The organism is Kineococcus sp. NPDC059986, from assembly GCF_040702905.1.
Classification (GTDB): domain Bacteria; phylum Actinomycetota; class Actinomycetes; order Actinomycetales; family Kineococcaceae; genus Kineococcus.
This window is the reverse complement of sequence record NZ_JBFBND010000017.1, coordinates 57,106-105,127: the sequence shown is the minus strand read 5'-3', so window position 1 is coordinate 105,127 and position 48,022 is coordinate 57,106. Positions and strand designations below refer to the sequence as shown.

The 48,022-nt window shown below is 74.7% G+C and carries 46 protein-coding genes (1 of these 46 cut by a window edge); 30 read left to right on the top strand and 16 right to left on the bottom strand.

Features of this window, described 5'->3' with window-relative positions; translation table 11 throughout:
- Positions 1–812: transglutaminase domain-containing protein (locus AB0637_RS14495; protein ID WP_366173129.1), on the bottom strand; the 812-nt coding region annotated here is incomplete at its 3' end.
- Positions 813–903: 91 nt separating this feature from the next.
- Between AB0637_RS14495 and AB0637_RS14490 the strand changes: the two genes are divergently transcribed.
- On the top strand, positions 904–1,593 hold the full coding sequence (locus AB0637_RS14490; RefSeq protein ID WP_366173128.1) for an NAD(P)H-binding protein: 690 nt from the start codon (positions 904–906) through the stop codon (positions 1,591–1,593).
- 20 nt (positions 1,594–1,613) lie between these two features.
- Here AB0637_RS14490 and AB0637_RS14485 read toward each other — a convergent pair whose 3' ends face one another.
- Positions 1,614–3,374 carry a hypothetical protein gene (locus AB0637_RS14485; protein WP_366173127.1) on the bottom strand — a complete coding sequence of 587 codons (1,761 nt, stop codon included), beginning with the start codon at positions 3,372–3,374 and terminating at the stop codon, positions 1,614–1,616.
- A gap of 387 nt (positions 3,375–3,761) precedes the next feature.
- On the opposite strand from AB0637_RS14485, the gene serA reads away from it, so the two are divergent.
- Together serA and AB0637_RS14475 are read left to right on the top strand one after the other, a co-directional pair.
- On the top strand, positions 3,762–4,991 hold the full coding sequence (gene serA, locus AB0637_RS14480; protein WP_366173125.1) for a phosphoglycerate dehydrogenase: 1,230 nt from the start codon (positions 3,762–3,764) through the stop codon (positions 4,989–4,991).
- Between the two features lie 2 nt (positions 4,992–4,993).
- A complete protein-coding gene (locus AB0637_RS14475; protein WP_366173124.1) occupies positions 4,994–5,515 on the top strand; it encodes a YfcE family phosphodiesterase in 522 nt (173 codons plus the stop codon).
- A gap of 18 nt (positions 5,516–5,533) precedes the next feature.
- Here AB0637_RS14475 and AB0637_RS14470 read toward each other — a convergent pair whose 3' ends face one another.
- Complete coding sequence (locus tag AB0637_RS14470; protein WP_366173123.1) at positions 5,534–5,749, bottom strand: hypothetical protein; 216 nt, start codon at positions 5,747–5,749, stop codon at positions 5,534–5,536.
- An 80-nt stretch (positions 5,750–5,829) separates the two neighbouring features.
- The gene (locus AB0637_RS14465; protein ID WP_366173121.1) at positions 5,830–6,879 is read right to left on the bottom strand and encodes an LLM class flavin-dependent oxidoreductase; all 1,050 of its coding nucleotides are present in this window, start codon (positions 6,877–6,879) and stop codon (positions 5,830–5,832) included.
- Between the two features lie 39 nt (positions 6,880–6,918).
- Here AB0637_RS14465 and AB0637_RS14460 point away from each other — a divergent pair, with 39 nt between their 5' ends.
- From AB0637_RS14460 to AB0637_RS14450, 3 genes are all read left to right on the top strand, one after another.
- The gene (locus tag AB0637_RS14460; protein ID WP_366173119.1) at positions 6,919–10,656 is read left to right on the top strand and encodes an ABC transporter ATP-binding protein; all 3,738 of its coding nucleotides are present in this window, start codon (positions 6,919–6,921) and stop codon (positions 10,654–10,656) included.
- Between the two features lie 98 nt (positions 10,657–10,754).
- Positions 10,755–11,750: a YihY/virulence factor BrkB family protein gene (locus AB0637_RS14455; protein ID WP_366173118.1), complete on the top strand. Its 996-nt coding sequence runs from the start codon at positions 10,755–10,757 to the stop codon at positions 11,748–11,750.
- A gap of 14 nt (positions 11,751–11,764) precedes the next feature.
- On the top strand, positions 11,765–11,947 hold the full coding sequence (locus AB0637_RS14450) for a hypothetical protein (RefSeq protein WP_366173117.1): 183 nt from the start codon (positions 11,765–11,767) through the stop codon (positions 11,945–11,947).
- A gap of 17 nt (positions 11,948–11,964) precedes the next feature.
- Here AB0637_RS14450 and AB0637_RS14445 read toward each other — a convergent pair whose 3' ends face one another.
- A complete protein-coding gene (locus tag AB0637_RS14445; protein ID WP_366173116.1) occupies positions 11,965–12,999 on the bottom strand; it encodes an aldo/keto reductase in 1,035 nt (344 codons plus the stop codon).
- 153 nt (positions 13,000–13,152) lie between these two features.
- On the opposite strand from AB0637_RS14445, the gene AB0637_RS14440 reads away from it, so the two are divergent.
- From AB0637_RS14440 to gndA, 6 genes are read left to right on the top strand one after another with little or no spacing between them, the layout of a single operon-like run.
- The gene (locus tag AB0637_RS14440) at positions 13,153–14,163 is read left to right on the top strand and encodes a PfkB family carbohydrate kinase (protein WP_366173135.1); all 1,011 of its coding nucleotides are present in this window, start codon (positions 13,153–13,155) and stop codon (positions 14,161–14,163) included.
- 36 nt (positions 14,164–14,199) lie between these two features.
- The gene (locus AB0637_RS14435) at positions 14,200–16,413 is read left to right on the top strand and encodes a cell wall-binding repeat-containing protein (RefSeq protein ID WP_366173115.1); all 2,214 of its coding nucleotides are present in this window, start codon (positions 14,200–14,202) and stop codon (positions 16,411–16,413) included.
- A gap of 19 nt (positions 16,414–16,432) precedes the next feature.
- The gene (locus tag AB0637_RS14430; protein WP_366173114.1) at positions 16,433–17,086 is read left to right on the top strand and encodes a UdgX family uracil-DNA binding protein; all 654 of its coding nucleotides are present in this window, start codon (positions 16,433–16,435) and stop codon (positions 17,084–17,086) included.
- Between the two features lie 46 nt (positions 17,087–17,132).
- Positions 17,133–17,807 (top strand): GntR family transcriptional regulator, encoded by a 675-nt coding sequence (locus AB0637_RS14425; RefSeq protein WP_366173113.1) that lies wholly within the window; start codon positions 17,133–17,135, stop codon positions 17,805–17,807.
- Positions 17,804–19,135 (top strand): MFS transporter, encoded by a 1,332-nt coding sequence (locus AB0637_RS14420; RefSeq protein WP_366173112.1) that lies wholly within the window; start codon positions 17,804–17,806, stop codon positions 19,133–19,135. Before AB0637_RS14425 ends, AB0637_RS14420 begins: the two co-directional genes overlap by 4 nt.
- 8 nt (positions 19,136–19,143) lie before the next feature.
- Positions 19,144–20,625, top strand: coding sequence for an NADP-dependent phosphogluconate dehydrogenase (gndA, locus tag AB0637_RS14415; RefSeq protein ID WP_366173111.1), 1,482 nt, complete (start codon positions 19,144–19,146; stop codon positions 20,623–20,625).
- A gap of 69 nt (positions 20,626–20,694) precedes the next feature.
- Here gndA and AB0637_RS14410 read toward each other — a convergent pair whose 3' ends face one another.
- Positions 20,695–21,351 (bottom strand): DedA family protein, encoded by a 657-nt coding sequence (locus AB0637_RS14410; protein WP_366173110.1) that lies wholly within the window; start codon positions 21,349–21,351, stop codon positions 20,695–20,697.
- Positions 21,348–22,265 carry a fused MFS/spermidine synthase gene (locus tag AB0637_RS14405; protein WP_366173109.1) on the bottom strand — a complete coding sequence of 306 codons (918 nt, stop codon included), beginning with the start codon at positions 22,263–22,265 and terminating at the stop codon, positions 21,348–21,350. The genes AB0637_RS14410 and AB0637_RS14405 overlap by 4 nt, the downstream gene beginning before the upstream one ends.
- 144 nt (positions 22,266–22,409) lie before the next feature.
- Between AB0637_RS14405 and AB0637_RS14400 the strand changes: the two genes are divergently transcribed.
- Genes AB0637_RS14400 through AB0637_RS14390 form a run of 3 tightly spaced genes read left to right on the top strand, consistent with a single transcriptional unit; the run spans position 22,410 to position 23,791 of the window.
- Positions 22,410–22,637 carry a hypothetical protein gene (locus AB0637_RS14400; RefSeq protein WP_366173108.1) on the top strand — a complete coding sequence of 76 codons (228 nt, stop codon included), beginning with the start codon at positions 22,410–22,412 and terminating at the stop codon, positions 22,635–22,637.
- Between the two features lie 60 nt (positions 22,638–22,697).
- A complete protein-coding gene (locus AB0637_RS14395) occupies positions 22,698–23,399 on the top strand; it encodes an EcsC family protein (protein WP_366173107.1) in 702 nt (233 codons plus the stop codon).
- Entirely contained in the window at positions 23,396–23,791 is a 396-nt protein-coding gene (locus AB0637_RS14390) for a YkvA family protein (protein WP_366173106.1), read from the top strand. The genes AB0637_RS14395 and AB0637_RS14390 overlap by 4 nt, the downstream gene beginning before the upstream one ends.
- A gap of 284 nt (positions 23,792–24,075) precedes the next feature.
- On the opposite strand, the gene AB0637_RS14385 is transcribed toward AB0637_RS14390, so the two are convergent.
- Together AB0637_RS14385 and AB0637_RS14380 are read right to left on the bottom strand one after the other, a co-directional pair.
- Positions 24,076–24,915, bottom strand: coding sequence for a hypothetical protein (locus tag AB0637_RS14385; RefSeq protein ID WP_366173105.1), 840 nt, complete (start codon positions 24,913–24,915; stop codon positions 24,076–24,078).
- On the bottom strand, positions 24,912–25,472 hold the full coding sequence (locus AB0637_RS14380) for a SigE family RNA polymerase sigma factor (protein WP_366173104.1): 561 nt from the start codon (positions 25,470–25,472) through the stop codon (positions 24,912–24,914). The genes AB0637_RS14385 and AB0637_RS14380 overlap by 4 nt, the downstream gene beginning before the upstream one ends.
- Before the next feature lie 625 nt (positions 25,473–26,097).
- Here AB0637_RS14380 and AB0637_RS14375 point away from each other — a divergent pair.
- The 3 genes from AB0637_RS14375 (at position 26,098) to AB0637_RS14365 (ending at position 29,528) form a co-directional block, all read left to right on the top strand.
- The gene (locus AB0637_RS14375) at positions 26,098–27,297 is read left to right on the top strand and encodes a DUF4192 family protein (RefSeq protein WP_366173103.1); all 1,200 of its coding nucleotides are present in this window, start codon (positions 26,098–26,100) and stop codon (positions 27,295–27,297) included.
- Between the two features lie 84 nt (positions 27,298–27,381).
- On the top strand, positions 27,382–27,783 hold the full coding sequence (locus AB0637_RS14370) for a universal stress protein (protein WP_366173101.1): 402 nt from the start codon (positions 27,382–27,384) through the stop codon (positions 27,781–27,783).
- 251 nt (positions 27,784–28,034) lie between these two features.
- Positions 28,035–29,528, top strand: coding sequence for an RNA polymerase sigma factor (locus AB0637_RS14365; protein ID WP_366173134.1), 1,494 nt, complete (start codon positions 28,035–28,037; stop codon positions 29,526–29,528).
- Positions 29,529–29,625: 97 nt separating this feature from the next.
- Here the strand turns inward: AB0637_RS14365 and AB0637_RS14360 are convergent, their stop codons facing one another.
- Complete coding sequence (locus tag AB0637_RS14360) at positions 29,626–30,567, bottom strand: WYL domain-containing protein (protein ID WP_366173100.1); 942 nt, start codon at positions 30,565–30,567, stop codon at positions 29,626–29,628.
- A 101-nt stretch (positions 30,568–30,668) separates the two neighbouring features.
- On the opposite strand from AB0637_RS14360, the gene AB0637_RS14355 reads away from it, so the two are divergent.
- Positions 30,669–31,091 (top strand): VOC family protein, encoded by a 423-nt coding sequence (locus tag AB0637_RS14355; protein WP_366173098.1) that lies wholly within the window; start codon positions 30,669–30,671, stop codon positions 31,089–31,091.
- Here the strand turns inward: AB0637_RS14355 and AB0637_RS14350 are convergent.
- Positions 31,078–31,572 (bottom strand): DUF456 domain-containing protein, encoded by a 495-nt coding sequence (locus AB0637_RS14350; protein ID WP_366173097.1) that lies wholly within the window; start codon positions 31,570–31,572, stop codon positions 31,078–31,080. The genes AB0637_RS14355 and AB0637_RS14350 overlap by 14 nt on opposite strands.
- A gap of 36 nt (positions 31,573–31,608) precedes the next feature.
- Positions 31,609–31,845: a hypothetical protein gene (locus AB0637_RS14345; protein WP_366173096.1), complete on the bottom strand. Its 237-nt coding sequence runs from the start codon at positions 31,843–31,845 to the stop codon at positions 31,609–31,611.
- Positions 31,846–32,043: 198 nt separating this feature from the next.
- Between AB0637_RS14345 and AB0637_RS14340 the strand changes: the two genes are divergently transcribed.
- From AB0637_RS14340 to AB0637_RS14305, 8 genes are all read left to right on the top strand, one after another.
- Positions 32,044–34,146 carry a DNA topoisomerase IV subunit B gene (locus tag AB0637_RS14340; RefSeq protein ID WP_366173095.1) on the top strand — a complete coding sequence of 701 codons (2,103 nt, stop codon included), beginning with the start codon at positions 32,044–32,046 and terminating at the stop codon, positions 34,144–34,146.
- Between the two features lie 202 nt (positions 34,147–34,348).
- Positions 34,349–35,122, top strand: a complete 774-nt coding sequence (locus AB0637_RS14335; protein ID WP_366173094.1) for a DeoR/GlpR family DNA-binding transcription regulator — start codon at positions 34,349–34,351, stop codon at positions 35,120–35,122.
- Positions 35,119–36,078 (top strand): 1-phosphofructokinase family hexose kinase, encoded by a 960-nt coding sequence (locus tag AB0637_RS14330; RefSeq protein WP_366173093.1) that lies wholly within the window; start codon positions 35,119–35,121, stop codon positions 36,076–36,078. The genes AB0637_RS14335 and AB0637_RS14330 overlap by 4 nt, the downstream gene beginning before the upstream one ends.
- Complete coding sequence (locus AB0637_RS14325; protein ID WP_366173092.1) at positions 36,075–36,533, top strand: fructose PTS transporter subunit IIA; 459 nt, start codon at positions 36,075–36,077, stop codon at positions 36,531–36,533. Before AB0637_RS14330 ends, AB0637_RS14325 begins: the two co-directional genes overlap by 4 nt.
- The gene (locus tag AB0637_RS14320; RefSeq protein WP_366173091.1) at positions 36,530–38,017 is read left to right on the top strand and encodes a fructose-specific PTS transporter subunit EIIC; all 1,488 of its coding nucleotides are present in this window, start codon (positions 36,530–36,532) and stop codon (positions 38,015–38,017) included. Before AB0637_RS14325 ends, AB0637_RS14320 begins: the two co-directional genes overlap by 4 nt.
- A 27-nt stretch (positions 38,018–38,044) precedes the next feature.
- Positions 38,045–38,311, top strand: a complete 267-nt coding sequence (locus tag AB0637_RS14315) for an HPr family phosphocarrier protein (protein WP_366173090.1) — start codon at positions 38,045–38,047, stop codon at positions 38,309–38,311.
- Complete coding sequence (locus AB0637_RS14310; RefSeq protein ID WP_366173089.1) at positions 38,304–39,959, top strand: putative PEP-binding protein; 1,656 nt, start codon at positions 38,304–38,306, stop codon at positions 39,957–39,959. The genes AB0637_RS14315 and AB0637_RS14310 overlap by 8 nt, the downstream gene beginning before the upstream one ends.
- 90 nt (positions 39,960–40,049) lie before the next feature.
- The gene (locus tag AB0637_RS14305; RefSeq protein ID WP_366173088.1) at positions 40,050–41,603 is read left to right on the top strand and encodes a carboxylesterase family protein; all 1,554 of its coding nucleotides are present in this window, start codon (positions 40,050–40,052) and stop codon (positions 41,601–41,603) included.
- A 99-nt stretch (positions 41,604–41,702) separates the two neighbouring features.
- Here AB0637_RS14305 and AB0637_RS14300 read toward each other — a convergent pair whose 3' ends face one another.
- Positions 41,703–42,335, bottom strand: coding sequence for a DUF6226 family protein (locus AB0637_RS14300; protein WP_366173087.1), 633 nt, complete (start codon positions 42,333–42,335; stop codon positions 41,703–41,705).
- A 30-nt stretch (positions 42,336–42,365) separates the two neighbouring features.
- Between AB0637_RS14300 and lepB the strand changes: the two genes are divergently transcribed.
- A complete protein-coding gene (lepB, locus tag AB0637_RS14295; RefSeq protein WP_366173086.1) occupies positions 42,366–43,043 on the top strand; it encodes a signal peptidase I in 678 nt (225 codons plus the stop codon).
- A 33-nt stretch (positions 43,044–43,076) separates the two neighbouring features.
- Positions 43,077–44,441 carry an ATP-binding protein gene (locus AB0637_RS14290; RefSeq protein WP_366173085.1) on the top strand — a complete coding sequence of 455 codons (1,365 nt, stop codon included), beginning with the start codon at positions 43,077–43,079 and terminating at the stop codon, positions 44,439–44,441.
- Positions 44,442–44,445: 4 nt separating this feature from the next.
- On the opposite strand, the gene AB0637_RS14285 is transcribed toward AB0637_RS14290, so the two are convergent.
- From AB0637_RS14285 to AB0637_RS14275, 3 genes are read right to left on the bottom strand one after another with little or no spacing between them, the layout of a single operon-like run.
- Complete coding sequence (locus AB0637_RS14285) at positions 44,446–44,955, bottom strand: DUF664 domain-containing protein (protein ID WP_366173084.1); 510 nt, start codon at positions 44,953–44,955, stop codon at positions 44,446–44,448.
- A 1-nt stretch (position 44,956) separates the two neighbouring features.
- Positions 44,957–46,516 carry an AbgT family transporter gene (locus AB0637_RS14280; protein WP_366173083.1) on the bottom strand — a complete coding sequence of 520 codons (1,560 nt, stop codon included), beginning with the start codon at positions 46,514–46,516 and terminating at the stop codon, positions 44,957–44,959.
- Complete coding sequence (locus tag AB0637_RS14275; RefSeq protein WP_366173082.1) at positions 46,513–47,868, bottom strand: M20 family metallopeptidase; 1,356 nt, start codon at positions 47,866–47,868, stop codon at positions 46,513–46,515. Before AB0637_RS14275 ends, AB0637_RS14280 begins: the two co-directional genes overlap by 4 nt.
- Before the next feature lie 85 nt (positions 47,869–47,953).
- On the opposite strand from AB0637_RS14275, the gene AB0637_RS14270 reads away from it, so the two are divergent.
- Positions 47,954–48,022, top strand: the 5' end (the start) of a protein-coding gene (locus tag AB0637_RS14270; RefSeq protein ID WP_366173081.1) for a metalloregulator ArsR/SmtB family transcription factor. The gene runs 255 nt beyond the window's last position; 69 of the gene's 324 nt are visible here — the first part of the coding sequence; it begins with the start codon at positions 47,954–47,956; the stop codon falls past the right edge of the window.

Below are 48,022 nucleotides of genomic sequence, written 5' to 3'. Positions count from 1 at the left end.
GGAGGAACACCGTGACGACCAACCGTCCGACCGACCCGACCGACCGCGCTGCGCACGGCACCGCTCGCCACGGACATCGAGTCCAGCCGGACCTCGCCGGCCGTCGTGAGGAACGCCGTGTCGGCCGCGTCCCGGCCCGCGCTGATGCGCACGAGCGAGGAGCGCGGCGCCAGGCGCGTGGCGTCGACGACCTCCCACCGGCCCTCCGGTGCCGCCTCCACGACGGCGTGGAAGTCCATGGGGGACAGGCCTGGTGCGTAGACCGCGGCCAGCCGCGCCGGGACGTCCAACGCGCGCAGCAGGGCCGTCGTCAGGTGCGCGAAGTCCCGGCACACCCCCTGCCGGTCCACGAGCGTCTCCAGCGCCCCGTCGGTGGGGGTGCTCGACCCGCTGACGTACGCCGTGCGCTCGGCGACCCAGTCGGCGACCGCGCGGGGCATGTCGGCGCGGGCGACGGACCCGAACTCGACGGCCGCCGTCCGGGCCAGCCGGTCGGACGGGCAGAAGCGGCTCGGACGCGTGTACTCCCAGCGCTCGGTGACCGTCAGCGCCGCGCCCTCGCCCTCCTCGGGCTCGACGACCGCCTCGTAGGCGACGGTGACGTCACCGGTGGGCAGCGTCGTGTGGTGCAGCACCGTGCCGTCCGGCAACGGCTCGGCGGAGAGCGCCACCGGCCCGTCCGGGCCGGTGATGGTGAGCTCCTCGGCACGCAGGGGCGTCCCGGGGCGGCGGGCGACGGCGAGCAGCAGGCTCGCCTCGGTGGGCTGGTCGGCGTGCAGCTGCAGCTGCACGCGCACGGAGGTCCGGGGCACCCGGTGATCCTGCCCGACTCCGCGGACTCCGGCACCCGCCGACCGGGCGCACCGGGTGCGGTGGTCGGTCGGGGCTCCTACCGTGCGAGCCGTGCGCATCGTCATCGCCGGAGGACACGGGAAGATCGCCCAGCTGCTCGGACGGCTGGCCGCCGACCGCGGGGAGGAGGTCGTGGGGCTCGTCCGCAACCCCGACCACGCCGAGGACCTGCGGGACTTGGGTGTGACGCCCGTGGTGCGGGACCTCGAAGGTCTCGTCACGGCGGCCGACGGTCCGGCTGAGCTGGCGGCCGACCTCACCGGGGCGGACGTCGTCGTCTTCGCCGCCGGTGCGGGCCCGGGCAGCGGGGCGGCCCGCAAGGACAGCGTCGACCGCGCCGGTGCGGTGCTGCTGGCCGACGCCGCCGAACGGGCCGGTGTCCCCGCCTACCTGCTGGTCTCCTCGATCGGGGTGGACCGGGTCCGGGACGGCGCCGTCCCCGACGGCGTCGACGAGGTCTTCGTGGCCTACCTGCGCGCCAAGCTGGCCGCCGAGGAGGACCTGCTGTCCCGTGACGGCCTGCGCGTGTGCGTGCTGCGTCCCGCGGGACTGCTCGACGACGCCGGCACCGGCCGGGTGCAGCTGGACCCCGGGGTCGACGGCGGCACCGTCCCCCGCGAGGACGTCGCGGCCGTCGTGCTGGCCCTGCTGGACCGGCTGGTGGCGGGGGACGCGCCGGCCCCCGTGCTCGGTCTCGCCGCGGGCGCGACCCCGGTCGCGGAGGCCGTCGCGCAGGCCTGAGCCGACCCCGACCCAGTGGCTCAGCCGAAGGCCCGCCCGGCGTAGGCCACGACGAAGACGAGGAGAGCCGCGAGCGCCGTCCGCACGGTCCGGCCGGGGGTGCCGCGGTGGCCGCGCGTGGCGCGGGTGTCCGAGCGCAGCCACCGTGCGGGCACCCGGTCCAGGACGACGCCGAGGGCCGCGGACAGCAGACCCCACACGATCCCGAGGCCCAGCACAGCCGGGACGGTGAGCAGCAGGAGGACGTGCGGGGTGGGGGCCCCCTGGCCGGCCCCGACCGCGGCGACGGCCTGCACGAGCAGGCCGGCGGCCGCCAGCGCGAGGAACTCGGCGTCCGTCGGGGGTCGGGGGACCCGGCGCAGGAGGACCGCGAGCAGTCCGGTCGCGGCCAGCGCCACGAGCAGGACGGCGGCGGCGGGGACCTCCCCACCCGCGACGGGAAGCCGTTGGCCCGCAGCGGCCGCCGCCCAGACGGCGACGGCGAACCCCAGCGCCAGGGGGAGCGTGAGGACGGTTCCGTCCCGACGCCGTCCCGGCGCGAGGACCGCGGTGGCGAGCGCGGCCAGGCAGACCTGGGCCCCGAAGACGGCCGCCGACGGGGCGGCCAGGAGGGCCCCCGCGCCCAGGCCCAGCACGAGGACGCGCCGACCGTTCACGGCGGCGCGCCGCTGGTTCGTCGCTGCAGCGCGGCGCCGGTCCGGCCCCGTCACGACGAGCAGGACGGCGGCGGTGACGGCCAGGTCGCCCGGCCCCGGCGGGACGGCCACGAGGGCGGCGAGGGCGAGCACGGGCACCACGGCCGCCCGACGCGAGCCCACGACGCGTTCGGCCACGAGCCAGGTACCGACGACGACCAGCGCCGTGACGGCGGGCAGCACGACGCCGTCGACGGCGTCCGGGGTCAGCGACCAGGCGCGGGCGAGACCGGTGGTCCACGGGGAGGGTCCCGTCCCGGCGTGCGGCCCGGCGAACGGCGTGAGCACCGCGACCGCGACGGCGTACAGCGTCGCGGCGACGCCCGCGCGGTCGGTCCGGCCGCGCCGGCGCAGCGTCAGCCGCCCCAGCAGCACCAGACCCGCGGCGAGGACGGCCGCCCGCAGCCAGCCGGGGGACCGGACCTCCCCGAGGACGTCGACCCAGGCGAGGCCGGGCAGCACGAGCAGCCCGAGGAGGGGCAGTCGTCCGCGCCCGCCCCGCACGGTGGGGCGTGGGACCCGGGGTCGCGGGGACACCCGGTGCCGGAGCAGGACGGCGCCGGTTCCCAGCACCAGGCCCACGCCCGCGACGACGGGCCCGCCGGGTCGCCAGCCGGCCGCGTCGGCGAGCCGGAACAGGCCCGTCACGACGACGAGGCCGGCGCCGGCGGCCAGGACGACCCGCGCCAGGGGGTCCGGCAGCGGGACACGGGCGAGGTGCAGCAGCGGCAGTCCGAGGACCGTCACCGCGACCAGCAGCACCGCGGCGGCGAGCGGGGCCGGCAGGGGCACCCCGAGGCTGAGGAGCAGCGTCGTGACCGCGGCCAGGACCACCAGGGCCGGTCCGGCGCCCGGGCGGACCGACGGGTGCGGGGTCAGGGGCGCGCGGTGGCGGGGACCGCGGCGTCGGGCGCGGAGGGGGCCGCGGGTGCGGACGACCTCGAGCCGGTCCGGGTGCGGAGGCGCCGTCACCCCCGCCGGGGAGCCGAGGGGTCCGTGGCTCTGGGAGGGCAGCGTCGGGACGGGCGTCGGTGTCGGGTCCGCGGGCAGGGTGGGGTCGCGGCGCAGGACGGGGTGGTGGTCCACGCGGCGGGCTCCTCTCCCGACGGGCCGGGGGCGGGTTCCCTCGTCCGTCGCGCGACCGTAGGAGCCGCGTCCTCGACCCGGCAACGCGGAATCGGTCAGCTTTCATCACTCAGAGTGAGTAAGGTCGCCCGGCCTGCGCAGTGAGCCCTCCGGGAGGTGTCACGCTCAACTGCCGTCGATTCCCTGTGCGGCAGCGTTTTCGACGAGGCGCCGCAGAATCGGGACGCCGCGGCGGCAAGTCCACCCGAATGCCAGCACCGACGTGAGGGATGACGCACGGTGAGCTCCCACGGGCCGTCCCGGGGGCGGCCCCGCACCGCGACCCGTGACGGGCGGTGCGTGCGGGAGACTGGGGGTCCCGACCGCCCTCGCCGCTGGAGGAACCACGTGCCCGCCCCCGACCTCGCACCGGCCCGCACCGGACGTGCGCTGCTGCTCGAGAACATCCACGCCGACGCCCGGACGCTGCTGTCCGACGCCGGCTGGCAGGTCGAGACCGCGTCCGGCGCGCTGGACGAGGGGGAGCTGCTCGACCGCCTCGACGGCGTCTCGCTGCTGGGGATCAGGTCGCAGACGCAGGTGACGGCGAAGGTCCTCGAGAACGCCCCCGACCTGCGGGCCGTCGGCGCCTTCTGCATCGGCACCAACCAGATCGACCTCTTCGCCGCGGCGGCCCACGGCGTCGCCGTCTTCAACGCGCCGTACAGCAACACCCGCAGCGTCGTGGAGCTCGCCCTCGCCGAGATCATCGCCCTGACGCGCCGCCTGACGGTCAAGGACCGTGCCATGCACGACGGCGTCTGGGACAAGTCGGCCACCGGTTCGCACGAGGTCCGCGGCCGTCGCCTCGGGATCATCGGCTACGGCAACATCGGCTCGCAGCTGTCCGTCGTGGCCGAGGCGCTCGGCATGACCGTCTTCTTCTACGACCGCACCGACAAGCTGGCGCTGGGCAACGCGCGCCGCTGCGGGAGCCTGCACGAGCTCCTCGAGGTGGCCGACGTCGTCACCCTCCACGTCGACGGCCGCAGCAGCAACAGCGGCTTCTTCGGGCAGGAGGAGTTCGCCCGCATGCGGCCCGGCTCGATCTTCCTCAACCTCTCGCGCGGCTTCGTCGTCGACCACGCCGCCCTGCGCAGGCACGTCGAGTCCGGCCACATCGCCGGTGCGGCCGTCGACGTCTTCCCGACCGAGCCCAAAGGGTCCGGCCACACCTTCGAGTCCGAGCTGCGCGGCCTGCCCAACGTGATCCTCACCCCGCACGTCGGCGGCTCCACCGAGGAGGCGCAGGAGGACATCGGCCGGTTCGTGGCCGCCAAGCTGCGCGACTACGCCCTGCACGGGGCGACGACGCTGTCGGTGAACCTGCCGACGCTGGGGGCCGAGGCCACGCCCGGGACGGTCCGGCTCGCGCACCTGCACCGCAACGTGCCGGGCGTGCTGGCCGCGATCAACTCCGTCCTGGCGCAGGCCGGCGTGAACATCGAGAGCCAGCAGCTGGCCACCCGCGGCGACCTGGGATACGTCGTCACCGACATCGCCGCGGAGGCCTCCGACGAGGTCGGTCGACTGCTGCGCGAGCTGCCCGAGACCGTCCGGGTGCGGCAGCTGGCCTGAGCGTGCCGCGGCTCGTCGTCGTCTCCGACACCCACCTGCCGACGCGGGCGAAGGACCTGCCCGCACCCGTGTGGGCGGCGGTGGAGGCCGCGGACGTCGTCGTGCACGCCGGGGACTGGTGCGACGCGGCGACCGTGCTGGCGCTGCGGGCCAGGACGGCACGTCTGGTCGGGGTCGCGGGCAACAACGACGGTCCGGACGTGCGCGCGCACCTGGCCGAGACGGCCACCTTCGCGCTCGCGGGCGTGCGCTTCGGCGTCGTCCACGAGACGGGTGTGAAGGCCGGGCGCGAACGCCGGTGCGACGCGACGTGGGCCGACGACGTCGACGTGCTGCTCTTCGGCCACAGCCACGTCCCCTGGGACTCCACGACCCCGCGGGGGCTGCGGTTGCTGAACCCGGGCTCGCCCACCGACCGCCGTCGGCAGCCGACGGGGACGTGGCTGGAGCTCGACGTCTCCGACGGCCGGCTCGGCGACGTGGTGCTGCACCGGGTGCCGCGCCCGGGGTTACCGGGGACCTGACCTCGGCGAGCCGTGGGCTCAGAGGTAGATGTCGACCCGGCTGGCGGGGTGCTCGACGTCGGCGGGGCCGACCTCGACCTCGTCGTCGGCGGTGGGCCGGCGGATCACCATGGCGGGGCGGCCACGGCGGCGTTCGCGGTCGGGGGTGTCTCCGGAGGCGGGTCGTCCGGACACGGGGGCTGCAGGCGTGGTGACGGCCTGCGAGCCCCAGGTGGCGCTCTCGAGGCTGATCATGTCGTCCCATCGGCCGTCACCGTGCGTGCTTGAGGAGCTCGCGCCCGTTCACCCGTCCGGCCCAGTGGCAGGGGTCTTGCTCACGCGGCGGTGACGGCGAGCGCCGTGGGCCACGCGCGCGCCAGCAGCTCGTACGACGCGGCGCGTTCGGCGGGGTCGTGCACGTTCGTCACGACGAGCAGCTCGTCCACGCCCGTGCGCAGGGCCAGGTCGGCCAGTCGCCGGGCGACCTGCTCACCCGTCCCGACCACCAGGTGCTCGCCGAGCCGGCCCGCGGTGTTGCGCTCGGCGAGGGTCCAGCGGTGCGCGTCGGCCTCCTCCGGGGTCGGCAGCGGCGCCGGGGCACCGAGGCGCAGCCGCACGGTCGCCAGGGTCGCGGCCCGGGCCAGGGCGGCGGCCCGGTCCGCGTCGGAGGCGACCACGACCGCCACCGACAGCAGCGCGTGCGGGGCGCTGCGGTGCGCCGAGGGCCGGAACGCCGACCGGTAGGCGGCCACCGGCTCGGCGGGGTCCAGCGTCCCGAAGTGCCCGGCGTAGGCGTACCCGGTGCCCAGCTCGGCGGCGACCCGGGCGCCGTGGTCGCTGGAGCCGAGGACCCAGACCGGCGGCAGCGGGACGCCGGTCGGCATGGCCGTGATCCCCGCGAACGGGTGCTCCGGCGCGAACCCCTCGACGTACCCGCGCAGCTCCGCGTACTGCTCGGTGAAGTCGTCGGCCGCGAGGGCCTGCCGCGACCGGCGCAGCGCGAGCGCGGTGCGCCCGTCCGTCCCGGGTGCCCGGCCCAGGCCGAGGTCGACGCGGCCGGGGTGCAGCGCCTCGAGCGCGCGGAAGATCTCGGCGACCTGCAGCGGGGAGTGGTTGGGCAGCATGATCCCGCCCGCCCCCACGCGCAGCGTCGACGTGGCCGCGGCCACGGCGGTGAGCAGGACGGCGGGTGCGGAGACCACGGCGGGCGAGCCGTGGTGCTCGGCGACCCAGTAGCGGTGGTAGCCGAACCCCTCCACGGCGCGGGCGAGGTCGACGCTCTCCCGCAGCGCCGCGGCCGGCGGCCGGCCGGAGGCGACGGGGGAGAGGTCGAGCACGGAGAGCGGGACGTGCGGCCGTGGGCGGGACGCGGGCGCGGAACTCACAGGGGCATGTGTCGCAGCCCGGGGCTACTGTCGTCAACCGTGCCGCCAGAACGTGCCCAAGGCAATCGAACGACCGACCGCGGGTGGCTGCGACGGTTGGCCGGGTACTGCGCCCGGCACCCCCGCGACCTCGCCCTCTCGTTCGGCGCCGCCGTCGTCTCCTACGTCGTGACCGCGCTCGTCCCGCTCGTGGTCCGCCACGTCGTGGACGACGTCATCGACCGCCCCGCGGGGGCGGGCGGGTCGCTGTGGCCGTGGGCCGCGCTGCTCGTCGTGGCGGGGCTGCTCGTCTACGCGCTCGGGTTCGTCCGCCGGTACACCGCGGGCCGGCTCTCCCTCGACGTCCAGTACGACCTGCGCAACGACGTGCACGCGGCCGTCCAGCGGATGGACGGCCGCCAGCTCGACGGCCTGTCGACCGGTCAGGTCGTGAGCCGGTCCATCAGCGACGTGCAGCTCGTGCAGGGCCTGCTCGCGTGGCTGCCCAACGTCACGGGCAACGCCGTCCTGTTCGTCGTCTCGCTCGTCGTCATGGCGGTGCTGTCCCCGCCGCTGACGCTCGTCGCCCTCGCCATCGGTCCCGCGCTCTTCTGGATCGCCTGGCGCAGCCGCCGGGACCTGTTCCCCGCCAACTTCGCCGCCCAGGCCCGCACCGCCGAGGTGGCCGCCCGCGTGGAGGCCGCCGTGACGGGGGTGCGGGTGGTCAAGGGGTTCGGGCAGGAGGCCGCCGAGCTGGCCCGCCTCGAACGCGTCGTCGGCGACCTGTTCACCGACCGGATGCGGGTCGTCCGCTACAACGCGCGCTACGGCCCGGCGCTGCAGGCGGTCCCGGCGCTCGGGCAGGTCGGCGTGCTCCTCTTCGGCGGCTGGCTCGCCCTCACCGGGCACCTCACGATCGGCACGTTCCTGGCCTTCTCGACGTACCTCGGCAGCCTCGTCTCACCCGTCCGCCAACTGGCGGGGCTGCTGACGATCGGGCAGCAGGCCCGGGCCGGGGTCGAACGCGTCCTGCAGGTCGTCGACACCCGGCCCACCGTCCTGCCCCCCGCCGACGCCCCCGACCGGACCCCCACGAGGCACCTGCCCACCGGTCCGCTGTCCGTCCACTTCCGCGGGGTCGGGTTCGGTTACGCCCCGGGACGGTCCGTCCTGCACGACGTCGACCTCGAGGTCCCCGCCGGGGCGACGGTGGCCGTCGTCGGGACGGCCGGATCCGGCAAGTCGACGCTCACGGCCCTGCTCGACCGCTTCCACGACGTCGACACCGGCCGCGTCGAGGTCGGCGGGGTCGACGTGCGCGACCTGGACCCTGAGGAGCTGCGCCGCGCCGTCGGCATGGTCTTCGAGGAGACCTTCCTCTTCTCCGACACGGTGCGCGCCAACGTCGCCTACTCGGTGCCGGACGCCTCCGACGAGCAGGTGCGGGCCGCGCTGCGCACCGCCGCGGCCGACGGGTTCGTCGACGCCCTCGACCACGGCTGGGACTCCCTCGTCGGGGAGCAGGGGCTGACCCTGTCCGGGGGGCAGCGGCAGCGCGTCGGGCTGGCCCGTGCCCTGCTGGCCGGCCCGCGGGTGCTGGTCCTCGACGACGCCACGTCGGCCGTGGACCCCACCGTCGAGCAGCGCATCCTGTCCGCCCTGGCGACGGGGCGACCGGCGGGGCAGACCGTCCTCCTCGTGGCCCACCGCCGCTCGACGCTGCGGCTGGCGGACACGATCGTGGTCCTGGACGCCGGGCGCGTCGTCGACTCCGGGACCGAGGTGGAGCTCGCCGCGCGCTGCGAGGTCTTCCAGCGGCTGTTCGACACGGGACCCGGGACGGAGCGGGACGCCGCGCCCCGCCTCGACCGGGTGCCGACGCCGCCGTCCACGACACCTCCTGCGACGCGGGCCGTCCCCGCACCCCGGCGCGCCGACCGACCCGGGGCGGCGGCCGTCGACGTCGGGCTGCCGGTCTCGCCGGAGCTGCTGCGGCGCATCGAGGCCCTGCCACCCTCGAGCGACACCCCCGACGTCGACGTCGCCGCGGCCGAGCGGCACGACCCGCGGTTCTCCCTCGGGCGGTTGCTGCGCCCGTTCCGGTGGGCGCTGCTGGCCGGGATGCTCCTGGTCGCCGGGGACGCCGTCGCCCAGCTGTTCCTGCCGCAGCTCGTGCGCAACGGCCTCGACGACGGGGTCGCCCGCCAGGACGTGCACGCGCTGTGGGCGGCCGTCGCCGTGGCCGCGGTGGTCGTGGTGCTGGACTGGCTCGTGACCGTCGGGCAGGGCCGGGTCACCGGGCGGACGGGGGAACGGCTGCTCTTCACGTTGCGGCTCAAGACGTTCGCGCAGCTGCAGCGCCTCGGCCTGGACTACTACGAGCGCGAGCAGGCCGGCCGGATCATGACGCGGATGACGACGGACGTCGACGCGCTGGCGCAGTTCCTGCAGAGCGGCGTGGCCCAGACGCTCGTCAGCCTGCTCTCCCTCGTCGGGGTGTTCGTGGCGATGCTGCTGCTCGAACCGGAACTGGCGCTCGTCGTGCTCGCCGTCCTGCCCGTCCTGGTCGCCGCCACGCTGCTCTTCCGGTCCCGTTCGCGCCCGGCGTACACCGAGGCGCGCGAACGCGTCAGCGCCGTCAACGTGCAGTTCCAGGAGTCCGTCGCGGGGGTCCGGGTGACCCAGGCGTTCGTGCGGGGCCCCCAGGACGCCGAGCGGTTCCACGCCAGCGGCTGGGCCTACCGCGACGCCCGGGTGCGCGCCCAGCGGTACATCGCGACGTACTTCCCGTTCGTGCAGTTCCTCAACGAGGCCACGGCGGCCCTCGTGCTCGTCACGGGCGGGGCCATGGTCCGCGACGGCCGGATCTCGGTCGGCGTGCTGGTGGCGTTCCTGCTCTACGTCGACCTGTTCTTCTCCCCGGTCCAGCAGCTGTCGCAGGTGTTCGACGGCTACCAGCAGGCCGCCGTCGGGCTGCGCCGGCTGCGGGACCTGCTGCGGACGCCGACGACGGTGCCCGCCGCGGCCGACCCGGCCCCCGTCGGACGGTTGCGCGGGGACGTCCGCCTCGAGGACGTCGAGTTCCGCTACCAGGGCACCGAGCGCCCGGCCCTGGCCGGGATCGACCTGCACGTGCGGTCGGGGGAGACCGTGGCGCTCGTGGGCGAGACCGGGGCGGGGAAGTCGACGGTCGTCAAGCTCGTCGCCCGGTTCTACGACCCGACGGCCGGCCGGGTCCTCGTCGACGGCGCCGACCTGCGCGACCTCGACCTCGCGGGCTACCGGCAGCGCCTCGGCGTGGTGCCGCAGGAGGCGTACCTCTTCGACGGCACGGTCGAGCAGGCCATCGCGTACGCCCGCCCGGGCGCCACGGGCGATCAGGTGCGCGCCGCCGCGGCCGCGGTGGGGGCGGACGCGGCGATCGCGGCGCTGCCGGGCGGGTACGGTTTCGTCGTCGGCGAGCGGGGGCGCAACCTCTCGACGGGCCAGCGCCAGCTCGTGGCCCTGGCCCGGGCCGAACTCGTCGACCCCGACGTGCTGCTGCTGGACGAGGCGACGGCGGCGCTGGACCCGGCCGCGGAGGCCGCGATCGCCGCGGCCAGCGACGCCGCCGCGAGCCGGCGGACGACGATCGTCGTCGCGCACCGGCTGTCGACGGCGGCGCGGGCCGACCGGATCGTCGTCCTGGACCACGGCGGGGTGGTCGAGCAGGGCTCGCACACCGAGCTCCTCGAACGCGACGGCGCCTACGCGGCGCTGTGGGCGTCCTTCGTCGCCGGGCGTGCCGCCACGGCGTGACCTCCCGGGTCCCGGCGGGTCCAGGCACTTCCGGGCCACCTCCCGGCCCTTTCCGGGCCCGCGTGCAGGAGAGGCCGGACCGGAGGAGTCTGGGCGTCATGAGCAGGACGACACAGCGTCACCAGAACTCCGAGCGGCTCTCGGTGCAGCACGGGGACCACGGCGAACAGGCCGAGTCCCCGCGCCAGATCCCCCGCCGCGGCTGGGTCGCCGTCACCTGGCGGGCCTGGGCCGAGGCCAAGGACGATCAGGTCCCGCTGCTGGCGGCGGGGGTGGCCTTCAAGGCCTTCCTCGCCGTCTTCCCGGCGCTGACGGCGGCGTTCCTCCTCTGGGGGATCTTCGGCGACACCCGGACGATCGTCGACCAGGTCAACGGCGTCGCGGCGATCCCGACGGCGGCCCGCCAGCTCGTCACCGACCAGGTCGGCCAGGTGGCGAGCGGGAAGTCCACCGCGGGCGTCACCGCCGTCGTCGCGATCCTGCTGGCCCTGTGGAGCGCCTCCAGCGGCGTCGAGAACCTCATGGCCGCCACGAACCTCGCCTACGACGAGAAGGAGACGCGGGGTTTCCTACGCCGCAAGGGCACAGCGCTGGTCCTGACCGTCGGGGCGATCGTCTTCATGCTGCTGGCCGTCGCGTTCATCGGTGTCGTGCCCGTCCTCGTCGGCGCCCTCGGTGCCGGGGGTGCGGTGAGCGTCGTCGTCAACGTCCTGCGGTGGGTGCTGCTGCTCGCTCTGGTCGTCGCCGCCCTGGCGGTGCTGTACCGGCTGGCCCCGGACCGCGACGCCCCGCGCGTGCGGTGGGTGTCCGTCGGTGCGGGCGTGGCCACGGTGCTGTGGCTCGTCGTCTCGGCGGGTTTCTCGCTCTACGTCACGGTCGCGGGGAACTCCTCGTACGCCAAGAACTACGGCGCGATGGCCGGCGTCGTCATCCTGCTCATGTGGTTGTGGCTCACGAGCTACGCCGTCCTGCTCGGCGCGGAGGTCAACGCCGAGTCCGAGAAGCAGACCGACGTCGACACCACCGTCGGTCCGGAGGAACCGGTGGGGCGGCGCGACGCCGTCGCCGCGGACGAGAAACCGCGCGAGCGGTGAGGGAGGAGACGCACGTGGACGACGACACGACGGAACCGACGGAACCGGACGAGGGGACCGGGGTGGCCGAGCACCTGGAGAACTCGAAGCGACTGGCGGCGCAGGCGCACGAGGGGTGGGAACGGCTCCCCACCGCCCACGAGGCGGACGACGCCCACCACCCCGGAGCGCAGGGGCAGCAGGCGCCGTCCGACTGAGGGGCCGCGCCGGCGGGTCAGCGACCGCCGGTGAGCTTGCGGGAGCGCTGGTTCGACCCCGGCCCGCCGTACGGGTAGTCGGCGGGTTCGGGGTCGCTGGCCTCGTCCAGGAGGGCGAGTTCGGCGGCCTCGAGCTCGAGGTCGGCCGCGCCGAGGTTCTCGGTCAACTGGGCCGTCGTGCGCGCCCCCAGGATCACCGAGCTCACGGCGGGCTGGGCGGACAACCAGGCCAGGGCGATCTGCGCCATCGGCACCCCGCGCTGCTCGGCGACGCGCTGGACGGCGTCGACGACCGCCCAGGTGCGTTCCTGCGCGTTGCGCTTGGCGTAGGCCTCGACGCCGCGGTCGGGGTTCTCCCCGAGGCGGGTGGCCCCGGTGGGCACCGTGTCGCGCGTGTACTTCCCCGACAGCCAGCCACCGCCGAGCGGGGACCACGGCAGCAGCCCGAGGCCGTTCTCCTCCGCCGCCGGGACGATCTCCCACTCGATCTCGCGCACGAGCAGGTTGTACTGCGGCTGCAGGGTGACGGGCGGGGAGTACCCGCCCGCGTCGGCGACGTCGACCGCCTTCTGCAGCTGCCACCCCGTGAAGTTCGAGAGCCCGACGTGGTGCACCTTCCCCGCGCGCACGAACGAGTCCAGCGTCGCGAGGGTCTCCTCCAACGGCGTCCACGGGTCCCACGCGTGCACCTGGTAGAGGTCGACGGCCTCGACCCCGAGCCGGCGCAGCGACGCGTCGAGCGCGCGCGTCAGGTGCCGGCGCGAGAGGCCGACGCCGTTGGGTTCACCGGAGGTGGGGAACCGGCCCTTGGTGGCCAGCACGACCCGTTCGGTGACGTCGGCGGGGCGGTCGGCCAGCCAGGCGCCGATGACCTCCTCCGACACCCCGCCGCTGTAGACGTCGGCCGTGTCGACGAGGGTGCCGCCGGCGGCGAGGAACGCGTCGAGCTGCTCGAAGGCGACGTCGCGGTCGCTCTCGCTGCCGAAGGTCATGGTGCCGAGCGCGAGGTTCGACACCGAGGTTCCGCTGTTGCCCAGGGTTCTGTACTCCATGGCCGCATCCTGCCCCTGGTTCGGCCCGAGCGCCCCTGACACCATGCGGGGGTGGAGCCGACGCCCGACCCCCGACCCGCTGTCGACGTCCGAGCCGCCGACGGCCCCGCGTTCGACGTCCACGTCCGCGGGACGGTCTTCCTCGACATCGTCATGACGGGCCTGGACTCCGAACCCCGGCTCGGGACGGAGGTCTGGACCTCGGGGATGGGCTCGTGCCCCGGCGGGATCGCGAACATGGCCGTCGCCGCGTCCCGGCTGGGGTTGTCGACGTCGTTGTCCGCCGCGTTCAGCACCGACGCGTACGGGGAGTTCTGCTGGCGCACCCTCGGGGAGCAGGAGGGCGTCGACCTGTCGACGTCGTACCGCGTGCGGGACTGGCACTCGCCCGTGACGGTGTCGCTGGCCTACGGCGGGGACCGGGCCATGGTGACCCACGAGCACCCGGCGCCCGTCGACGAACCCGCGCACGTGCCGCCGGCGCGGGCGGCCCTGGTCCACCTGGCCGCCGTTCCGCAGCCGTGGGTGCTGCGGGCCCGCGAGCAGGGGTCCCTCGTCTTCGCCGACGTCGGCTGGGACGCCTCCACGCAGTGGAACCCCGACGTGCTGTCCGGTCTGGAGCACTGCCACGCGTTCCTGCCGAACCACGTGGAGGCCATGCGCTACACGCGGACCGACGACGCGGCCGCCGCGGTCGACGCCCTCGCCGACCGGGTCGCGGTCGCCGTCGTCACGTGCGGGGCCGACGGGGCGCTCGCCGTCGACGAGACGACGGGGGAGCGGGCGCAGGTCCCGGGGCTGCGGTTGGACGCGCTCGACGCGACGGGGGCCGGAGACGTCTTCGGCGCGGGGTTCCTCACCGCCACCCTGGCCGGCTGGGGGCTGGCCGAGCGGTTGTCCTTCGCCAACCTCTGCGCGGGGTTGTCGGTGCAGCAGTTCGGGGGCTCGCTGTCGGCGCCCGGGTGGGGGGACATCGCCGACTGGTGGTCGCACCTGCGCCGGGGGCCGAGGACCTCGGCGACCGCCCAACTGGTCGTGCAGTACGGGTTCCTCGACGAGGTCATCGCGGCGCACCGCAGCGGGACGGACCGCGCCGTGCGGCGGGCCACGGCGACCCTCGCGGTCGGCAACGACCTGCCGAACGGGGGACCGCCCGTCATCTAGCTGACAGCCCGTGTCTATCTACATACTCTCGGTGACGTGACCACACCTCCCCGCCGCCGCGGCGCGGCGAGCCGTGTCCTCGCCACGGCCCTGCCGTTCGCCCTCGCCGTCCCCCTCGGCCTGGCCGTCGCCGTCCCGGCGTCCGCCGCCGACACCCCGCCGCGGGCAGTGCTGCTCGCGACCCGACCGACCATCACGTCCGCCCCGCCCCTGCGCGTCGTGCTCGGGCAGCCGTTCAGCCACACCTTCACGGCGACGGGTGATCCGGCGCCGCGCTGGAGCGTGACGGGGACCCTGCCTCCCGGGCTCACCCTCGACCCCGTCACCGGGGTCCTGTCCGGAGTGCCCACCGCGACCGTGGCGCTGAGCCTGGCGACCGTCACGGCCACCAACAGCGCGGGATCGGCGAGCCAGGCGGTGACCCTCGCGACCGTCCTGCCCGGCACCCCGGCACCGGCGCCGGGCGCCGCGCCCGTCATCACGTCCGCCCCGCCGGTCGCCGTCGTCCTCGCCACGCCGTACCGCCACCAGTTCACCGCCACCGGGACCCCGACCTCCACCTGGTCGGTCACCAGCGGCACCCTGCCGGCCGGCCTGACCCTGGACCCGGTCTCCGGCGTGCTGTCCGGCACCCCCTCGGCCATCGGGACGTCGGTGTTCACGGTGACCGCGCGGAACTCCGCCGGCAGCGCCGCGCAGACGGCCACCCTCGTCGTCGTGGGGTCGAGCAGCGCTCCGTCCATCACCCCGCCGCCCACCGTCGTCGCGACCGTCGGGGTGCCCTTCGCCTACGAGGCGTCGGCCACCGGCGTCCCGCGCCCCACGTGGTCGGTCGAGGGAGCCCTGCCCGCCGGGGTCCGGATCGACGCCGCGACCGGCGTCGTGACCGGCACCCCGACCGCGCCGGGGACCTCCACCGTGACGCTCGTGGCGACGAACTCCGTCGGCAGCGACCGCGAACCGCTCACGCTCGTCGTCGCCGCGGCGGGGTCGGCACCCGTCACCGACGCCACCCGCACGGTCGTGGGGACCGTCGGTGCGCCCCTGCGCACGACCCTCACTGCGAGCGGCACCCCGACGTGGGCGCTCACGGCGGGGGCGCTGCCGGCCGGCCTCACCCTCGACGCGGCGACCGGGACGATCAGCGGGATCCCGACCGTCGCGGGGACGACCGTGGCCACCGTGTCCGCCACGACGACGGTCGGGGTCACCCCCGTCGAGGTGACGTTCGTCGTCTTCCCGGTGCAGCTGGCCACGACCCCGCCCGCCGGCACCGCGCGCTGGGCCGGGGCCGACCGGATGGGCACCGCGGTCGACGTGTCCCGCAAGCTCTTCCCGCAGCCCGCCTCGGCCCGGGCCGTCGTCCTGACGACCTCGGAGAAGTACGCCGACGCGCTCGCCGGGGGCCGGCTCGCCAGCGCCAACGGCGGCCCGCTGCTGCTCACGCCGTCGGCCTCGTTGTCGGCCGACGTCGCCGCGGAGGTCAGCCGCGTGCTCGCCCCGGGCGGCACGGTCTTCGTCCTCGGCGGGGAGACCACGCTGACCCCGCAGGTCGCCGCCTCGGTGGCGGCCCTGCCGGGCGGCTACCGCGTCCAGCGGCTCGCCGGGGCCGACCGGTTCGCCACGGCCGCGGCCATCGCGACCGAGGTCCGGGGGGTGTCCGGCGGGACGACCGGACCCGTCTACCTCGTCAACGGGCAGAACTTCCCCGACGGGCTGGCGGTGTCCGCGCTCGCGGCCCGCACGGGCGGGGTGGTCATGCTCACCGACGGGGCCGCGCTGCCCACCGTGACCCGGGCCTACCTGCAGGCGAACGACCCGACGGGGACGCAGACCGTCCCGGTGGGCGGTCAGGCCGAGGTCGCCGCGGGCGAGCTGCCCACCGCCACCGCCCGGGCCGCCGTAGCGCAGGCCCTCGTGGGAGCCGACCGCTACGACACCGCCCGCCTCGTGGCGGCGGAGTTCGAGAGCGGGTCGGGGGTCCCCGTCGTCGCCGCGGGACTGGCGACGGGGGAGAACTGGCCCGACGCCCTCGTGGGGGCCGCCGCCCTGGGCGCCCTCAACTCGCCCCTCCTCCTGACCCCGCGGGTCCAGCTGGACCCCGCGACCCAGGCGGCCATGGCCGGGCTCAACGCCGTCAGTCCCGTCTCGGTGGGGCTCGTCTTCGGCGGCGAGCCGTCGCTGTCCGCGGGCACCATGGCGAGCTTCGCCGCGCTCGTGCCGGCCCCGGCGACGGGCACGACGCCGTGAGCGGCGGCATGATCCACCGGTGAGCGAACGGCCCGTCGACCACCGTCCAGGTGCCGCCCCCTTCGTCCCGGAGGGGGCGGACCTGGACGCGTTGCGGCGGGCGGCACCCGCCTGTCGCGGGTGCGAGCTGTGGGAGCCGGCCACCCAGGTCGTCTTCTCCGCCGGCGCCCCCGACGGCCGCCTCGCGCTCGTCGGGGAGCAGCCGGGCGACCAGGAGGACCGGCGCGGGATCCCGTTCGTCGGCCCGGCGGGCCGGCTCCTGCAGAAGGCCGTCGCCGAGGCGGGCATCGACCTGTCGACGACCTACGTCACGAACGCGGTGAAGCACTTCCGGTTCACCCAGACCGCACCCGGCACCCGCCGCATCCACGCCACCCCGGACCAGGGGCACGTCACGGCCTGCCGGCCCTGGCTGGCGGCCGAACTCGCCGTCGTCGACCCCGACGTCGTCGTCTGCCTCGGGGCCACCGCCGCCAAGGCGCTGCTGCCGAAGGACTTCCGCGTGACCAAGCACCGCGGGCGGCTGTTCTCCCTGACCACGACCCGGGGCGAGAAGACCTTCCTGGGGACCATCCACCCCTCGGCCGTCCTGCGCGTCCCCGAGGCCGAGCGCGACGCCGCCTACGCCGGTCTGGTCGCCGACCTGCGCACCGCCGCCTCCGCGCTGGACTGAACCTGTCGGTCTTCATGTGCTGACATGCGTCTAGCATGGATGCACGATGGACACCGCGCGCACACCAGGAACGACGAAGGTCCCGGGCACCCCGCCCGCCGCCGACCGCGTCTACGCCCACGTCAAGCAGGCCGTCCTCGACAGGACCCTGCCCGGCGGCCACCTGCTCACCGAGGGGGAGGTCGCCGACGAGCTCGGCGTCTCCCGCACCCCGGTCCGGGAGGGGCTGCTGCGGCTGCAGGCCGAGGGACTCGTCCGGCTCATCCCCAAGCGCGGGGCGCTCGTCGTGCCGGTCTCCCCCCAGGAGGTCGAGGACGTCCTCGAGGCGCGCGAGCTCGTCGAGGTGCACGCGGCCCGCCGTGCGTGGGCCGTCCGTTCCGAACTCGTGCACCGCCTCACCCCCCACCTGCTGGCCATGCGCCGGGCTGTGACCAGCGGCACGACGTGGGACTTCATGAGCGCCGACCGCGCCTTCCACGCCGAGGTCGTCCGCGCCGCCGGCAACGAGGTCCTCGCCGGCGTCTACGACTCCCTGCGCGACCGCCAGATGCGGATGGGGGTGCTCAACCTCGGCGGAGCGCCGGAGCGCACGGCCCGGGCGCTCGCCGACCACGAGGCCCAGCGCGAGGCGCTGCTCGCCGGCGACGAGCAGGCGTGGACCGACCTCGTGCGCGAGCACGTCCGCCAGGCCGGTGACCGGCTGCGGGCGGTGCGCGCGTGAGCCGCCGTGCGCCCGCGGTGCCCGGGGCGTGGCTCGTCTTCGGCGTCGGGGCCCTGGCCTACGTCGTCACCGTCGCCAACCGCACCTCGCTGGCCGCGGCGGGACTGGACGCCCAGCACCGGTACGACATCACGGCCGGCACCCTGTCGAGCTTCGCCGTGCTGCAGTTCCTCGTCTACGCCGCGCTGCAGGTGCCGGTCGGCGTCCTCATCGACCGCTGGGGGCCGCGCCGGCTCGTCGTCCTCGGCGCCGCCACCATGGGCGCGGGCCAGCTCGTGCTGGCCCTGAGCACCCAGACCTGGCAGGCGGTCCTGGCGCGCGTCCTCGTCGGCGCGGGCGACGCCGCGACGTTCGTCAGCGTCCTGCGGGTCGTCACCAACTGGTTCCCGCCCGACCGCGTCCCCGTGATGACCCAGCTCGTCGGCCTCTTCGGCCAGCTCGGGCAGGTGTTCAGCTTCGTGCCGCTCGTGGCGCTGCTGCACGGCCCCGGCTGGACGTCGGCGTACACGGGCATGGCCGCCTTCACACTGCTGGCCACCGTCCTGTCGGTGCTCGTCCTGCGCGACGTCCCGCCGGGCCGGGCGAACCCGCGCGTCACCCGGTCGCTGCGGCAGGTCGGCGGGGACCTGCGGGCAGCCCTGCGGCACCCCGGGACGCGGCTCGGCCTGTGGTCGCACTGGGCGACCCCGTTCTCCGGCAACGCCTTCGCGACGCTGTGGGGTTTCCCGTTCCTCGTCTCCGGGCAGGGCCTGAGCCCCGCGGGCGCCAGCGGCCTGCTGACGCTCTACACCGTGACCGCGGCCGGGACGGGACCGCTGTTCGGCGCGTTCGTGGCCCGGCACCCGCTGCGCCGGTCCTGGCTGGTCCTGACGGTCGTCGGGTCGCAGGTCGTCGTGTGGGCCGCGGTGCTGCTGTGGCCCGGCCGCGCGCCGCTGGCCCTGCTCGCGCTGCTCGTCGTCGTGGCCGCCACGGGGGTGCCCGGGTCGATGGTCGGCTTCGACTACGCCCGCACGTCGAACCCGGCCCACCGCCTCGGCGGCGCGACCGGGATGACGAACGTCATGGGCTTCACGGCCTCCGTCGTGCTGATCCTGCTCGTCGGCGTCCTGCTCGACGCGCAGGGCGCAGGGACGCCGCAGACCTACTCCCTCGGCGCGTTCAAGGTCGCCTTCGCGCTGCAGTACCCGCTGTGGGCCGTCGGCGTCGTCGGGATCCTCGTCAGCCGCCGCCAGACGCGCGCGCTCATGGCGCGCGACGGCGTCGTGGTCCCGCGCGTGCGGGACGTGCTGCGGGGCCGTGGTTCCCGTGCGGGGGCCGGCACGGCATGATGCGGCGGGTGAGCGAGCAGACGCAGGAACGGGCCGGGACGGCGCAGATCGGTGTGACGGGACTGGCGGTGATGGGCCGCAACCTGGCCCGCAACATCGCCCGGCACGGCTACGTGACCGCCGTGCACAACCGGACGGACGCCAAGACGAAGGCGCTCGTCGAGGAGTTCGGCGACGAGGGGACCTTCGTCCCCGGGTACACGACGCAGGAGTTCGTCGACTCCCTGTCCTCGCCCCGCACGATCATCATCATGGTCAAGGCCGGCGCCCCGACCGACGCCGTCATCGACGAGCTGGCCCCGCTGCTGTCCGAGGGCGACATCCTCGTCGACGGCGGCAACGCCCACTTCCTCGACACCCGCCGCCGCGAGGCCGCGCTGCGCGAGAAGGGCATCCACTTCGCGGGCGTCGGCGTCTCCGGCGGCGAGGAGGGTGCGCTGCTCGGCCCGTCGATCATGCCCGGTGGGTCGCGGCACGCCTACGACAAGCTCGGCCCGATCCTCGCCGACATCGCCGTGACGGTCGACGGCACCCCCTGCTCGACGCACGTCGGTCCCGACGGGGCCGGCCACTTCGTCAAGATGGTGCACAACGGCATCGAGTACGCCGACATGCAGCTCATCGCCGAGGCGTACGACCTGCTGCGCCACGGCCTGGGCCGCACCCCCAAGCAGCTCGCCGAGGTCTTCACGGCGTGGAACTCCGGCGACCTGGAGAGCTTCCTCATCGAGATCACCGCCCGGGTGCTCGAGAAGGACGACCCGACCCAGGCGGGCGTCCCGCTCGTCGACGTCATCCTCGACGAGGCCGAGCAGAAGGGCACCGGCCGCTGGACGGTGCAGACCGCGCTCGACCTCGGCACCCCCGTCTCCGGCATCGCCGAGGCCGTCTTCGCCCGCGCGCTGTCCGGTCACGCCGAGCAGCGCAAGGCCGCCCAGCCGGTGCTGCCCGGCCCGGCCGGTGGGGCCGAGGGCTCGGGCGGGTTCGTCGCCGAGGCCGACGCCGACCAGTTCGTCGACGACGTCCGCGCCGCCCTCTACGCCTCCAAGGTCGTCGCGTACGCGCAGGGCTTCGACATGATCCGCGCCGGGTCGCAGGAGTACGGCTGGGGCGTGGACCCGGGGGCCATGGCGACGATCTGGCGCGGCGGCTGCATCATCCGCGCCAAGTTCCTCGACCGCATCAAGGACGCCTACGCCAAGTCGCCCGAGCTGCCGTCGCTGCTGCTCGACCCGTACTTCGCCGACGCCGTCGCGCAGGGCCAGGAGGCGTGGCGCCGCGTCGTCGTGCACTCGGTGAACGCGGGCATCCCCGCGCCCGGGTTCTCCTCCTCGCTGGCCTACTACGACGGGCTGCGCCGGGAGCGCTCCTCCGCGGCCCTCGTCCAGGGGCTGCGCGACCTCTTCGGTGCGCACACCTACAAGCGCGTCGACCGCGACGGGTCCTTCCACGTGGAGTGGTCCGGCGACGGGTCCGAGTCGCAGGGCTGACCCGCCCGCACGACGACGGCGGTGACCCCGAGGGGGTCACCGCCGTCCGTGCGTCCAGGGGGTCGCCGGTCAGCGCGTCGCGTCGACCCGTTCGGCGCGCCGGCTGCGCACGCGCCGCGCCACGGCCCACACGAGGACCCCGGCGATCGCGGCGTAGAACGCGTAGTCGAGGTAGTGCCCGTACTGCTCGACCAGCTCGTACTGCGTGCCCAGCGCCATCCCGAGGCCGATGAGCAGGGCGTTCCACAGCCCGCTGCCGGCGACGGTGAAGAGCGAGAACTTCACCAGGTTCATGCGCGCCGCGCCCGCGGGCAGCGAGATGAGGCTGCGCACGCCCGGGACGAAGCGGCCCGTGAAGACGGCCATGCCCTCGTGCCGGTGGAACCAGTCGGCGGACTTCGTGACGTCCGAGCCGTCCATGAGCGGGACCTTCTCGGCGATCCGGGCGGCCCGGTCCAGGCCGACCGCGTGCCCGACCCAGTACAGGACGAGGGAGCCGAGGTAGGCCCCGAGCGTCGACAGCGCGAAGACCGCCACCGCGTTGATCGCCCCCGTCTGGACGAGGAACCCCGCCAGCGGCAGGACGATCTCGCTCGGGATCGGGGGGAAGACCACCTCGAGGAAGCTCAGCAGCCCCACGCCGGGGGCGCCGAGGGCGTCGACGGTGTCGAGGACGAACCCGGTCAGTCCGCCGGCCTGTGCGGCGGTCTCGGCCGTGGTGCTCATGCGTCGGTGTCCTCCGGGGGTGCGGGTGGGGGTCCTGGCTCATCACTCTGCTCGTCACGCAGCTCGTCCCGCAGAACGCGCGAGCCCGCGCAGAAGTGCCGGGCGTCGGCGTCGAGGACCAACCGGGCCGGGGCGACACCCCCGGACAGGGCCCGGACGAGGGCCCGCTCGGGCAGCTCGGCCTGGGAGGCGACGAGCAGGGCGTTGCCGTACCGGCGGCCCCGGAACATCCCCGGTTCGGCGAGGACGGCGGCGTGGGCGAAGACCTCGAAGGCCGTCGCCAGCTCGCCGCGCGCGTGCGGCATCGGCGGCCGGTCGGCGAGGTTGGCGATCCACAGGCCCCCGGGGGCCAGCACGCGGTCGACCTCGGCGAGGAACTCCACGGTCTGCAGGTGGTCCGGCACCCGGTCGCCGGCGAACGCGTCCCGCACGACGACGTCCTGGCTCGCCGCGGGCAGGGGGCCCAGGCCCTCGCGGGCGTCGGCGGCCCGCAGCTTGAAGCCCGCCGGGCCGCTGGCGCCGAAGCTGCGCCGGTAGACCTCGACGAGGTCGCCGTCGACCTCCAGCACGAGCTGGCGCGACCCCGGCCGCGTCGCCGCCAGCCAGCGTGGGAAGGCGCACCCGGCACCGCCGAGGTGGGTGGCGCGCAGGGAGCCGGGGGAGTGCACCGCGTCCAGCACGGCCGCCGTCCACTGGTGGTACTCGAAGACGAGCCGGGTGGGGTCGGCGACGTCGACGTAGGAGCTCGGCACGCCGTTGACGAGCACGGTCCAGCCGTCGGGGTCGTCCGGGTCGCGTTCGAGGCGCACCGTGCCGGTGGCGATGGGCTCCTCGCCCTCGACGGGAGTCGCGACCCCGGTCGCGGTGGGGCGCGTGCCGCGCGGACGACGGGTGGGGCGGGGTCGGTCGGGCACCGGGCGATCCAACCAGCCGCAGCGGGCAGCTCCAACCGGGCCTCGTCGACGTGCCCAGCTCGGCGGGCCCAGCGGGTCGCGCCCCCGCGGTCGGCCGGCGCGAGGGGGACTGAAGTTCTCGCGCGTCCGTGCCGAGGAGGAAGCATGTCCACCTTCCTGGAGATGTGCCTGCTCGCGCTGTTCGTGGTTCCCTTCCTGCGCGACCGCCGTGCCCTGCGTCGCCACCTCGACCCCGCGCGCTTCCCCCAGGCCGACCGGCCGCCCGTGGCCTCCACCCAGCGCGTGCCGCGTCCGTGGGCTCGCCGCCGGTACGTCGAGGACGGCGTCGCGGACGTCGTCGCTTACCTCAGCGAACAGGATCCTGCCCGCTGAACGCTGCGCCGGAACGGTTTCCGGCTGGCGGACCGGCCGGCAACGGCTAGCCTCGTCGCCGTGAGCAGCCACGAGAAGACCACCCCGTCCGACGTCGACGAGCCCTCCGCGCTGGAGCGTCGTTCCGCCGACCTGGTGACGCGGCTGCTCAAGGTGGGGATCGACGGCCTCGGCCCGTTCGACAGCGCCGCGAAGGTCGCGCAGGCCGCCCGCGCGGACCACCCGAGCACCGAGTCGGCCGTGCACGCCGTCGTGCGCCAGCACTCCCGCCTCGTCGCGGGGAACGGGTTCGTCACCGGGCTCGGTGGCCTCTTCACCCTACCGGTGTCGTTGCCCGCCAACGTCTTCGGCTTCCACGTCCTCGCCGTCCGCGCCGTCGCGGCCATCGCCGAGCTGCGCGGGTACGACACGACGAAGCCAGAGGTGCGCTCGGCCGTCCTGCTGACCCTCGTCGGGGCGGACGCCACCGAGGTGCTCAAGTCCGCAGGGCTGCCGACGGGGGGCCGGCTCGTCGGCCTGGTGACCTCCCGCGTGCCGCGGCCGGTCCTCATGCTGATCAACAAGGGTGTCGGTTTCCGCATCATCGCCAAGTTCGGCACGCAGGGTCTGCTGCGGCTGCCGCAGCGCGCGCTGCCCGTCGTCGGCGGTGCCGTCGGTGCCGGTCTGGACACCGTGATGTTCCGCCGCATCACCAAGAACGCCGAGAAGGCGCTCCCGCCGCTCGGCAGCGCCGCCGCCCAGGCGGTCGAGGGCTCCGCGTGAGCCGTGGCCGCTCCCTGGGCCCGGGGGCCCTGCGGGCGGCCCCCGCACTCGGACCCCGCACCACGCTGCGGTTGCGGCTGCTGCCGTGGATGGTGCGGGACACCCTCACGGGGCGCTGGGCGGGGGCCGGTCGGCGCCGCCTGGTCGGGGCGGCCCTCGGCACCGCCTACCTCCTCTCGCCCGTCGACGCCGTCCCGGAGCTGTGGACGCCGGTCGTGGGCCTGCTCGACGACGGTCTCGTCGCGGCCTTCGTCGTCACCTCGGTCCGGGCTGCCACGTCTGACTACGTGCGCCGCGGGGGACGACGGGGTCCGCGTCCGGACGTCGCGCACCGGGCAGATGACGCGTCGGACACAGGGGTCCTGGTGGCCAGACCACCAGGGCCCCGGTGATCGCTGCCTCGCGCGCGGCTGCGCAGTGGCCGCCCGTCACCTGGGGCGTGGTGTCGACGCCCGGCGCACTCAGGACAGCAGCGTCAGCACCGTGGCCGCGTGGAGGTCGACGGCATCGCGACCCTCGACGCCGATGCAGTGGGAGAAGCGGCGAGGGATGCTTCCGGTCACCTCGGTCACCTCGGTCACTGCGGTCCCCGTCAGCGTGGCACGACGTCGGGTGGTCCGGACTCCGGCGCGGCGGGGGGCTGGTCCCGGTACCGGCTGCTCGTGGTGCGGAACGATCACTGCGGCGCAGGGATCGTGAGTGCCTGCAGTCTCGGATCGGTCACGATGGCCCGCAGTGCCTCGGTGGTGATCTCGGAGTCCTTCGGGTAGGCGCTGTCGACGGGGATGTCGGGGGCGGCGATGGAACCATTGGCCCCGATCGTTCGGCCATCGGGGAAGTAGAGCGCCGCGAACGGCTGCACCGGTCGTGCGGGCGCGGGCATCGATCCCAGTTGCACCAGGGTCCCCCGTGTTCCCACCGTCAGGACGCTGCCGTCGGCCATCGTCTGCTGCGAACACGAGACGGTGTCCTCACAGATCACATCCAGACCGCTGAGGTCCTTGGGGGTGGCGTCTCGATCCACATCGATCCCGAGGGTGACCGCCGGCGAAGTGGCGGTGGTGGTCGCCTCCCAGATCAGGGTCGTCGTGTCAGGCGTTCGCCAGCCTTGGGCGCTGCCGGCGGCGGACCAGCCCGGTAGGTGTGTCTGGACGACGGTGCCGATGGTGTCAGCGGCCGCGGCGGTCACGCTGGGCTCGATCTCCACGGCCCCGCCTTGATCGGTCTTCAGCGGTGTCGGGGTGGGTTCGGACTGCCCCAGAACGGGACCAGCCACGGACAGGCCCAACGGGGCCGGATCCAGCAGGCGCACACCACCCACGGCCCCGCCGGTCACAAGGAGGGCTGCCAGCGCACCGATGCCCCACCGGGTGCGGCGTTGTTGCCGGCGCAGTCGCAGGCGGCCGTGGCCGGTGGCCTCGGCGATGAAGGCGCCGGAGTCCTCGACGCTCCCAGCGGCGACACGCAGTTGCTCGCGCAGGGCGCTGGTGAAGGGGTCGTGGGTCTGCGTGGTCACGAGCGCGTCCAATCCACGAGGGAGGGGGAGGAGGTGCGGGGCCCCGACGGGGTGGGCCGGGATGGGTCCTCGACAGGGTCGGGCAAGGCTTGGCGCAGCCTGGCCAGGGCGCGGGAGGCCTGGCTCTTGACGGTGCCGACGCTGATGTCGAGCAGGTCGGCGACCTGCTCGTCGCTGCGGTCGTCGAGGTAGCGCAGGACGATGACGGCGCGTTGCCTCGGTGGCAGGGGGCGCAGGACCGCGAGGAGGTCGGCGCGCTGCTCGAGGTCGAGCAGCGGCTGGGAGGGTTCAGCTCCGGCGAGGTGGTCGTCGACGTCGCGGACGGCTTCGTGGCGGTGTGAGCGGCTGCGCCAGCGCGAGGTGGCGGTGTTGGCCAGGGCGCGGCGGGCGTAGGCGCTGGGGTCCTGGATGCGGGGCCAGTGGGCGTACATCTTGGCGTAGACGTCCTGGAGGAGGTCTTCACCGATGTGGAAGTCGCCGGCCAGCAGCCGGGCGATGCGCCGCAGCTGTGGTGTCGCTTCGTTGGCCCAGGAGGTGAAGTGCTCTTCCCGGTTCATGTCGTCCACACTGCCCTGACGCAGGATCCTCAGGATCTGGTTGCACGGCACAGCCGTGGTCCTGGGTCAGCCCGTCCGCGCAACGACGTGCCGCGACTGTCGGGACCGACGTGCACGGGTCGTGGACGGACGCGGTGCGGGCGCACCGGTGGGACGTGACGACGCCGATGAGGGGACCAGCGGTCGACGCGGCGCGGCTCGTGCGGGAGGCCGGGTTGCCGAAGTGGGACGGACGACGTGGGTGACGTTGCCGCGGTGGCCGTGGCCGCGGAGGACGTCCTCAGTGCGGTCGGCGTGCCCCGCTGGCCGCGACGTCCGGTGGGTCGGAGTAGTGGATCTCGTGGGCTGCTCTCGTCTGCTTCACCCGCTTCGTCCGCGGGGGCAGCAGTGTCGTGGGGAGCCGGGCGAACAGCCTCTGCACGTGCTGGAGGAGTCGCCTCACCGCCGTGCCCGACCTGGAGTCATGGCACCACGGTCCTCCACCCGACAGCTCCTGACCACGGTGGCGCGGTGGACGGTCCCGCCGCGGGTCGAACCCGTCTCCACAAGGCCGCACCGGCCCGATCCGGCGCCGTCCTGTGGACAGCCGGCCGTGGCCGTCGGCCGCTCCCCGCAGGGTGGCGCCGTGACCTCCGCCGCCCGTCCCGCGTCCGCCCCGGCCCCCCTCGTGGCCGCCGGTCCCGCCGACCTCCTCGCCGTCGTCCCCTACCGGCTGGGGTTCCACCCGGCCGACTCGGTGCTCCTGCTCGAACTCCTGGCGCCCGACGCCCGGACCGGCCGGCAGACCCTCGGCCTCGTCGTGCGGGGCGACCTGCCCCCGGCGGCCGAGGGGGACGCCCTGCGCGTCGCCGCCGAGGCCGCGGCGCAGGCGTGCCTGCGGCTCGTCCGGCGCGCGGCCCGGCCGACGTCGGAGGTGCTCGTCGTCCTGTACGACCCCGACGCCCGCGTGACGTCCGACGGCCTCCTGCCCGGTGCCCGCGCCGCCGCGACGCTCGAGGCCGTGCGCTCGGGCCTGGAGCCGCCGCCGGGGGGAGTCGGTCCCCGGGCGGGGGACCACCTGCTCGTCGGGGGCGGCCGCTGGCGGACCCTGAGCTGCGCCGGCCCCTGCTGCCCGCGCCAGGGCGAACCCTGGCCCCCCAACGGGACGGCCGGTCCGGGGGGTGCGTCGCGGTTGCCCGCGGAGGCGGTCTGGCGGGGTTTCACGGCGGCCCCGGACCGGGCGGCGAGCCTGCCGCAGCTCACCCCGGCCGACCCCGCGCGGTGCGCCCGGGCCGCGGTGGCGCGGCGGGAGCCGGTGCCGCCTGCGCAGGCCCGCGCGCTGGTCCTGGCCTTCGACCGCGCCGTGGACCGGCAGGTGGGGGGTGGTGGTGCCACGGAGTTCGACGCGGCCTGGTGCGGCCGCCTCCTGCGCGCCCTCGACCGCCTCGAGGTGCGCGACGCGCTCCTGCTGTCGGGCTCCCGTGGACCGAGCACTCCGAGGGGCCGCAAGCACCTCCTGCGCCCGCCCGGGGCCGCGCCGTCCGCGGTCGGCGCGGTCCACCTCCGCCGCGCGCTGGACGACGAGGCCGACCCGGTGCGCGCGGCGGCGGCCGCCGACCTCGCCGTGCAGGTGGCCCGGTGCGGCGCGACCTCCGGCGGTGGCGCCGAGGCCTGGGCCGCGGCCGCCTGGCTGGAGTGGACCGCGGGCCGCCCGGCGCGGATGGCGGCCTGCGTGGAGGAGGCCTTGCGCCAGGACCCCGGCCACCGCCTGGCGGGCGTGCTCGCCGTGGCGGTGCGCGACGGCGTCGGCCCCTCCCGGCCGGGGCGAGCCGCCCGGGCCGGCTGAGTCCCGTGCCACCGGCACCGGTGCGGGCCGGCCCCCGACCGCGTAGTACGGTCACCGATTGTCTACGACGTTGGAGGGTGCGGCATGGGGATCGTCGTCGGGTACGTGGCCAACCCCGAGGGGAGGGCCGCGCTGGAGCGGGCCGGCCGCGCCGCCGTCCGCCTCGCCGCCCCGCTGGTGGTGGTCCACAGCCGCCGACCGGGCCGGGAGGTGGACGCCCAGGAGGCCGAGCAGCTCGCGGCCGTGCACGAGCGTGTGCGCGGCGAGCTGGAGCAGGCCGGCCTCTCGGTCGAGCTGCGCGAGGTCCCCGACTCCGACGACCCCGCCGACGACCTCATCACGGCGGCGGAGGACTCCGGAGCCTCGCTCATCGTCATCGGCCTGCGCCGTCGCACCCCCGTCGGCAAGCTCATCCTGGGGGCCAGTGCTCAGCGGATCCTGCTCGACGCCCCCTGTCCCGTGCTGGCGGTCAAGCCCGAGGACTGAGGTCCCCGGGACCCGACCGGACACGCCCGTCACGGCCCCACGGGTGGCGTTGCGCCACCTGGTCCGCCGATCCGTGCCACAATCGGCGTTTGTCTCCCACGTGGGCATAAGCACCCGCCCGCCGGTGTTGACGTTGTCGACTGCTGCCCGCGCAGTCCCGTTCCGCCCACGACGAAAGGCAGTCCGTGTCGTCGGTACCGACCTCCCGGCCGCTCCCGCCAGAGTTCGCTTCCGCTCCGTTCCAGGAGCTTCTGCAGCACGGAACCACCCACGGCTACGTCGATGCGCAGTCGGTCCGGGTGGCGTGTGAGGACGCCCAGCTGCCCGTGCAGCGCATGAAGGCCGTCCTCCGCGCCCTCGACGACAACGGGATCACCGTGAAGGTGCCCGCCGAGGCGCCCAAGCGGGCGGTCGCGGCGGCTTCGGCCCGCCGCACGACGTCCACGGCGACGGCCACCAAGACGGCGCGCCCGGCCGCCAAGCGCGCCGCGGCCCCGGCCCAGGACGAGGACGGCGCCCTCGCAGCGCCTGCCCCGGCTGCCGCCGCCAAGACGGCGACGAAGGCTCCGGCCAAGACGGCGGTCAAGAAGGCCACCGCCAAGACGGCCACCAAGGCTCCGGCCAAGACGGCCGCCAAGTCCGGGTCCTCCGACGAGGGCGACGAGCCCGCCGACGAGCAGCTCGAGGACGTCGCGGCCGAGGACGTCGCGGCGGACGAGGACACCGCGACGGAGACGCCCGAGGACGGTGCCGCCAAGAAGAGGACGTCCGGCGCGTTCGTCCTGCGCGACGACGACGATGACGACGCCCCGGCCCAGCAGGTCTCGACGGCCGGCGCCACGGCCGACCCGGTCAAGGACTACCTCAAGCAGATCGGCAAGGTCGCCCTCCTCAACGCCGAGCAGGAGGTCGAGCTCGCCAAGCGCATCGAGGCCGGCCTGTTCGCCGAGGAGAAGCTGCACTCCGGCGACGAGATCGACCCGATCTTCAAGCGCGAGCTGTGGTGGATCAGCGAGGACGGCCGTCGCGCCAAGAACCACCTCCTCGAGGCCAACCTGCGTCTCGTGGTCTCCCTGGCCAAGCGCTACACCGGCCGCGGCATGCTCTTCCTGGACCTCATCCAGGAGGGCAACCTCGGGCTCATCCGTGCGGTCGAGAAGTTCGACTACACCAAGGGCTACAAGTTCTCGACCTACGCGACGTGGTGGATCCGGCAGGCCATCACCCGCGCCATGGCCGACCAGGCCCGCACCATCCGCATCCCGGTGCACATGGTCGAGGTCATCAACAAGCTCGCCCGTGTCCAGCGGCAGATGCTGCAGGACCTGGGCCGCGAACCCACTCCGGAGGAGCTCGCCAAGGAGCTCGACATGACTCCGGAGAAGGTCGTCGAGGTCCAGAAGTACGGCCGCGAGCCCATCTCGCTGCACACGCCCCTCGGCGAGGACGGCGACTCCGAGTTCGGTGACCTCATCGAGGACTCCGAAGCGGTCGTCCCGGCGGACGCCGTGAGCTTCACGCTCCTGCAGGAGCAGCTGCACTCGGTGCTCGACACCCTCTCCGAGCGCGAGGCCGGCGTGGTCTCGATGCGGTTCGGCCTGACCGACGGTCAGCCGAAGACGCTCGACGAGATCGGCAAGGTCTACGGCGTGACGCGTGAGCGCATCCGGCAGATCGAGTCCAAGACGATGTCGAAGCTGCGGCACCCGTCGCGCTCGCAGGTCCTGCGGGACTACCTGGACTGACGTCCCACCCACGAGCGGCCCGACCGGACCTCCGGTCGGGCCGCTCGTGCGTCCAGGCCTCTTCAGGTTCCGCCACGCCACGCCACGCCACGTCACGTCACGTGCCGGCCGCGCGCCGGCTGCGTTCGGCCAGGACGGCGAAGGCCGTGCGCAGGGCGGCGGGGGAGACGTCCTCGACGTCGGCGTCGAAGCGGCCCACCGCCGCCGCGAGCGCCACCCAGGACCACGAGCCCAGCGAGAGCCGGCTGCGGCCGTCGCCGAGGTCGACGAGGGTCCCGTCCCCGACGAAGGGTGCGAGCTCGGCGGCGGGCCGGCGCAGGACCACCTGCCCGGCGACGGGCCACGCGTCCCGGACGGTCGACCCCTTGAACCGTGCCTCGACGAGCGCCGCCGGGTCCCCACCGGGCACGGGCCGCGGGACGAACCGCGGTCCCGTGGGCACGAGCGGCTCGACCCCGTCGAGGCGGTAGGTCCGCCAGTCGTCCCGGTCGAGGTCCCACGCCAGCAGGTACCACCGGCCGCGGCGGTGCAGCAGGTGGTGGGGTTCGACGCGGCGGGTCGCGTCCCGGTGCCGCAGGCGCAGCACCTCCCGCGCCCGCACGGCCGCCCCCACGGCCAGCAGCACGTCCATCGCGACGGCCGGGCCGTCCCCGGGCACGACGACGACGTCGGCCAGCGCCTCGACGCGGTGCCGCAACCGCGACGGCAGGACCTGCCCCACGGTCGCGAGGGCCCGTTCGGCCGCCTCCCCGAGCGGTCCTCCCGCCCCGGCGGTCGTCCGCAGGGCGACGACGAGGGCGACGGCCTGGTCGTCGTCGAACAGCAGGGGCGGCAGGTCCTGCCCGGCCGCCAGGCGGTACCCGCCGTCGGGACCCTTGGCGGCGGCGACGGGGTAGCCGAGCTCGCGCAGCCGGTCGACGTCGCGACGTACCGTGCGGGCGCTGACGCCGAGCCGCTCGGCGAGGAGCTGCCCGGGCCAGTCGCGGCGCGCCTGCAGCAGCGACAGGAGGGTCAGCAACCGTCCGGGGGTTCCGCTCACCCCTCCAGGATGGCCCGAGAAGCGGCCAGAACCTGACCGCTTCGTCCGCGAGAGTCGTCCTCGACGCCGGGAACACCCCCGGCCGGACGAGGAGGAACGACGTGACCGTCACGACCACCACCCACCTGAACTTCCGCGGCCAGGCCCGGGAGGCGCTGGAGTTCTACGCGGGCGTCTTCGGCGGGACGCCGACGCTGGTCACCTACGGCCAGGCGCACGACCCGCGGGGCCGGCCCGAAGACGTCGTCTGGGGCGAGGTGGCCGCACCCGGCGGGGTCCACGTCATGGCGTACGACGTCCAGACCGGACGGGACTTCGATCCCGGTGTGAACGCGGTCTACGTCTCGCTGCGCTGCGAGACGGCGCAAGAGGTCACGCAGGCCTACGACGGGCTGGCCGACGGCGCCCGGCACGTCCGGACCCCGCTGGGGCCCTCGGCGTTCTCCCCGCTGTACGGGATGCTCACCGACCGCTTCGGGGTGACGTGGGTCGTGGACCAGCGCGTGGAGTTCAGCGCAGGCTGAGCGCCCCGACGACCCACACGGCGCTCGCCAGCAGGGCGGCGGAGCTCTCCAGGGCCACGCTCAACCCGACGTTCTTGAGCGCCGTGACCGTCGAGCCCCACGCCCGGCGAGCCCGGTCGGGGACGTCGGTGGCGCCGGCGAGCTCGCCGAGGAAGACCCCGAGGACGAAGCCCAGGGGCAGTCCGAGGACGGGGACGACGAAGAAGCCGACGACGCCGAGGACGGCGCCGAGCAGCAGGGTCCGCGGGCGGATCCCCGCCCGGGTCATCCGGCGGCCGGGCAGCAGGTACATCGCGACCTGCCCGGCGGCCAGCAGGACGGCGACACCGGCGAACCACACCCACGCGGTGCCGCCCTCGGCGACGGCCCACACGAGCGCCGCCAAGCCGATGAGGACGGTCCCCGGCAGGACCGGGACGACGATGCCGACGAGGCCGACGGCGATCGCCGCGGCAACGACGACGAGCCCGGCGTCACCCATGGTGACGCCGGGCTCGCCGGTCGTGAGTGGTCTGGATCAGCGCTCGTCGGGAGCCGCGGTGGCGGTGGTCGCCACGAGCTTCTGCGACTCGTCGTGGATGTCCGCTCCGGCGGCGCGCAGGGCGTCGCGGTGCTCGCGGCCGTGGTGGGCGCAGAAGAGGAGCTCACCACCGGCGGAGAGCTGGACCCGGACGTAGGCCTGTGCACCGCACCGGTCGCACCGGTCCGAAGCGGTCATGTGGGTCGGGCTGAGGGTGGTCATGGCGGTGGTCATCCCGCGACTCCTTCCGGGTCGTGCACGCTGGCGGGCAGCTGCTGCTCCCGTCATCACTCTTCCCCAACCTTCGGCAGCGCGCGCGCGTTCCCACGCCGTTGGAGCAACCCGTTCGCTCGTAGCGGAGGTGTCATCGGTCACACCGGGCCTCCCGAGCGCCTCCCCGGGCCCCCGTCCACGGCCCCGTAGGCTGCCGGGGTGACTCCCCCCACCCCGTCGACAGGTCCTTCCGGCCCCGGTGCCGAGGACAGGTACACCGCGGCGAACCTGCTGGTCCTCGAGGGTCTCGAGGCCGTCCGCAAGCGGCCGGGGATGTACATCGGGTCGACGGACTCGCGCGGTCTCATGCACTGCCTGTGGGAGATCATCGACAACGCCGTCGACGAGGCCCTGGGCGGGCACTGCCAGAACATCCTCGTCGTCCTGCACGCCGACGGGTCGGTCGAGGTCCACGACGACGGCCGCGGCATCCCGGTCGACGTCGAGAAGCGCACGGGCCTGTCGGGCGTCGAGGTCGTCTTCACCCACCTGCACGCCGGCGGAAAGTTCGGCGGCGGCTCGTACTCGGCCTCCGGCGGGCTCCACGGGGTCGGCGCCAGCGTCGTCAACGCGCTGAGCTCCCGGCTCGACGTCCAGGTCGACCGCGGTGGCAAGACGTACGCCACGAGCTTCCGGCGTGGGGCGCCCGGCCGCTACGCCGGTGACGGCCCGGACGCGCCCTTCACCCCGGCCACGGGCCTGGAGGTCGTCGGTCGCGCCAAGCGCGGGACGACCGGCACGCGCGTGCGCTACTGGGCCGACACGCAGGTGTTCCTCAAGGACGCCGAGTTCTCCCACGACGACCTCGCCGCCCGCGCGCGCCAGACGTCGTTCCTCGTGCCGGGGCTGCGCATCGTCGTGCGCGACGAACGGTCCGGCGAGCCGACCGAGGAGGTCTTCCAGCACGACGGCGGGATCGGCGAGTACGTCGAGTTCCTGACCCCCGACGCCCCCGTCACCGACGTGTGGCGGCTGCAGGGGGACGGCACGTTCACCGAGACGGTGCCCGTCCTCGACGACTCCGGCCACATGGACATGCAGGACGTCGAGCGCCAGTGCGCCGTCGACGTCGCCCTGCGCTGGGGTACGGGCTACGACCCGACCGTCCGGACGTTCGTCAACATCATCTCCACGCCCAAGGGCGGCTCCCACCTGGCCGGCTTCGAGCAGGGCCTCTACGCGGCCGTGAAGGCCCAGGTCGACGCCCAGGCCCGGCGCCTGAAGGTCGGCAAGGACGAGAAGCTGGAGAAGGACGACGTCCTCGCCGGGATGACCGCGGTCATCACCGTGCGGCTGGCCGAACCGCAGTTCGAGGGCCAGACCAAGGAGGTCCTGGGCACCGCGGCCGTGCGCGCCATCGTCCGCAAGGTCGTCGAGACCGAGCTGACGGCCGTGCTGACCAGCGGCAAGCGCGAGGACAAGGCGCAGGCCACGGCGGTCCTGGACAAGGTCGTCACCGAGATGAAGTCGCGCATCTCCGCGCGCCTGCACAAGGAGACGCAGCGCCGCAAGAACGCGCTGGAGAGTTCGTCCCTGCCGCCCAAGCTCAAGGACTGCCGGTCCGACGACGTCGGCAACACCGAGCTCTTCCTCGTCGAGGGCGACTCCGCGCTGGGGACGGCGATGGGGGCCCGCGACTCGGAGTACCAGGCGCTGCTGCCGTTGCGCGGCAAGATCCTCAACGTCCAGAAGGCGTCCGTCACGGACATGCTGAAGAACGCCGAGTGCGCCTCGATCATCCAGGTGGTCGGCGGGGGATCGGGCCGCAGCTTCGACCTGTCGTCGGTGCGCTACGGGAAGATCGTCCTGATGACGGACGCCGACGTCGACGGCGCCCACATCCGCACGCTGCTGCTGACGTTGTTCTTCCGCTACATGCGGCCCCTCATCGACGCCGGTCGCGTGTTCGCCGCCGTCCCGCCCCTGCACCGCGTCGAGGTCAACGGCGCGGGGCGACGGGAGCGGGAGGTGATCTACACCTACTCCGACGCCGAGCTGCGCCGCGTGACGGCCGACCTCACGAAGCGGGGCCGGACCTACAAGGACCCGCAGCGGTACAAGGGCCTGGGGGAGATGGACGAGGACCAGCTCGCCGAGACGACGATGGAACGCGCGCACCGCACGCTGCGCCGCGTCACGGTCTCGGACGGGGCGGTCGCCGAGCGCGTCTTCGAGCTGCTCATGGGCAACGACGTCGCGCCGCGCAAGGACTTCATCATCGCCGGCGCCGAGAACCTCGACCGGGACCGCATCGACGCCTGACCGCGACCACCACCGACGCCCCTCGTCCTGCCCGGACGAGGGGCGTTCTGCGTTCCGGACGACCCGGATGTCCGTTTGGGTCCGAAGTGTTGACTTCCTGCCCGCTTCGGGCGTAGAACTGTCGCAGCCCGGGAGACCGGGCCGCTACCCACCCGACGAGGACGTCAGCAACGACGAGGACGTCAAGCAGGAGCACCCACAGATGTACGCACCGGAGCGGCACCAGACGATCCTGGACGCGGCGCGCGGCGCCGGCCGGGTCGAGGTCGCCGCCCTGGCCGACCTGCTCGACGTGACACCGGAGACCATCCGGCGCGACCTCACGGTCCTCGAACGCCGCGGCGTCCTGCGCCGCGTGCACGGCGGGGCCATCCCCGTCGAACGGCTGGGCGCCGAGCTGGCCGTCCCCGAACGCCAGGACGTCGCCGGTCCGGAGAAGGACCGCATCGCCCGCGCCGCCCTGGCCGAACTGCCCGACGGCGGCACCCTGCTGCTCGACGCCGGCACGACGACGGCCCGCCTGGCCGAACTCCTGCCCACCGACCGCGAACTCGTGGTCGTCACGCACGCCCTGCCCATCGCCCAGGTCGTCGCCCAGGCGGTGGCGAACCGCCCGAACCTCACCCTGCACGTGGTGGGCGGCACCGTCCGCGGCCGCACCCTGGCCGCCGTCGGGGTCTGGGCCGAACGGGCCCTCGCCGAGGTGTTCGCGGACGTCTGCTTCCTCGGGACGAACGCCCTCACCGTCGAGCACGGGCTCACCACCCCCGACCTCGCCGAGGCCGCCGTCAAGCGCTGCCTCATCTCCTCCGCCCGGCGCACCGTCGTGCTGGCCGACCACACCAAGTTCGGCCGGGACGACTTCGCCCACGTCGCAGACCTGGAGGCTGTCGACACCGTGATCACCGATTCCGCGACCGACCCCGAGATCCTCGGGGACGTCGAGGCCGCAGGCCCCCGGGTCGTGCGCGCATGAAGGTCCTGACCGTCACCCCGAACCCCAGCGTCGACCACACGGTCGAACTCGCCGTCCTGACGCGCGGTGAGGTCCACCGCGCCCTGGCCGGTTCCGTCGAGGCCGGCGGCAAGGGCGTCAACGTCGCCCGCGCCCTGGCCCGGCACGGCCACACGGCCACCGCCGTCCTGCCCTCCGGCGGTGTCGACGGGGACCGCCTCGAGGCGCTCCTGGCCCCGCAGCGGGTGCGCGCGCTGACCGTTCCCATCGCCGGGACGATCCGTACGAACACCACCGTCGTCGAGGCCGACGGCACGACCACCAAGCTCAACGAACCCGGACCGGAACTCACCGCGCAGGACGTCGACGCGTTGCAGCGCAGCGTCGTCGACGGCCTGCAGGCCGGCCCGGACTGGTTCGTCAGCAGCGGTTCGCTCCCGCCGGGAGCCCCGGTCGACCTGCACGCGCGGTTCGTCGCCGCGGCCCGGCGGGCCGGCGTCCGCTCGGCCGTCGACACCAGTGGCGCCGCGCTCGCCGCGGCCGTCGACGCCGCTCCCGACGTGCTGAAACCCAACGAGGACGAACTCGCCGAACTGCTCGGCCGCGAACTGCACACCGTGGGCGACGTCGTGACGGCCGCCACGGAACTGCGCGGTCGCGGTGTCGGCGAGGTGCTCGTCAGTCTCGGCGGCGCGGGGGCCCTGCTCGTCGGGGACGACGGTGTCGTGTGGGCGGGCGGGGAACCCCTCGTCCCGCTGAGCACCGTCGGCGCCGGTGACTGCACGTTGGCGGGTTTCCTGCACGCCTGCGGTTCCCCGGCGGACCGCCTCGCGACGGCCGTGGCCTGGGGCCGCGCCGCCGTCCTCCTCCCGGGCAGTTCCGTGCCGGGCGACTCCGAGACCACCCGCGCGGCCACCGCCGTCCGGACCCTGACCGATCCCGATCCCGACACCCTCGTGAAGGACCTGCAGCGATGACCGACCTGACCGCCCCCGAACTCGTCCTCACCGACCTGGTGGCGACCGACCGCATCGACGCGACGCGTCAGCTGGCGCAGACGCTGGCCGACGCCGGGCGGGTCACCGACCTCCAGCAGTTCCTCACCGACGTCGCGGCCCGCGAGGAGCAGATGGCCACCGGCATCCCCGGCGGCATCGGCCTGCCCCACGCCCGGTCCACGGCCGTCACGGTGCCGAGCCTGGCCGTCGGCCGCGTCGTCTCCGGCGAGCGCATCGACTGGGGCGCCCCCGACGGTCCCGCGAACCTCGTGTTCCTCATCGCCGCGCCCACCGAGGGCGAGGCCGACCACCTGCAGATCCTCGCGGCCCTGGCGCGCAAGCTCGTGCACGTCTCCTTCCGCGAGTCCCTCCTCGCGGCCCCCGACGCGGCGGCCGTGTCCTCGATCGTCCTGACGGAGGTGTACGGACGATGAAGTTCGTCGCGATCACCAGCTGCCCCACGGGCATCGCCCACACGTACATGGCCGCCGAGGCCCTCGAGCAGGCCGGCAAGGCCGCGGGGCACGACGTCCAGGTCGAGACGCAGGGGTCGGCGGGCTCGGCCCCGTTCGACCCGGCCGTCATCGCCGCGGCCGACGGCGTCATCTTCGCCGCCGACCTCGAGGTCCGCGACAAGGACCGCTTCGCCGGTCTGCCGTTCGTCGACGTCGGGGTGAAGAAGGCCGTCGCCGACGCGCCCGGCGTCCTGGCCGCCGCGATCGCCGCCGTCGAGGCCGCGCCCAAGGGGTCGACCCCGGCGCCGGCCGCCGGTCCCGCCCTGGCCTCCAAGGTGACCTCGAACGCCGGTGCCGCGACCCGCGTCCGGCAGTGGCTCATGACCGGGGTCAGCTACATGATCCCGTTCGTCGCCGCCGGCGGGATCATGATCGCCCTCGCCTTCCTCATCGGCGGGTACCAGATCTCCTCCGTCAAGGCCACCGACCTCATCTCCGGGTTCGACCCGCTGTCCGGTCACGACTGGGCCGGGTTGCTGTTCGTCCTCGGTGGGGCGGCCTTCGGGTTCCTCGTCCCGGTCCTGGCCGGGTTCATCGCGTTCGGCATCGCCGACCGTCCGGGCATCGCGCCCGGTTTCGTCGGCGGCACCATCGCGGTGACGGTCGGCAGCGGGTTCCTCGGCGGCCTCGTCGCCGGGTTCCTCGGCGGTTTCGTCGCCCTCGCCCTGGCCCGCCTGAAGGTCCCGAACGCGGTGCGCGGCATCATGCCCGTCGTCGTCATCCCGCTCGTGGCCACGTTCATCACCGCCGGCGCCATGCTCGTCGTCCTCGGACGGCCGATCGCCTGGCTCATGGACGAACTCACCGCCGGTCTGAACTCGCTGTCCGGCAGCGGCATCGTCCTGCTCGGTGTCATCCTCGGCGTCATGATGGCCGCCGACCTCGGCGGGCCCATCAACAAGGTGGCCTACACGTTCGCGACGACCGGCCTGGCCACCGTCGCGACGTCCTCGGGCAGCCCGGTGGAGCTGAAGATCATGGCCGCCGTCATGGCCGCCGGCATGACCCCGCCGCTGGGCATCGCCCTGGCGACGTTCCTCCGCAAGAACCTCTTCACCGAGGCCGAACGGCAGAACGGCAAGGCCGCGGTCCTGCTCGGTGCGTTCTTCATCACCGAGGGCGCGATCCCGTTCGCGGCGGCCGCCCCGCTGCGCATCATCCCCGCCGCGATGATCGGTTCCGGTCTCACCGGTGGTCTGACGATGGCCTTCGGCAACACGCTGCGTGCCCCGCACGGCGGGATCGTCGTCTTCGGCCTCGTCGGCCAGCCCCTGCTGTACCTGGTGGCGATCCTCATCGGGACCGCCGTCACCGCCGCGGCCGTCATCGTCCTCAAGGGCCTGCACCGCAAGGCCCCCGAGGCCCAGGCCACCCCCGCCGCCGCCCAGCCCGCGACCGTCTGACCCGGTCGAGCAAGGAGAGTTCCCGAGATGAGCACCCGCACCGCCACCGTCGCCTCCCGCGTGGGACTGCACGCCCGCCCCGCCTCGCTGTTCGTCCAGGCCGCCGCGGCCACCGGCCTGCCGGTGACCGTCGCCGTCGGCGACGGCGACCCGGTCGACGCCCGCAGCATCCTCATGGTCATGGGTCTGGGCGCCAAGCACGGCGACCAGGTCACGCTGACCGCCGAGGGGGACGGCGCCGACGCGGCCCTGGACTCCCTCGTCGCGCTGGTCGAGACCGACCACGATGCCTGACGTGCTGTCGGGCGTCGGGGTGGGGACGGGCGCCGCGGTGGGGACGGCCGTCGTCCTCGCTCCGGCCGCCCGCCCGCCGGCCGGTGAACCGGCCGACCCCGCCGCCGGCCCCCGCGTCCGCGAGGCCTTCGACGCCGTCGCCGCCGAACTGCGCCGCCGGGCGCAGACCGCCGGCGGGACGACCGGGGAGGTCCTCGAGGCCACCGCGCTCATGGCCGCCGACCCCGGGTTGCTGGCCGTCGTCGACCAGCGCCTGGCCGCCGGTTCCGGTCCGGCCACCGCCGTCGACGAGGCCGTCGAGCAGTTCTGCGCGGTCCTCGCGGCGAGCGGCCCGTACCTGGCCGAACGCGTCACCGACCTGCGCGACGTGCGCGACCGCGTCGTGGCGCGCGTGCTGGGGCTGCCCGAACCCGGTGTCCCGCAGCTGCACGGCCCCTCGGTCGTCGTCGCCCGCGACCTCGCCCCGGCGGACACGGCCGCGCTCGACCTGTCGCTCGTGGTCGGCATCGTCACCGAACTCGGCGGCCCGACGAGCCACACCGCGATCATCGCGGCGCAGTTCGACATCCCGTGCGTCGTCCGCGTCGCCGGGGCGCTGGACCTCGTGGCGGGCACCGAGCTGGCGCTCGACGCGCGGGCCGGGACCGTCACCCCCGACCCGTCCGCCGGGGTGCGCGAGGAGATCGCCGGCCGCCGCGCCGCGCGGGCCGCGCTCGCGTCGTCCGCCGGCGGCCCGGGGCGCACGGCCGACGGCACGGCGGTCCAGCTGCTGGCCAACGTCGGGACCCTCGAGGACGCCGACCGGGCTGCGGCGCAGGACGTCGAGGGCGTGGGCCTGTTCCGCACCGAGGTCCTGTTCCTCGACCGGGCGAGCGCGCCCACGCTGGCGGAGCAGACCGACGCCTACGCCCGGGTGTTCACCGCCTTCGGCGACCGCAAGGTCGTCGTGCGGACGCTGGACGCCGGTGCCGACAAACCGCTCGCCTTCGTGGACGTCGCGGCCGAGGAGAACCCGGCGCTCGGGGTCCGCGGGTTGCGCACGTCGCGCCGCCACCCCGAACTGCTGGCCACGCAGCTGGCCGCCCTCGCGGCCGCCGCCGAGCGCACCGGGACGCAGCCCTGGGTCATGGCCCCCATGGTCTCGACCCCGGCCGAGGCCGCGGAGTTCGTCGCGCAGGCCCGTGCCGCGGGGCTGCGGACGGTCGGCGCGATGGTGGAGGTTCCCGCGGCCGCGCTGCGCGCGCAGCGGCTCGTGGCGGCCGGGCTCGACTTCGTGAGCCTGGGCACCAACGACCTCACGCAGTACGCCATGGCGGCCGACCGGCTCGAGGGCGACCTCGCGGACCTGCTCGACCCGTGGCAACCGGCTGTGCTGCAGCTGGTCCAGGCGACCGGCACCGTCGACGTCCCCGTGGGCGTGTGCGGCGAGGCCGCACGCGACCCGCTGCTGGCCCTCGTGCTCGTCGGTCTCGGCGTGCGCAGCCTGTCGATGGCGCCCGCGGCCGTCCCGGCCGTGCGGTTCGCCCTGTCCCGCACCGACCTCGGAACGTGCGTGAAGATGGCCGAGGCGGCGCTGGAGGCTGACTCGCCGCAGGACGCGCGCGAGGCGGCGGCGCGTTCGGCCGACGCGGACGTGCTCGCGTTGTAACCTCGGTCCAGGATCCCTCGGCGGGACGTCCCCCCGGCCTCGCCGAGGGATCCGCAGGACTCGAGTGCAGTGGTGGTGGAGGTGTCGGACGTGCCCAGGGTCGTCGTCACGACGGCGGGCGGCGTGCGCGGCCGGGCCGCGGACCGTGGTGTCGTCAGTTTCCGCGGCGTTCCGTACGCCGCCCCTCCCGTGGGTCTGCGGCGCTTCGCCGCCCCCGCCCCGGTGGAACCCTGGGAGGGCGTGCGCGAGGCGCGCGACCCTTCGCCCGTCGCCCCGCAGGACCCGCGCTCCGGGTACGGCTGGTCGCCTGGCGCGGGTGACGACCACCTCACCGTGGACGTGCACGTCCCCGCCGACTTCCCCCGCGACCTGCCGGTCCTCGTCTGGATCCACGGCGGCGGCTGGGTCTCCGGCTCCGGGTCGGCCCCCGGCTACCACCCCGGAGCGTGGGTGCGCCGGGGTTTCGTCGTCGTCTCGATGAACTACCGGCTGGGGTTCGAGGGGTTCGGCGCCGTGCCGGGGGCTCCGCACAACCGCGGTCTGCTCGACCAGGTGGCCGCCCTGCGCTGGGTGGCCGAGAACGTGCGGGCGTTCGGGGGCGACCCCGACCGCGTGACGATCGTCGGTCAGTCGGCAGGAGCGGCGTCGGTGGCGGCCCTGCTGTGCGCCCGCGACGCCCGGGGCCTGTTCCGGCGCGCGATCGCGGCCAGCGTCACGGGGGAGACCTACACGGTCGCGCAGGCCGAACGCATCGCCGAACGGGTCGCCCGCGCCGCCCGCGTCCCCGCCACCCGCGAGGGTTTCGCGGGGTTGCCGCCCGTGCGGCTGCTCGCCGCCTCCGACGCCGTCGCGCAGGACCTGGCCGCCGACCCGGACGCCGGGGTGCGCGGGTCCGTGCCGCTGCTGTACCACCCCGTCGTGGACGGCGACGTCGTGACCGGTCCGTTCATGGAAGGTGCCCACGCCGGGGGCGACCCGGCCGTCGACCTGCTCGTGCAGACCGTCGCCGATGAGTGGACGCTGTTCTCCCGCAGCGGGTTCGCCCCCGTGGCCACGTCCTTCGAGCAGGTCGCCGAGTTCGCCGTCGCGGTCGGGCTGCCCGCCTCGGCGGTGCAGGACTACCGGACGCTGCTGCCCGACGCCGACCCCGGCCACCTCGGGGACGCCCTGCTGTCGGACGCCCTGTTCGCCGAACCCTCGCGCCGCTTCGCGCGCTCCCACACCGCCCGCGGGGGACGGACCCACCTGGCCCGGTTCACGTGGCGCTCGCCTGCGCTGGGGGGCCGCTACGGCGCGACCCACGGCCTCGACCTGCCCTTCGCCTTCGGGAACCCGCAGGCGATGGAACTCTTCCTGCACGCGGTGCCCGTCCTGCCGCTCGCCCGCCGCGTCCCGCGCGTCGGCGCCCGCGTGCGCGGGGTGTTCCCGACCCCGGCGGCCGCGGCCCTGTCGCGCCGGATGGTGGCGGCGTGGACCGGCTTCGCCGCCACGGGGGACCCCGGGTGGCCGCAGATCTCCACCGACGGTGTCCCCGTCCAGGTGTGGGGTTCGCGCGACCGGCTCGAACGCGCCCGCGACCCGCGCGAGGACCTCTTCGCCGACGTCGAGTTCCGCCCCTACGACGGGGCTGTGACGCTCGTCTGACGCGGCCGTACGGGACGACTGCACGCTGAGCCCCGGAGACGGTCGTCCGGGCGGTTCCAGGCGCCTGGTCGCAGACGTCTCGTCCGCGCGGACCGCGGATCAGCCCCAGGGCACCCCGTGCACGACGTGGTGCGGCGAGCGGCCCGCGCGGGCGTCGGCCAGGAGGCGTTCGACGTCCTGGTCACCGAGGTCGGCCGTCGTCGACCAGCCGTCCGCGACACCGACGACGCGCACGTCGCCGAACCTCACGTCGGTGAACGAGCCGCCCAGGACGTCGAGCACGCGGTCGTCGAGTTCCCCGGCGAGCAGGGCGCCGCCGTCGTCGCAGGCGTCGCACCCGCACACCGGGAGCCGGACCACGGGCACCGCCGGATCACCGGCGCCCACCTCGACGCCTCCCTCCCGCCCGTGCGCGACGACGAGGAGGGGAAGGGCGGACGTCGACCACGGGCGCAGCCACCACGTCGCCGTGGGCGTCTCGGTGGCGCGGTCCTGCTCGGGGAACGGATCACGCCACACCGCTCCCCGTGCCGGCTCGACGCGCCCCAGCCCCCGCTCCACCACCACGGCGGCCCAGAGCTGCAGCCGCTCGTGCAGCACCCGGTACTTCCCGGGGTTCAGGCAGCGGCTGTACTCCTCCTGCAGCGGCGTGCGGTCGGCGTGCGGCGCGGGCCACATCCGGTCCCGGGGTTGCAGGGCGTCCACCTGAGCGCGCAGTCCCGAGAGGTCCACGGGCGGAGCGTAGACCGCTACCGTCGAACGGTGACGACGTCGCGCACCCGCCCCCCGCGCTCCGGGATCCTCGCCGCCCTCCGTGAGGTCGTCCTCGTCGTGGCCGTCGCCGTCGTCGTCTCCGTCGTGGTCAAGACGTTCCTGCTGCAGGTGTTCTGGATCCCGTCCGGGTCCATGGAGCAGACCCTCGACGTGGGGGACCGGGTCGTCGTCTCCAAGCTCACCCCGGGTCCGTTCGCCCTGCACCGCGGCGACGTCGTCGTCTTCACCGATCCCGGTGACTGGCTCCGCGGGCAGCCCGCCCCGCCGCCGCGGGGGCCGCTGCCCCGGGCCCTGTCGAGCGTCGGGCTGCTGCCCCAGGACTCCGGCGACCACCTCGTCAAACGGCTCATCGGCCTGTCCGGGGACCACGTCGTGTGCTGCGACGCGACGGGCCGGCTCTCGGTCAACGGGGTCCCCGTCGACGAGACCGGGTACCTCGCCACCGGGGCGCGTCCCAGCGAGGTCCCCTTCGACGTGACCGTCCCCGCCGGTCAGCTGTGGGTCATGGGGGACAACCGGCAGGACAGCGGGGACTCCCGCGTCCACGGGTTCCTGCCCGCGGACGAGGTCGTCGGCCGGGCCGAACTCGTCGTGTGGCCCCTGCGGCACGGCAAGCACCTCGGCACGCCGGGGGCGTTCGCGGACGTCCCCGCACCCCGGCCGTAGCCGGGGGCACCGGTCGGGACGTAGCGTCGTCCGGTGCCCGACCTGGATCACGACCACGCCGACGACCACGCCGACGACCACGACCCCCTCCCCGCCGCCCTGTCCCGGCGGTTGTCCACCGAACCCGCCGACGTCCGCCGCGCGCTGACGGTGCTCGGTGAGGTCCTCTCCGGCGGCAGCCGCTCGACGACGACGGCCAACGGGTTCGTCGAGACCCACCTGCGCCTGCCGCACACGGCGCTGGTCTCCGAACGCGTGGACCTGACGAACACGCGCGCCGTGTCCGTGGGTGCGGCGCTCGCCGACCTCGTGGACCTGCACGGTGCCGTCCTCGGTCCCGTCGAGGACGACGAACCTCCCACGTGGCAGCGCATCGACCTGCTCGACGAGCACGTCTCGGTGCCCACTTCGGCGGCGGCGTTCTTCCCGGCCGGCACCGCCACCGACGCCGACGTCGTCGTGCAGCTGGCTGAGCACGAGTACGAACCGCAGCCGGCGTCGCTGCGGGTGCTGTCCCGGCCCGGGGACCACGCCGCCGCGCGCACGCTCGCCGACGCCCTGCTCGCCACGGCGCGGCGGGACAAGGGGTTCTACCGCGGCCGGGTGCTGCACGCCGACGCCCACCTGCCGCTGAAGCTGAAACCCACCGCCCTCGGTCCCGGCGGGCGCGAGGACCTCGTGCTGCCCGCGCACGTGTGGACCGAGATCGACGCGAACGTCGCGGCGCTGACCTCGCGCGCGGACCTCCTGCGCTCCCTGGGGCTCGGCACGAACCGCGGGGTGCTGCTGGCCGGGCCACCCGGCGTGGGGAAGAGCGCCCTGAGCCGCGTCGTCGCCCGGGAACTGGCCGGCGGGTTCACCGTCATCATCGTCGACGCGGCCGCGGCCTCCAGCGTGCTGCGGCAGGTCTACCGGGAGACCACCGACCTCGGCCCCTGCGTCGTCGTCCTCGAGGACGTCGACCTCTACCTCGGGGACCGCAAGGCGGGCGCGCGGGGGACGGCGCTCGCGGACTTCCTCGCCGTCCTCGACGGCACGGAGGAGTACCGCGACGTCCTGACCCTGGCGAGCACGAACGACCCCTCCGCCCTCGACGCGGCCGCGACCCGGTCGGCGCGGTTCGACGCCGTCGTCCACCTCGCCGCGCCCGACCGCGAGGCGTGCGAGGCGATCCTGCGCCGGTTGTTCGGCCGGTTCGGCGGGGACTCCCCGGACGCCGGCGTCGACTGCGCCGCGGTCGCCGCGCACCTGCCGCCCGGGGTGACGGGGGCGGACCTGCGGGAGATCGTGCGTCGCACGGTCCTCGGCCACGGGGACGCCCTCACCACCGACGCCGTCCTGCAGGTGGTCCGCGACGGCCGGTGGCAACCCGCACCCCTGACGGGCAACTACCTCTGAGGGGTCACGGGTCGAGCCCGGTCGCCCCGTCGAGCAGTTCCCGGCCGACGTCGGCGTGGCCGGCGTGCCGCGCCGACTCCTGCAGCAGGTGGAAACCGATCCAGGCCAGGGTGGGCCGGGTCCCCGTCCCGCCGTAGTCCCGCGCGGCCGGGGTCGCCGGGTCGTGCGAGCGGAGCACCCGCAGGGAGTTCTCGTGCTCGGCGCGGTGGAAGGCCGACAGGCTCTCCACCGTGGCGTCGGGTCCGGGGACCCACTCCTGCTCCGCGCTGCCCGGCCAGGAGAAGTCCACCGCCTCACCGCAGAACACGTGCCGGATCCAGAACCGGCGCGTGCAGGCCGAGTGCTGCACGAGCCCGAGCAGTGACCACCCCGAGGGGACGGCGGGGGACCGGACCTGCGCCTCGCTCAGGCCGACCAGCCGTCGCAGCAGGACCTCGGCGTACCAGTCCAGGTACCCGGCGCACAGCCCGGTCGGATCGGACAGCAGCGGGGAGGGTTCCCCGGCGAACGGCACGTCACATCCTCGCGAACTGGCCGGGCCCGAACGGCAGGTCGAGGACGAACCACAGCGACAGCATGAGCACCCACGCGATCCAGAAGCAGAGCGTGTACGGCAGGAACCGGGCGATGAGCGTCCCCAGACCCGCCTCGGGTTCGTAGCGGCGCAGCATGGCCAGCACGAGGACGACGTAGGGGTTGAGCGGGGTGATGATCTGCGTCGCGGAGTCGCCGACCCGGAACGCGGCCTGGGTGAAGGCCGGTTCGTAGCCGAGCAGTGCGAACAACGGCACGAACACCGCGCCCATGATCGTCCACATCGAGGATCCCGACGTGATGAAGAGGTTCAGCAGCGAGGCCAGGACGATGAACGCGATGACCGCCTCGAACCCCGTGAGGTCGAGCCGGTTCAGCAGCGACGCACCGGACACGGCCATCCACGACCCGACGCGCGACCACGTGAACAGCGCGACGAACTGCCCCAGGACGAACGCGAGGACGATGAACGGCGCCATGTCCCGGACCGCCTCGCCCATGACGCGTGGCACGTCCGCCGCGCGGGCGAGCGACCCGGTGGCCCGGCCGAACGCCAGCGCGGGCACGGCGAGCAGGCAGAACACGACGAACGGGATCGAGTCCAGCAGGGGCGACTCCGGCAGGAAACCCCCGCCGTCGTTGCGCAGCGGTGACCCCGGCACCAGGACGAGGGTCCCGAGCCCCAGCACCGTGAGGGCGAAGGCCATACCGGCCCGGCGCAGACCGGCGCGGTCCTGGTGCGACACCGCCAGTTCCTGGACGTCCTCGACGGTCCCGATGCCCTCGGACCCCTCGACCTGCGTGGTCGGGACCCCGGCCCGCTCCAGGCGGGGTTCCAGGACCCGGGTGGTGAGCGCCCCGCAGACGACGGTGAGGACGATCGAGCAGGCGATGTTGTAGAACCAGTTCGAGACCGGCGTCACCGGCGTTCCCGGGTTCGGCAGCGTGGCCGTGACGGACTGCGTGATGCCGGCGAACAGCGCGTCCAGGCTCGTCACGACGAACGACGTCGAGTAGGCCGCCCCCGCGGCGGCGAACGCCCCGAGGAGCCCCGCGACGGGGTGCCGGCCGGCGGCCTTGAACACCATGGCCGCCAGTGGCGGGATGACGATCATCACCGAGTCCGCCATGACGTGCCCGACCATGCAGACGGCGGCCACGAGGTAGGGCAGCACCCACCGCGGGGCCCCGGAGAACGCGCGCCGGATGAGCGCTGACATGAGGCCGCTGCGCTGGGCGAGGCCGACCGCGAGGAGGATGACGACGACCGTCCCCAGCGGCGGGAACGACGTGAAGTTGTCCACGAGCGTCGTCGTGAACCAGCGGATCCCCTCCCCGGTGAAGAACCCGCGGACCGCCTGCGTCTCGTCCGCCCCCGGCAACCGCACGGTCGTGGAGGTGAGGGCCATCGCGGTCGAGGCGACGGCAAGGGCGACGAACAACCCGACGAACAAGACGAACGGTTCGGGGATCCTGTTGCCGACGCGTTCGACGCCGCCGAGCAGCCGGTCGGTCCGCGTGGTCCCGGCCGTCGCGCTCACCGCAGGAACTCCTCGACGTCCAGCACCCCGCCCGCGTCCTCGAACTCGGTCCGCACGGCGGCGAGCAGTTCCGGGTCCGCCAGGACGTCGAGGGCCGTGAGCGCCAGCCCGACGGCGCCGTCGAGGACCCCGCGGTCACCCGTGGCGGACCCCGCGGCCGCGGCGAACTCCGCGGTGTGCAGGGAGAGGTCGGGGGAGGAGACCGCGAGCATGGGGTGGATCGCGGGGACGCGCACGCTGACGTTGCCGAGGTCGGTGGACCCGGACAACGTCTCGGGCACGACCCCCGGCGGCAGCGCCGTGCGCCCGCGCCGATCCTGGTGGGTCGTCCACCGGGCCGCCAGTTCCCGGTTGGCCCGGATCGGCAGGTAGGCCGGCTGCCGGTCCCACTCGAGTTCGACGCCGGTTCCCGTCATCGCCGCGGCGGCCCGCAGGACGAGGTCGACGCGGGAGCACAGGTCGGCGAGCGTGGCCGGTTCGGCCGAGCGGACGTAGTACTCCGCGCTCGCCGTCGCGGGGACGACGTTGGGTCGCTGCCCGCCGTCGACGACGATCCCGTGGATCCGGTCGCTGGGGGTGGTGTGCTGGCGCAGCATCGCGATGCCGGTGTAGCCGGCGACGACGGCGTCGAGGGCGTTGCGCCCCATGAACGGCTGGGCTGAGGCGTGCGCGGCGACGCCGTGGTAGGTGGCCCGCACCTGCCGGCGGCCCAGGAACGGCTGGATCGCGACGTCGTAGGAGAACGGGTGGAGCATGACGACCGCGTCGATCCCGTCGAAGGCGCCGTCGCGGGCCATGAGTTCCTTGCCGCCACCGCCCTCCTCGGCCGGGGTGCCGAGCAGGACGACCGTGCCGACGACCGCCCCGGACCGCAGCGCGTGCACGAGACCGAGGAACGCGCCGACGGCCGTGGCGCAGATGACGTTGTGCCCGCAGCCGTGGCCGATCCCGGGCAGGGCGTCGTACTCGGCGAGGACCGCGACGGTCGGGCCCTCACCGGAGCTCACGCTCGCCCGCAGGGCCGTGTCCAGCCCGTGGACCCCGACCGTCGCCTCGACGTCGTGCCGGGCCAGGAGGTCGGCCACCGCCCGCACGGAGTCGTGCTCGGCGAACCCCTCCTCCGGGTGCGCGTGGAGCGCGTGGCTCAGCGCGAGGAGGTCCTCGCCCAGGCCCTCGACGGCGGCCTCGGTGGCCGCGAGGAGGTCCTCGGCGGCCCCGGCGTGCGTGCTGCGCAGGGGTTCGGCGGTCGCGGCGGCCCGGTCGATGGCCGTCCGCACCGCGGCGAGGTACGTGCCGTCCGGTGTCGTGGGGCGCGTGGCGTCCTGGTCCTGGGCGGGGGTCGCGTCAACCATGCGCAGCAGGCCTACCGCGTCGGGCACCCGGCTGCCAACCAGGACGACCGTTGCTCTGCACTTACCGTCAGTGCACACTGACGGAGTGACCACCGCCGGTGCCGTGCTCGACGCCCTCGGTGACGCCACCCGCCGGGCGGTCCTCGACGAGCTG

Coding starts and splice junctions, on each gene's coding strand:
- AB0637_RS14470 (WP_366173123.1), bottom strand. CDS start 5,749: ATGATCAGCCTCGAGAGCGCCACCTGGGGCTCGCAGGCCGTCACCACG.
- AB0637_RS14455 (WP_366173118.1), top strand. CDS start 10,755: ATGAGCAGGACGACACAGCGTCACCAGAACTCCGAGCGGCTCTCGGTG.
- AB0637_RS14445 (WP_366173116.1), bottom strand. CDS start 12,999: ATGGAGTACAGAACCCTGGGCAACAGCGGAACCTCGGTGTCGAACCTC.
- AB0637_RS14440 (WP_366173135.1), top strand. CDS start 13,153: ATGACGGGCCTGGACTCCGAACCCCGGCTCGGGACGGAGGTCTGGACC.
- AB0637_RS14425 (WP_366173113.1), top strand. CDS start 17,133: ATGGACACCGCGCGCACACCAGGAACGACGAAGGTCCCGGGCACCCCG.
- AB0637_RS14410 (WP_366173110.1), bottom strand. CDS start 21,351: ATGAGCACCACGGCCGAGACCGCCGCACAGGCCGGCGGACTGACCGGG.
- AB0637_RS14400 (WP_366173108.1), top strand. CDS start 22,410: ATGTCCACCTTCCTGGAGATGTGCCTGCTCGCGCTGTTCGTGGTTCCC.
- AB0637_RS14380 (WP_366173104.1), bottom strand. CDS start 25,472: ATGAACCGGGAAGAGCACTTCACCTCCTGGGCCAACGAAGCGACACCA.
- AB0637_RS14370 (WP_366173101.1), top strand. CDS start 27,382: ATGGGGATCGTCGTCGGGTACGTGGCCAACCCCGAGGGGAGGGCCGCG.
- AB0637_RS14350 (WP_366173097.1), bottom strand. CDS start 31,572: ATGGGTGACGCCGGGCTCGTCGTCGTTGCCGCGGCGATCGCCGTCGGC.
- AB0637_RS14345 (WP_366173096.1), bottom strand. CDS start 31,845: ATGACCACCGCCATGACCACCCTCAGCCCGACCCACATGACCGCTTCG.
- AB0637_RS14335 (WP_366173094.1), top strand. CDS start 34,349: ATGTACGCACCGGAGCGGCACCAGACGATCCTGGACGCGGCGCGCGGC.
- AB0637_RS14330 (WP_366173093.1), top strand. CDS start 35,119: ATGAAGGTCCTGACCGTCACCCCGAACCCCAGCGTCGACCACACGGTC.
- AB0637_RS14325 (WP_366173092.1), top strand. CDS start 36,075: ATGACCGACCTGACCGCCCCCGAACTCGTCCTCACCGACCTGGTGGCG.
- AB0637_RS14320 (WP_366173091.1), top strand. CDS start 36,530: ATGAAGTTCGTCGCGATCACCAGCTGCCCCACGGGCATCGCCCACACG.
- AB0637_RS14315 (WP_366173090.1), top strand. CDS start 38,045: ATGAGCACCCGCACCGCCACCGTCGCCTCCCGCGTGGGACTGCACGCC.
- AB0637_RS14310 (WP_366173089.1), top strand. CDS start 38,304: ATGCCTGACGTGCTGTCGGGCGTCGGGGTGGGGACGGGCGCCGCGGTG.
- AB0637_RS14275 (WP_366173082.1), bottom strand. CDS start 47,868: ATGGTTGACGCGACCCCCGCCCAGGACCAGGACGCCACGCGCCCCACG.